This window comes from Candidatus Poriferisodalis sp., assembly GCF_965208925.1.
In the GTDB taxonomy this organism is placed as follows: domain Bacteria; phylum Actinomycetota; class Acidimicrobiia; order Acidimicrobiales; family Poriferisodalaceae; genus Poriferisodalis.
In genome coordinates this window covers 2,182,608-2,240,278 of the sequence record NZ_OZ242364.1, presented here as the reverse complement: position 1 = coordinate 2,240,278, position 57,671 = coordinate 2,182,608, and the positions used below count along the sequence as shown (strand labels likewise).

Below are 57,671 nucleotides of genomic sequence, written 5' to 3'. Positions count from 1 at the left end.
CGGTGATCGCCCAAGTACCGTCGATTCCCCGCACCCGTTCCGGGAAGCTGGTGGAGCTGGCGGTCAGGGACGTCGTCGAGGGCCGTCCGGTGACCAACGTCGAAGCCATTGACGACCCCGATGCGCTCTCCCACTTCGCGGACCATCCCGCGCTGGAGGCATGACGGCATCCAGTATGGCGGTGGACCCGCATGCCCCGCCGAGAGAGCCGACACATGATCTTCGCCAAGCCTGTAGCGGTATATCTGAAGCTGGTTGCCGCCGCCGTAGTGGTCAACTTCTTTGCCTTCCCCTTCTATGGCCCCGGCGACGGTCCGGACGATCCCGCGAACCTCGACGTCTGGACCGTCTTGGACTGGTTCATGGCGGCCGCTCTGGCGCTGGTGCTGGTCACGACGTGGCAACGAAGGTCGGCGGCAGGCCCCAACGATCGCAGCGCGAAGGCCATGTTCATCTTCGCCGTCGCTGTGACGATCGCCTTCGTCCCGAATTGGTTTCGCGCGATGGTGGACGGCGGTGACAACTTCACGATCTGGCACCTGATCGACACTGCGTTGCCGATCCTGCTGTGGACCGAAGGACACCGGCTCTGGAAAGCAGCCGCTGGCCGCTGACACCCTCGTCGTGCGCCCGACGCCGGGGCTAGAACAGCGATTCGTCGGTTCGGCGCAGCCCCTCGATGACGAGCACCGAGGCAGCCGTCGCAGCCATGAGCACGACGGCGAGCGCCATGGCTTGGCCCCGCAGCGTCTCCCCCGGGGTGCCGAGCAGCCGGAACAGCGCCAGCGGTGCGGTGAGCGTGTCGGGCCGCCGCGGCAGGAATGCCGTCGCGCCGAACTCGCCGAGCGACACGGCGAAGGCGAACGCCGCGCCGACCGCCACCGCTCGGGACGCAATGGGGACATCGACCTCGCGGCGGGTGCGCAGCGGTCCCGCACCGAGCACTGACGCCGCTTCCCTCAAACGGTCATCGATCGAGCGCAGCGTCGGCACCAGCGTGCGGACGACGAACGGCATCCCGACCAGGGCGTGAGCGACCGGAATGATCCACCACGCCGTGCGGAACTCCAAGGGAGGCGTGTCCAGCGCCAGCAGCATCCCGAGCCCCACGGTCACGGCGGACACGCCGAGCGGCAAGGTCAAGCCGACATCGAACAGCTGCCGCAGCCGGCCCGGGCCGGCCGGCCGTGCGGCGTGAGCCCGGCCTCCCACGACGACAAACGACGCCAATGCGCCGATACCGGTGGCAATCAAGGTCGCGAGCACGGCGAATCCCAGCGAGTGGCGCAGCGCCGCGAGTGCGGTCGTCGGCAGCATCTGCACGCGATCGGCCAGCGCTGCGAAATTGGCCACGCCGTATCCAGCGCCAGTCGCGAATGACCGCTCCACCAGCGTGATGATCGGCACGCCCAGCAGCACCGCGGCCACCGCGGCATTGACAGCGATCACGCTGCGCCGTCGCCGCGGCGCCGTGCGTCCGGGCGCCCGCCGAGCCACCGCCCGACGCCGCTCCGCCACCCCCGCCAGCGCGACCAGCGCTGCGACGGCGACTAGCTGGCACAGTGCCAGCGCCGATGCCGTCGCGAAGTCGAGCCGCGTGATGGCGTACCGGTAGATCTCGGTCTCGACGGTGGCGCGTGTCGGGCCGCCGAGAATCAGGATCACCCCGAACGACGTGAACGAGAACAGGAACGTGACAGCCGCGGCTGCAGCGACTGCAGGCCGCAGGAGGGGCCAGGTCACGTGCCGGAACGTGCGCACCGGGGTCGCGCCGAGCACGGCAGCCGCGTCCGCGTTGCGACCGTCGAGGCCGGCCCACCACGAGCCCACCGTCCGCACCACCACGGCGTAGTTGAAGAAGACGTGCGCCAGCAGTATCGCCCACACCGTGTGGTGCAGCGACAGGGTTCCGCCATCGAGACCGAATCGATCGAAGACTGCTTCGAAGGCGCCGGCAACCACCACCGTCGGCAGCACGAACGGAACGGTGATCACCGCACGAACGACCCGCCGCGTCCTCGGTCGCAGCCGTGCCAGCGCTGCCGCCGCAGGAATGCCGACCGCAAGGGTGAGGGCGGTCGATGCGACGGCCTGCCAGATCGTGAACCACATCACCCCACGAATCGCGGAGCGTCCCTCGAGGTCGCCGAGACTGCTGAGCCCGTCCGCCACCACGGTGAGCACCGGGTAGGCGAAGAACACCGCCAGGAAGGCGAGCGGCGCTATGGCGGCCAGCACCCAGCCGCCGATGGCCGCCACCTGGCGCCGCTGCAGCGGTCGGGCCACCTTCACATCGCCCATCAGCTCTGCCAGCGGGCGGGCAGCGGGTTCAGCGCAGCACGATCTCCACCCACCGCTCGGTCCACGCGTCACGGTTGGCCTCGATCTCGGCCGGGTCGAGCATCAACGGGTCCTCGGGAACTGCGGTGTGCTCGACAAACTCGGGCGGGAGTGTCGCACTCTCGATGACCGGGTACACGAACATGTTGAGCGGAACATCGTTCTGCCATGTCTCGCTCAGCATGAAATCTATGAGCGCACGCGCCCCGGCTTCGTTGTCGGTGCCCGTCAAGATGCCGGCGAACTCGATCTGGCGGTAGCACGACTCGGTGATGACGCCCGTGGGCGCTGTATCGGTCGGCGGATCGGCGTAGATCACCTCGGCGGGCGGGCTGGAGGCGTACGACACGACCATCGATCGGTCGCCCCCGCCGGAGATGAACTCGCCGTAGTAGGCGTCCTCCCAGCCGGCGGTGACGGTGACGCCGTTGTTTCGCAGATCCTCCCAGTACAGCTCCCAGCCGTCGCCGAAGGAAGCAATGGTGGCGAGCAGGAACGCCAGGCCCGGCGAGGATGTTTCAGGATGCTGCACCACCAATTGGTCGGCGAACTCACCGAATGTCAGCTCGTCGAGGGTCACGGGCTCCCAGGGCACCGCGTCCTTCCAGTAGTTCACGCACACATCGCCGTAGTCCACCGGGGTGACGCGATGGCGCGGATCGATCTGCAGATCCTCGGGCACGCCGGCAAGTGCCGGCGATTCGTACCGCTTGAAGATGCCGGCGTCGAGGCCTCGCTGGAGGAACGTGTTGTCGATGCCGAACAGCACATCGCCCAGCGGTGCGGCCTTGGTGAGGATGGCCTCGGCCACCAGCGTGCCGGCGTCGCCGACCTCGAGCAGCTCCACCGTCACGCCTGTCAGCGCCGTGAATTCCTCGAGTGTCCCGTCGGACAGGTTGAACGAGTCATGGGTGATCAGGGTCACGGTCGTGCCGTCGATCGACGGCTCGGTGGTGGTCGGCGCAGGGGCCGCCGCGTCGTCCGCCGGGGACTCGGTCTCGGGTGGGATCGGCGTGTTGGTCTCGGGCGCGTCGCCGTCGCCGCATGCCGCCACGAGCAGCATCGTCGCCGCGACGGCGACAGCGAGTCGGTACGGCCTGCGCACTCGGTGGGTGGTCATGTGCTTCCTCCGCTGGCATTACCCAGATCAGGTTCTCGGGTCGGCGACGGCACTGCCGTCTCCCTCTCAGCCCCATGGGCTCCCCGGTATGTGTTGTCGCCGTCACCCTACCGTGCGGCGCCGGCCGGCTGGCCCCAGAACGGGTCTCAGAACCAGCGACGCGAGGTATGCAGGGGTGTCAGCACCGGCGCTGTGGAGATGAGATCCAGCAGTTCCAGTTGGTCCTCACTGAGATAACGAGTGCGACCCGCAACCTCGGCGAGCGGCTGCAGGGCGATGCCTGTGGAGTGCACCCCCACCATGCATCCCGATGTGCCCTCCATGAGCACCTCGACCGCGCGGGCGCCAAGCCGGCTGCCGAGCAGCCGGTCGGCCGGCGTCGGCGGCCCGCCACGCTGGATGTACCCGAGCACGGTTGTGCGCGTGTCGTAGCCGGTGCGTTCCGCAAGCAGGTCGCCCACGAACTGCCCCATGCCGTCGAGGACCCGGTTGCCCCACTCGTCGGTGCCGGTGTCGGGCATCTCGACGCTGCTGTCGGGAATCGCGCCCTCGGCGACAACCACGATGGACGCGTTGCGGTCGCGGTGATGCCGCGCGATGAGGCGCTCGGCGATCTCGTCGATGTTGAACGGCGCTTCGGGAACCAGGATCGCAGCGGCGCCCCCGGCGATTCCCGCACCGGCAGCTATGTGGCCGGCCTGGCGGCCCATCACCTCGAGCACCATGATCCGGTTGTGCGACTCAGCGGTGGTGTGGAGCCGATCGACCGCCTCGGTGGCCACTCCCAGCGCCGTGTCGAATCCGATGCAGACATCGGTTCCCTGCACGTCGTTGTCGATCGTCTTGGGCACGGCGATCACCGGGAAGCCGGCGTCGGAGAGCCGTCCGGCGGTGATCAGCGTGCCGTCGCCGCCGATCGTCACCAGTGCGTCGACGCCGTCTCGCTCGAGCTGCGCGATCAGCGGCGCCGCACCCTCGGTCTCGAGGCGACGGCTGCTGCGGGAGGTGCCGAGCATCGTGCCGCCCCGTGGCAGTGCGCCTCGCATCGCCTCGGAATCGAGCTTGACGCTGTCGCCTTCGAGCACGCCGTTCCAGCCGCGCCGGTAGCCGATGACGCTGCGGTCCAGCTCGTGGCCGGCCGCTCGCACGACTCCCCGGATCGCCGCGTTCAGTCCCGCGCAGTCGCCGCCGCCGGTGAGCACCCCGATTCGCACGGGCTCAAGCTACGCGACTTCCGTCGGGGCCCCGTTTCACCAGGACCGGACACAGGGCGGCGGTCAGGAGCCCACGGTCTCCGATTTCTCGACCCAGCGGCTGTTGTAGCTGCCGCTGACGAGGCGCAGGCGAATCGTCAGCTGCGTGCCGGCGGTGCCGGTGATGCTGTAGGGAAGCTGGCCCTGGGTGACCGTGGCGGTGCGGCCGTCGGCGACATCGTCGGAATAGTCCTCGCCGGCGGCCTTCCACTGGATCTCGATCTCATCGACCCAATCGAGGTTGATGTTGCGCGAGTTGTTCCAGTTCGCGTCGATAAGGCCCGATCCGGCTTCGAGCACGATGCCGCCGGGGTTGTTGATCGGGCAGCCGTCGTTGGCCCACGGGTTGCGGCCCGCGGATGGCGTGCCCTTGGTCTTGGCCTCGTTGGTGGCGCCGGAGTTGCTGCAGTAGCCGCCGAAGAGCGTGCTGAAGTAGTTGACCGGCACCACCCGGTAGCTCAGCGTGCCGAGTTCGTGCACCTGGAATGCGCGTACGTGCCTCCACAGCTTGGCCGCATTGACGTCGTAGCTGCGGTCGTAGATGTCGGAGCCCGACGCGCTGTACTCGGAGGCGAACCAGTCGGGGATGTCGCCCGCCAGCACGTCGCGGATGAGAGCCTCGTCGGCTGCGCTCGGATCGCCGTCGAGGTTGTTCGTCAGATCGTCGCAGTGCCTCCAGTAAAACGTCTGTCCGATGCTGGTGAGATCGCTCGGTTGGAACAGGTTGAACGGGTCGGGCAGATCCCCGCTCAGGGCCTCGGCCTTGGCGTCCTTCGTCACCACGTACAGGATGAGGTCGGCCAGCAGCTCGTGGGCTTCGCAGTACTGGCGGTCGCTGATGCCGCCTCCATTGGGGTGCTCCACGTTCATGTACACGAGGGCCATGCCGACCGAGGCGACGTCGCTGCCGTCCTCGGTGATGAAGTCGGCCATGTCGGTTGTGAGGGTGTAGATGTGGGCGAGTTCGTGCAGGAACGTGGACAGGTGGTCGGGGTCCTCCCGCTCGATGCCCTTTTTCAGCTTCACCTCGCTGAATGTGGCGGCCGGCAGGTTGTTCCTGGACGCCGCCGGGTCCATGTAGATGTTGGTGACGACGACGCCGTTGGCGTCCAGTGACTGAACCTTGATGTTGTGACCGGGTCGGCTGTCGAGGAATCGCCACACCCGGCGCAGCCACAGCCAGTCGTCTTCGAGCACCTCGATGATGTTCTTCTCGGCCCAGTGGTTGTACTCTGCCTCGTTCTGCAGCATCGTGTGCTCGAGCACGTCGCTCGGGTCGCTGTCGCCGCCGTCGTTGTAGGCGATGACCCGCACCTCCCAGTCGGTGCCGTTGCCGTCGTTGTCCCTGGCGCCGCCGAGGTTGATCTCGTACGACTTGCCGGAGCCCCTCGTCACCTGCCGGTTGACGGCGTCCCAGCTCTCGCCTGCCTGGCGCCACTGGATCCTGTAGCCCTCGGCCCTGGCCGCCCCGCTCCACTCCAGCTTCAGCTTGCTCTCGATCAGTTCGGGCTTGATGTCGAGATTCCTGGGTATGGCGGGCACAGCCCGCGCCACGCTGGTGACCGTGCTCGCCCACGTTGTGCCACTGGGGGACCCGTGGGTGGTGCCCACGCGCACCACGTAGGTGGTGTTGGCAGTGAGCCCGGTGATGGCGGCGGTCGTGCCGTTGATGGACACCCCGCTCGTTGTCCATGCGTCGCTCGCGCCGTCTGCATCCCTGTATTCCACGACGTAGCTGTCGACGTCGCCGCTGGGCGCGGCCGGTGCCGACCACGACACCATCAGGTTGTCGTTGCCGCTGCCGCCCTTCACCACCACGTCGCGAGGCGTGAAGTCCACGGCCGGCGTCGCCGTCACGGTGACGTAGTAGCTGGTGTCGGTTCCGAACGTGTTGGAGGCGCCGACCCGCACGTCGTAGGCCGTGTCGTTGGTGAGGCCGGTGATGGTGGCGGTGGTGCCGGTGATGGTCACCCCGGTGTCCGACCACGCATCGCTGGTGCCGTTCTCGCGGTACTCGACGATGAAGGTCAGGTTTGACGAGCTGTGGCCGCCGGTGTTGGTCGGCATGCTCCAGGTGACCACCAGCTCTTCGTTGCCCGGCGTGGCCGCAACGTGTCTCGGAGCTCTCGGTGCACTTCCCACCGGCGTGCCGACCGATTCGCTGGCGGTGCTGCGGCCCTTCTCGTTGATCGCGGCGACCCGTACCTCGTAGTCGACATCGTTGACCAGGCCCGTGACGGTCGTCTCTTCGTTGGCGCTGTTGGTCGCGTTCTCGCCGAACTGCCGCCACTCGTCGTCGCCGTCCTCCTTCCACTCCACGACGTAGCTCAGCGAGCTGAACCCGCCAGTCTCGGTCGGCTCGTCCCAGGTGAGCTTGAGCCCCCTGTTCTTGGCCTCGACCACCAGGCTGCCCGGCTCGCTCGGCACCGTCCCGACCGGCGTACCCGAGACCTCCTCGAACGGACCGGTGCCGGCGGTGTTGCTGGCAGCGATCCGCACGTCGTATTCGGTGCCGTTTGCGAGGCCGCGGATGACGGCGGTCGTACCGGTGATGGTCACCCCGTCAGCGGACCAGTTGCCGCTGGTATCGGCTTCGCGATGCTCGACCACGTAGGTCAGATCGGTGTAGCCGCCGTCGTCGATCGGCGCGCTCCACGACAGTTCCAGCTTGCCCCCGCCCTCGAGCGTCACCGTGGGACTGCGTACAGCGCTGGGCTCGGTGCCGAGCGGCGTGCCCTTCGCCGATGGCGTCGAGAAGGCGCTCTGGCCGGCCGAGTTGACGGCCTGCACCTGCACTTCGTATTCCTGGCCGTTCACCAGGCCCGAGATCGTCGTCGAAGTGCCCGCGATTCCCGTCCCTCCATTGAGCCACTGAGCGGTGTCAGTGGGGTCGGTCTCGCGGTACTGCACGTTGTAAGTCAGCAGCGAGGCGTCGTAGCCGCCGGTGCTCGACGGGGCCGTCCACGACACGAGCAATGCCCGGCCGCCTGCCTGCGCCCCCACGCTGCGGGGCACCCCCGGCGCGGCGCCTACCGGCGTGCCCGTGCTCTCGACGAAGTCGCTCCTGTCGGCGGGGTTCACGGTTCTGACACGCACCTCGTAGGTGACGCCGTTGTCCAGGCCGGTGATCGTCGCGGTGGTCCCTGAGATGCTGACTCCGGTGGTCAGCCAGCCGCCGCCGAGCTCCTGCTCGCGGTACTCCACCACGTAGGACAGGTGGGAGTCGGCGTAGCCGCCGGTGTCGGCGGGTGCGGTCCACGGCACGGTCAAGCGCCCGTTGCCCGCGGTGATCGTGCCGATCGTGGGTGCGCCGGGCTCGTCGCCCTCGGGGGTGCCGGTGGCGGTGGCGAAGCTGCTGTCGCCCGCAGGATTGGAGGTCTTGACCTGCGCCTGGTACTCGTCGCCGTTGTCGAGGCCGGTGATCGTGGCGGTGAACCCCGAAGCGGGAGTCCCTGAGACGCTGACTCCGGTGGTCAGCCAGGCCCCGCTGGTGCCCTTGCGGTACTGCACCGGGTAGCTCAGGAACGAGCTGCCGTAGTCGCCGGTGTTCGACGGTTCATTCCACGACACTGCCAGCGACCCGTTGCCCGCGGTCACCCCGCTGATGGTCGGCGGATCGGCACTGGTGCCCCTCGGCGTTCCCGATGTGCCCGGCGGCGCCTGTTCGGTGAAACTGCTCGAACCAGCCGGGTTCACCGTCGCGACTTGGACTTGGTATTGCTTCCCGTTGTCGAGGCCGGTGATCTTCGTCGAGGTTCCCGACACTCCCGTCGGCCCGTCTGTCCATGACCCGACACCAGTCTCGCGGTACTGCACGTCATAGGACAGGTGTGCGGATGCGTACCCGCCGGTCTCGGTGCCCGTCGGCGCGGTCCACGTCACCGTCAGTTCGCGGTTGCCTGGCGTGACCGACACGGCAGTCGGCGCTTCGGGCGCCTCGCCCGCCGGTGTCCCCGATTCAAGGTCGCTGTAGTTGCCGGTCCGGTTGCCCGGATTCGTCGCAGCAATCTGCACCTGGTACAGGTCGCCGTTGTCAAGATTGGGAATCGTCGCCGACGTGGCGGACTGGGCCGAGGCATGGGTCGACCAGCCCCCGGTCGTGCCCTTGCGGTACTGCACCGAGTAGGTCAACTGGGCGGTCGTGTAGGCGCCGCCGGTCTCGGTCGGCGCGGCCCACGTCACCGTCAGTTCGCGGTTGCCTGGCGTGACCGACACGCCCGTGGGCACGCCTGGCGCATCGGCCACTGGCGTGCCCCTCACCGCTGTGGTGTAGCCGCTGATGAGATTGAGGACTGCCGTGTTCTGCGCCGCCACCTGCACCTCGTACTCGTCGCCGTTGTCGAGGCCGGTGATCGTGGCCGGCGAGCTGGAGACGTTCGGGCTGAGGGTGTCCCAGAACGTGGCGGAAACTTTGCGGTACTGCACCACGTAGGTCAGGAACGATTCGGCGTAGCCCCCAGTGTTGGAAGGCGTCAGCCAGTCGACCCGCAACGAGCCGTTGCCGGGCGTCAGCCTGACGCTGCGCGGCGTGCTGGGCGCGGTGCCTACCGGGGTGCCCGTAGTGGTGGCGTAGCTGGGGCTGATGCCGGCAGGGTTCTGGGCGGCGACCCGCACGTTGTAGGCGACGCCGTTGTCGAGGCCTCGGATGGTGGCGCTCAGACCCGCGATGTTGACTCCTGTGCTCAGCCAGTCGCCGGTGGTGCCCGCTGCGCGGTGCTCCACCACGTAGGTCAGGAGCGAGGCGTCGTAGCTGCCGGTGTCGGGCGGGACGAACCACGACACCTGCAACTGTCCGTTGCCTGCCGTCACGGTGTCGATCGTCGGGGCGTCAGGCGGATTGCCGACGGGCGTGCCCCGCTTGGTGATGGTGTTGCTGGAGCCGCCCGGCGTCTTGGCCGCGACCTGCACCTGGTATTCGACGCCGTTGTCGAGGTTGGGGATGGTCACCGACGTGCGGGTCTCGTCGGTGGCGAAGGTCATCGTGGTGCCGCCGCTGATCTTGCGATACAGCACCGAATAGCTCAGGTGCTCAGCCGCGTACCCGCCGAGACTCGAGGGCGCCTGCCACGACACGTCGAGGCTCCCGAAGCCAGCCGTCACCGTCACGTGCTGCGGCGCGCTCGGCCCGCTGCCGAGGGGCGTGGCCTTCTCGGTGGCGTAGCCACTGGACAGCACCGGGTTCTTGGCCCTCACCCGCACCTCGTATTGGGTGCCGTTGTCGAGGTTCCCGATGGTGACCGAGGTGCGGGTCTCGTCGGTGGCGAACGTGTTCCAGCTGCCGCTGCCGGCTTCCTGGTACCCGACCTCGTAGGTCACCGATGCGTACCCGCCCCGCTCGGACGGTGCCTGCCATCTCGCTGTGAGCTGGTTGCGGCCGGGTGTCAACGAGAGACTGCCCGGCTCGCCCGGGGCCCTGGTTCCCACCGGCTCACCTTGGACCACGACGAAGGTCCCGGTTCCGGCGCTGTTTCGGGCCGCCACCTGGACCTGGTAGGTCACGCCGTTGACCAGATGCTCGATCTTGGCGCTGCTGTCGTCGTTGGTCACGCCTGACGACAACCAGCCGCCTGTCGAGCCAGCCCGGTGCTGCACCACGTAGGACAAGTTCGGGTCGCCGCCGTCGCTGTTGGGCGGATTCCAGGTGAGGTCGAGCGTGGTGTCGCCTTCGACGGTGATCCTCACGTCCTGGGGCACCCCCGGCCGCAAAACCGGCGCCCCTTGGGTCTGCCGGGCGGAGGTGCTGCCGCCGCTTCCGGTGCTGACGCCGCCGCCGCCTCCGCCGCCGCCTCCGCCGCCACCGCCACCACCGCCTCCGCCGCCGCCTCCTGCGGAGCCAGCTTGGGAGGAGTCCTGGATGTAGCTGTCGAGGGCGGTCTGGGAGATGGCGGCATTGCCGCCGAAGACGTTCAGGGTGACGCCGTCGAGGTGGGCTGCGCGCATGCGGTTGATGTGGCTGGCGGTGATCCGGGGCACCTCGCCGGTCCAGGCCAGCACCAGCGCGGCGCAACGCCCCGCCAGTAGCGGTGCCGCGGCGAACGCGTCGAATGGCACGTCGGCACGGGCCAAGCCCAGGTATGCCTGCCGCGGGCAGCCGTCGACCATCTCGCCGGCGGCCAGCGCCGCCAGGCGCCACGCCGTGCTGATCCGCGTCGCTCCCGCTACACGCTGCACGCCGATCCCCAATGCCTCAATCGCATTGGACACCTCAGCAGTCAGCGCCTTGATGCCGCCCATCACCAGCACATGGTTGACCGGGGTTTGCTGCAAGTACTGGCTCACCGACGGATGCAGCTCGTCGGGCGGCGTGAGCAGCACCGGATGACCCCCATACGCCGACAGCGGTCCGGCCACCAGAGCGTCCGCGAACACCTCGCCGCTGGCAACGAAGACGGTCCGGCCCGAGGCGCCCAGCGCCCCGGGGGTGCCGCTGCGACGCGCCGCCAGCACCGAGGTCTCGTACTGATCGGCGCCGCCCAGCCGCTCCACCTTGACACCTGCAGCTTCGAGTTGGTCATCCACCTCGCTCGGCACAGCGTCAGCGGTGGAGATCACGAGCGCCTTCGACACGCCCGCCTCGGCCAGGAACGCCATGGCGTCGGCGCGCAATCCCTCCCGAGGCGTCAACAGGATCGCAGCGCTCAGCTTCCCAGCCACCGACGACGCCACCACTGCGTCGTGCCAGCTCCGGCCGGACACCACCACCACCCACTCCAGCGACCCGCCCGCGTCTGCCGCCACCGCCTCGGCTGCCTGCAACGACGTGGCATACCGGTCCGCCCCGTAGACACGCTCGAATTCGACATCGCCCAAGTGCTCATGGGCACCCACAGGGCCCACGGGCACCACGCCGACCAGGCACACCACCAACAGCGCGATGCCCGAACGCCGCAACAACACGGGCAACCAGCCCGCGCGAGACGCGGCAGCGGTACCGGAACGTGTAGGGGGATGCATCAGACTCTTCGTGTGCCCGCAGGCAGCACGAGAAAATGATAGTTACAACTACGACAAACGCCGTCGGCCTCTCGTCCGCAGACGCGCAGCGTCTGTCCCACTGATGTGCAGCGGCAAGCCGCGGGCCATGTGTGCTGCGATCAGGCGGTGACGAGGACTCCTGCCGCCTCGAGCCGGTCGAGCTGCTGGTCATCGAGCCCGAGCAGACCTCCGATCGTCGCCCGGTTGTCCGCCCCCCGGGCAGCGACGTGGCCGTCGGTGCCGATGCCTGAGCCGAGCGCCGGACGCGCTGGCACCGCGAAGCCCGAGGCGGTCTCTGCCAGCAGCCCGCGGTGCGCGGCCCAGTCGGTCTCGGCCAGCTCGGTGATGGAGCGCATCTCGGCCACGCTGAACGGTGTGCCGGCCTCGATCGCCCGCCGGAAGTCCTCCACGTCGGCGAAGCCGGCCGCCCACTGGGTCATCTCGTCGTACAGCTCGTAGCGGTTGGCCATTCGTGCCGCAGGCGTGGCAAAGCGGGGGTCGTCTGCCAGTTCGGGACGTCCCATGGCCGTGAGCAGGTCGTCGAACCATGCGGCGGGGTTTCCGGCGATGGCCCACACGCGCCCGTCGGGCAGCACAAGGATCGGGCATTCGTGGGCAAGGCCTGCGTTGGGCTCGTCCCAGCCGCCCGCCAGCTCGAGCGCTGACCACTCCTGGATGTACACCATGGCCTCGACCATGCACACATCGATGTGGCCGCCCCGGCCGGTCCTGGCCGCCTTGACGAGCATGGCGTTGACCGTGGCGGCTGCCGACATGGCCGTCACGATGTCGCCCACCACCAGCGGCGGGTTCTCGGGCCGGGCACCGGTTTCGCGCATGGCGTAGTCGATGTAGCCCGATTCCATGTGGCCCACGGGCGCGTACGCGCGCTTGGCTGCCCACGGCCCGGTCTGGCCGAATCCGGTCACCGAGCAGTACACGAGCTTGGGGTGCAGTGCGCACATCTCGTCGGCACCGAGGCCGAACTTGGCCATCACACCCGGCCGGTAGTTCTCCACCACGACATCGCAGCGGCTGATGATCTCTCGCACGAGCTCCGGGGCCGTTGGCGCACGCAGGTCGATCGAGCAGAAGCGCTTGCCGGCGTTCTGCTGGGAGAAATAGGGGTTGACGTCGCCCGGCACGTGGGGCGGGAAGGTCCGGCTGAGGTCGCCGTCGACCGGCTCGATCTTGATGACCTCGGCCCCGAGGTCGGCCATCATCCGCGTGGCCAGCGGCCCCGCCACCACCCGCGTGAAATCCAGCACCCGGATGCCCTCGAGCGGCCGCTGATCAGCGCTGTCGTCCGCCGGTTCGCTCATGCCGCCGAGCAGTCTGACACGACCCCTGTGCGCGTTTCAGAGCCGCAGTTGTCTGCGTCGCGGCCGACAGCCGCGACGTTCTCTCGGGCGCGCTCGGACATGCGTGACGTCGCAGAGGGCCTGCCGCCGGGTGCGTCGATTGCCGCAGATTTGAAGATAGTCGTCGTTACTATTTCGAACCGCGTCCGCGGATCGGACTCCTGCGGCTGCTGTGGCCCCACCCGGGTCCTCAACCTTGCGACGAGTGGGAGCCGCAATGCAGGCAGCGGGAACGAGGGGCGCGGGCGCGCCAGGCACGTCGCGGCTCAGCAGAGCTGCAGCGGCGCTGCTGATCGCTTGCGGTGGCCTCATCGCTCCCCATCATCATGCGCCGACGTCGGCCCAGACACTGGACTGCAGCAGCGGCATCGCGGTGCCGAACCCCACCAGCAACCCGGGCTTGGTGGCCGACTGCGAGACGCTGCTCGACGCGCAGGACACCATGTCCAGCTCCGCAAGCCTCGGCTGGTCTGCGTCGGTCTCGATGATCAACTGGTTCGGGGTCGTCATGTCCGGCGGGAGAGTGACCGAGCTTCGCATCGCTGGAAAGCGGCTGGACGGCACCATCCCCGCCGACATCGACGATCTCAGCGCCCTGACCTATCTCGACATCGAAACCAACCAGCTCACCGGGTCGATACCGAGCTCGCTGGGCAACCTCAGCGGCCTCACTCACATCAATCTGGCGAACAACCAGCTGTCCGGATCCATTCCGGGTGCGCTCAGCAATCTCGCCGATCTCTCCGTTCTCGACTTGGAGAACAACGGCTTGACCGGGTCACTGCCGAGCTCGCTGGGCGACCTGTCCAATCTCACAGCGCTCGAGTTGTCCGGCAACGGCCTGAGTGGTGTGATTCCCACCACGCTGGGCGACCTGTCCAGCCTCACCGTGTTCACGGCGGCCTTCAACGAGTTCGGGGGAGCGTTCCCCTCCCAGTTCCGCCGGCTGTCCAATCTCGAAGTGCTGGACCTCATCGGGATCCGCTACCGCACGTCGTTCCCAACCTGGCTGACAGACCTCGCCAACCTGACGCATCTGAGGCTGAGCGGCAACGAGCTCTACGGCGAACTGCCGCCCGAGATCGGCAACTTGACCGATCTCGTCGAGCTCGATCTCAGCGGTCTCGGCCTGCAGCACCAGATTCCCGCCGAACTCGGCAATCTCTCGCAGCTCACGACCCTCTATCTCGACTCGAACGACCTGAGCGGCGACATCCCCATCGAGCTCGAAGAGCTGGTGAACCTGACCGCGATCTCGCTGGCGAACAACAGCTTGACGGGCTGCGTGCCGGGCTCGTTCGCATACATCGCCAGCCACGACCTCGGCAGTCTCGGGCTGCCCTACTGCCGCGCCAAGCCGATCTTTCCTGCCACAGGCTCCCGGGTGCGCAGCGTGTCCGAGCACGCTGCAGCGGGAACTGCGGTGGGCCCTCCGGTAGCCGCCAGGGACCGGGACGGCGAGGTGCTCACCTACTCGCTCGGCGGCGCCGACGCCGGGAGCTTCGAGATCGACGCCTCGACGGGACAGCTGAGGGTTGCCGCCGAGCTCGACTACGAGACCCAGCAGACGCACTCGGTCACGGTGTCGGTGCGTGACGGCACCGACCGCGACGGCAACGCCGACACCTCCATCGACACCACCGTCGGCATCACCGTCGAGGTGCTCGACGTCGACGAAGCACCCACCGTGTCGGGACCCAGCGCGGTGTCGATCGCCGAGAACTCGGAGGCGAGCCTGGGCTTCTATTCCGCCGACGATCCCGAAGGCACGCAGGTCTCGTGGTCGGTCGGTGGAACCGACAACGGACCATTCAGCATCGATGAGAACGGCCAGCTCACCTTTGACGTGCCGCCCGATTACGAATCGCCCGCGGACGCGAACCGGGACAACGAGTACAAGCTCGCCGTGCGGGCATCCGATGACACGCACACGGTCTCGCTGGACGTCACGGTCACGGTGACCCCGGTCGATGAGCCGCCGGTGCTCGTCGGACCACGGGTGGCAAGCATCAACGAGAACAGCACGGGCACGCTGGGCAGCTACAGCGCCACAGATCCAGAACGCGAGAGCGTCACGCTCACGCTGCGAGGCCCCGATGCGTCCTCATTGACGCTCGCGAGCGACGGAACGCTGAGCCTCGACTCGGCGCCGGACTTCGAGCAGCCTGACGACGCCGACTCTGACACGGTGTACCGGGTCACCATCGACGCCTCGGACGGCGCCCTCATCACTTCCAGGCAGGTGCGGGTCGCGGTGCGCGACCTCAACGAAGCACCCGAGGTGACCGGCGACACGACGATCGAGCGCAACGAGCTCTCCACCAGCGCGTTCTCGGTGCTCGGCTACTACGACGCAGACGATCCCGAATTCGGCAATGTGCAATGGCGGCTGTCCGGAGACGATCGCCGGGCCTTCACGATCGACGGGAACGGCTACCTGAGGTTCGCGCAGGCCCCGGACTTCGAATTCGCCGAGGATGCGAATCAGGACAATGCCTACGCCGTCACGGTGGAGGCATTCGACGGCCGGAACACCGGGTCGCTCGATGTACGGGTCACGGTGCTCAACGACGACGAAGTCGCCGAAGTCCGCCCGACGCTGCTGTACCCGCAAGTCGGCACTTCTGTGGGCTTGATCGTGGATGACCCTGACGGTCGCACCAGCGGACACACATGGACGTGGGAACGTCGAACCACTCAATCCGGCTGGACCCAGATTCCCGATGCCACATCGAGTTCGTACACGCCGACCCAAGCCGATCTGGGCCTGCGCTTGCGAGCCAGTCTCGTCTACAGCGACCCACACGGATCTGGCAAGAGCGTAAGCCACACATGGCAGCGCGCGACGCGCTCGCGGCCGGGGAGCAATCGTGCGCCGTCGTTCCAGTCGACGTCGACCCTTGAGCTGTCAGTGCCCGAGAACAGCGGCGTCGGCACCGCCATCGGCAGCCTCGTCACGGCCACGGATCTCGATGGCGACCAACTCACTTACTCACTGAGCGGAGTCGACGATGACTTCGTCGAGATTGACGCCTCCACAGGGCAGCTTCGCACGCGTGCACCGCTCGATCACGAGTCCGTGGCAACCCTGAACGTGCTGGTGAGGGCTACCGACCCGTCAGGACTGCGGGCGCAGCGACCCGTCAGGATCGAAGTCACCGACGAAGCGGAAGCCCCGGTCCTGAGCGGACCCCATGTCGTTTACACCAGCGAACACTCGACCTTCAGCGTCGAGTTCCGCTCCTGGGATCCCGACCAGAGCCCATTGGAGTGGCGTCTCGGGGGGCCAGACCAGGGCGATCTGCAGATCGATTCCTCCGGCGTCGTGCGGTTCTCGTCGCTGCCCGACGCCGACGCCCCCGCTGACTCGAATCTCGACAACATCTATGCGGTCGATGTCATCGTCTCCGACGGCACCTTCTCCGATTCACAGCGTGTCCAGATAGTCGTGGCCAACGTCGACGAGACCGGCTCTGTATCGCTGTCCGAGACCGAGGCGCTCCCGGGCACGAAGGTTGGTGCCCAGCTGACCGATCCGGACGGAGGCGTCTCCGACGTGAGCTGGGAATGGCAGCGGTCCCGCAACGGCGTCACCTGGACGCCCATCGCGCACGCGACCGCTTCCAGTTACACCGTCGCCCGAAGCGATTCCGGTTATCGCCTGCGCGCCGAGGCCGTGTACGACGACGGCCATGGGCGGGCAAAAACGGCAGTGAGCGGCAGTGTCGTGACGAGCTTGACGCTTGAACCTGCCAGGAAGCGGCAAACCGTTCCGGCGCAGCAGGGCTCCAGGGGCGGCGGCTCGGGTGGGCAATCAGGTACCAGCGGTGGCGGCGGCGGAGGGGGCGGCGGCAGCGGCGGAGCGAGCGGCGGCGTGGATGGTGTGGAGGGGACGACGCTGTTCGTAGCGAACGGTTGGAGTCCTGCAGACATTGGTGTTGCCGCCGCATTCGCAGCGCGTCTGGCGGGTGCGGCTGTCGTCTACACCGAGAGCGAGCAGCTTCCCCCTGCGGTCCGAGCACTGCTCGACATCCGAACCGTTCACGTCATTCCCGTCATCGGCGGCGAGGCAGCAGTGTCCAATTCAGCGCGCGCATCGCTCGCGGAAGCTGAGCCATTCGCAGACATCAAGCGAATCACCGGCAACGACCGCGTCGAGACGTCGATCAACGCTGCTCGTCTCGCGCTCGACGGCACGCCAGATGGCCGAGCGGTGCTCGTGGTGGCCAACGGGTGGAGCCCGCCCGACATCGGTGTCGCCGCAATGCTCTCAGCTCGCCTGGATGACTCCGCTGTCGTGTACACCCGCGCCGACGCTGTCTCCGAGAAGCTGCGCACCTTCATCGCGGAGACGTCGCCGTTCCGCATCTTGATCGTCGGCGGCCCCGCGGCAGTGTCGGAAGCCGTCGAGAACGACATCCGCGCCGCCGGAAGCGCAAGCATCGAACGAGTCAGCGGCACATCGCGCGCCCACACAGCCCAGCTCGCGGCCCAGCTGCTCACCGGCGGCTCGGCACGGCTTCCAGCAGGCGAGCAAGTCGTGATCATCGCCAGCGGGTGGAGCCCGCCCGACATCGGCATCGCTGCGGTGCTCTCTGCACGCACGTCGGCCTCAGTGGTGGCCTACATGGCACCCGACGGCGTGCCAACCGAGACCGCTGAATTGCTCAAGCATCTGCGGCCCGGGCTGGTCCGGGTCGTCGGCGGCACCGCTGCAGTGCCCGCGCATGTGCTCAGCGAGATCGCCGACTTGTTGCCGGCTGGAGCCCGGATACGACGCACCAGCGGCAGCGACCGCGTCCACACCTCAGTCAGCGTCGCTCGCAGCGTCCTGCCCCGCGACTGACCGGCACAGCAACGACTGGCTCGCTGCCCGCTGTGACACGCGCCTTAGGACGGCTCTGGGCGAACGATGCTCACGTTGACAACTTGGTCGGCCGTCCAGGACAGGTCGACGTTCCTGAAGACAAAGTTCGAGTTTCCGCTCGGAAAATCAAGCTCCGCATCGTCTATACGCAGTTTCCAGTCTCCTGTGCCTGAAGCCGGCGCCCGAAATGCCAGACAGAGCTTCCGCTCCGACTCCAAGTACCAGAGCCACTTGACTTGAAGCTGGATGCTGCTCGTTACGTTCGAGAACAGGGTGTCGTCGTTGTAGGCGCCCAGGCTGCTGCTGCCATAGTCGGCCACCGTCATCTCCCCCGACCACAGCGTCTCGACCGCATGCGCCACCGCAGCCGTCGCGTCGCTGGTCAATGTCTCGGAGAACCCGTGGTCATCGGTGAAGCTGACCTGCACCTTGATGGCCTTGCCCACGTCGTCGTGGGTCAGGGTATGCGTCTGGCCGGTGGCGCCGACAATGTCCGTGTCTGAGCTGCCGTCGCTGCGTATCCACTGGTAGCTGAACTGCACGTTGGTGAGCCCATTGGCGTCGCTGATCCCTGAGGTGTCAGCACTGAGCGTCTCACCCTCCTGCGCTGTGCCCGTGATGGTCGGCAGGCCGGTGGCGGTCTGATTGGACGGGCTGAACACCCAGGGACGGGCTTGCTTGATGGCGAGGATGTCGTCGCTGGTGATCTTGAATTCGATCTCCATGGCGAAGGGCTCGCCGGGTGCGGGGTCGTACAGCGTCTTGAAGTGGTCGTGGATCACTTCGAGGTGCTCGCCGAGCTGGCGGAGCTGGGCGTCGTCGAGGAGGAGTTCTCCGGGTTCCACCTGGTTGGAGGTCGCCAGGATCGCGATGTCGTTGCCGCTGGGGTGCAGCAGGATCTCCTCGGGCTCGGAGTAGGCATCGGGGTTCGTGACGAGGTCCTCGCCGAGCTGGGTGTTGACGTAGTAGTAGCCGTCGAATCCGCTGACGGGGTCGAAGCTGACCGCGACGCCGTTGGCGAGCTCGTCGGTGTAGTTGGGGTGCACCAGCACCCCCATCGCGGTTGCGAGGTGGTCGATGCGGTGGAACTCGCGCTCGGTGAAGGCCCGGAAGTTCCACAGGCTGGCATAGACCCCTTTGATGGATTTGTCGATGCCGTCTTCGACGGTCTCGTCGGGATCCTGGGTCTTGGAGTCGTACAGCCCCGCCCCGCTGAACCCGGGAAGGTCTTCGTTGTTGGTGCTCGACCGGTAGCGAAGCGACTGCCCCACGGGGTAGGTGGCGTGCATCGCGGTGAGCGCGTCCAGGATCCAGGTAGGCGTCTGGCCCTTCTTGATGGCCTTGCGCAGATCCTTGAGCATGTCCTCTTGGACATCGAAGTCGGTCTGGAAGCTCTCGTCGGCGAGCATCTCTTCGATGTCGTCATAGAACCCGTTGTGCTTCATGAACTCGTCGTAGAAGTAGAACGGCACCGCGAATCCCTCGGGCACGGTCCCGGGCGGGAAGCCCAGCGTCCCCAGCACGGCCACATTGGCGGCCTTGACCCCGAAGGCGTCCCAGTCCTCGAAGCCGACGGCGCTCAGGGGGGTGATCGCGGTGACCGACAGATCGCGTTGGGGTACTTGTGCCGTAGCGGGCCGCAACGCGGCGTAGTGGGCGTCGACCTCGGCGGGGGTGGCTGCCCTCAGGCTCCATCCGCTCTCGGTCACCTCGTAGCGGACGTAGCTGTCGAGGAGGCCGTCGATGGTGGCGTCGTTGAGGGCGTCGCTGATGAAGGCGTTGGGGACGCCGTCCTGCACGGCCCTCAGGTTCACGTGCGACAGCGGCGTCTGGGGCACGGTGGTGATGATCCCTGCGACGCGGGGCAGCTCGTTGGGCAGTGCCTCGTATATCGCGATGTCGCGGGGATGGGGCCGGTCCCCCTGCTCCATGACCCGCAGCCGGCCGTATCCCACTGCGGGGTTCATGGGCAGGAAGCTGGATCCGGGGTGGATGTCCTCGTCGAACATGAGCGGGATGCGCGACTGTCTCAACAGCGGCAGCTCGGACTGGTAGCTCGCGAGGCGGTAGTTCGGTATGTGCAGGGCCAGGTTGTCGTCGAGGAGCGGCATCCCGGCCGCGAGCAGGGTGTGGATGCGCTCGAGCAGGTCGGTGCTGTAGCGGTTGTCGTAGCGGTTCAGCCACCAGTAGTAGACGCCGGTGCTGCCGTCGGGGGCCTCGAGTGCGGGGTCGTAGACGATCTCGCCCGGCACGGCCCAGGGCAGGTCGGCCTCGAGGTGGCCTATCGCATCGAGGAACAACGCGATGGGATGGCGGAGGTGCGTCTTGGAGTTGATGAAGAACAGGGTCGGCGAGTCGGTGTCCATGCCCAGCAGAACGAACTTGACGTACTGCCCGCCATAGGCCAGCGTCTCGAAGGTGGGCTGATCGGGCACGGCTGCGGCGCCGTCGGTGAGCCCGATGGCCGGGGCGGGGTTCACCGGGCTCATGGTCCCGAGACTGTCGAGTTCGGTGAGGTCGTCGACGCAGTCGCCGTCGACGTCGGCGGGGTCGGTGATGAGGTACTTCTCCACCCGGTAGCGCTCCGGCGGCAGCGCGGCCACGTTCTCCGCCAGCATCGTCGTGGACGCCTCGCCCCTGATCACCGCGACCGGTGTCTCGGACACCACGCCGTCCTCTTGGTGGTTGACATACAGCACGAAGTACTCGCCGATGTTGGATGCCACCTCGATGGGGACCGCCGTCACCGCCACCGCCGTGGGCGTCGGGTCGAAGACCGGCGAGCACGAGCCGCTAGTGCCCTCGTCGTTGTCGGCGATGGTGATGGTCTGCGGGACGCCGATCACCGCGCCGTCGAGCATCGCCGTGATCTCGATGCTCTCGTCGGCGTCTCTGACAGTGTCGTCCACCGCGGTCACGGTGGCGTGTGCCGAGGTCTCGCCGGCGGCGAGCGTCAGCGTCTTGGCGGTGACTGTGTAGTCGGCGACCTCGGTCGCGGTGCCCGCCAGGACCAGCGTGACCGTCTTCGCCTCGGTGAACGTCACGCCTCCGGTGCTCACGGTCACCGCCGTCGACGTCTCGCCCTCCTCGGCGATGGATTCCGAGCCGACCGATACCGCCCAGATCGCGGCGTCGTCGGCGACACGGTGGACCGTCAGCGTGTAGACGCGGGTGGTGACGAGGTCCGAGGCGGTGACTTGGACCTTGATCGTGTTGTCGCCCAACGCGAGGTCCACCTGCTGGCCGTCGGCGTGGTCGTCGGCGTCGGGGAGTTCCACGTCGTTGCCGTCGAGGAACACGACCGTGGCGTTGCCCGCGTCGGCTGCTTGGGCGGTCACCGTCACCTGCGACACCGAGTCGCCCACCGAAACCGTGTAGGACGTCGTGGCGGTGCCGAAGGCGGGGGTCAACGTCCCGGCGCTGAGGCTCAGAGCGCTCAGGTCGGCGTTGCCCGGCATGTTGTAGGCGAACAGCTTGTCGCTGTAGGTGGTCCCCACCCACATGGTCGCGCCGTCGGACCAGATCGCCCGGGGAAGGTCCTGGACGTGCCAGAACAGGGTGTCGAAGTCCCGGTCGGGGTCCCGCTGCCCGTCGGCCAGCGTGTAGGCGAAGATCTTCTCGTCATACCAGCTGTTGGCCACCCACATGGTCGTGCCGTCGGACCACAGGCCGGCGGGACGGGCGTTGGCCGGGTCGAGGGTGTCGAAGTCCTTGCCGGGGTCCCGCTGCCCGTCGGCCAGCGTGTAGGCGAAGATCTTCTGTTTGTGAACGTCGGACACCCACATGGTCGTGCCGTCGGACCACAGGCCATAGGGGTACTGGTCGCCGATGTCGATATCCTTGCCGGGGTCCCGCTGCCCGTCGGCCAGCGTGAAGGCGTAGAGCTTGTTGTCGAAACTCTCGCCCATCCACATGGTGGTGCCGTCTGACCAGATGGACCGGACATGGGTGTCTCTGGAGGGCTTGCGGAGGTCGATGTCCTTGCCGGGGTCCCGCTGCTTGGTGGCCAGCGTGTAGGCGTAGGCCCTCTCACTGCCGTCGGCGTCGTCGGCCACCCACATGGTGGTGCCGTCGGACCACAGGCCGGTGACTGACCTGTTGTCCGCCGCGGCCAAGGTGTCGAAGTCGTCCTCGGCGCTCCATCCGTAGGGGGCCTCCGACCCCCGGTTGATGCTGACGGTGTAGCCCTTTCTCGTTCTGCCGTCGGCGGCGGTGACGGTCATCCTCACGTTGTTGCGGCCCTCGCTCAGGTCCACTTGGTGGCCGTCGGTGACGCTGTCGGCGTCGGTTCCGCTGTAGACCACCGCCGCGTCCCCGTCCGCGACGCCCAACACCGTCACCCGCGCCACCGAGGCGCCCACACCGAACTGGTACGCGGTGTCGCTGGCGCTGAATCCGGCAACACTGACGCCGTCCACCGTGAGCGCACTCAGGTCGGCATTGCCCGGGTCGGCGTTGCCGGGCATGTTGTAGGCGAAGATCTTGTCGTTGAGGAAGCCCGACACCCACATCGTCGCGCCGTCGGACCAGATCGCCCAAGGAAGGGTGTGGCCGTGCCCCGACAGGGTGTCGAAATCCCGGTCGGGGTCGCGCTGCCCGTCGGCCAGCGTGAAGGCGTAGAGCTTGGCGTCGAAACTGTCGGCTACCCACATGGTTGTGCCGTCGGACCACAGGCCGACGGGTCCCGTGTTGGCCGTGCCGTCGGTGTCGATGTCCTTGCCGGGGTCCCGCTGCCCGGTGGCCAGCGTGTAGGCGAAGATCTTCTTGCTGGAAAGGTCGGACACCCACATGGTCGTGCCGTCGGACCACAAGCCCATAGGGGATTCGTTCCCGGCCGCGCCGTCGGTGTTCAAGTCCCTGGCGGGGTCCCGCTGCCCACCGGCCAGCGTGTAGGCGAAGAGCTTGGCCTCGAAGTGGTTGGCCACCCACATGGTGGTGCCGTCGGACCATATGTCTCGGACATGGGCGTCTCCGAACGCCCCGGTCTGCCGGACGCGGATGTCCTTGCTGGGATCTCGCTGTTTGGTGGCCAGCGTGTAGGCGAAGATCTTCTCATTGCCGTAGGAGTCGTCGGACACCCACATGGTGGTGCCGTCGGACCACAGGCCATCGGCTGACTTGTTCCCGGCCGCCGCCAGGGTGTCGAAGTCGTCCCCGGCGCTCCATCCAAAGGGGTCCTCCGACCCCCGGTTGATGCTGACGGTGTATTCCTTGGTCGTGTTGCCGTCGGCGGCAGTGACGGTGACCGTCGCGACGTTGCGGCCCTCGCTCAGGCCCAGTTGGTGGCCGTCGGTGAGTCTGTCGGCGTCGGTTCCGCTGTAGGCCACCGTCGCCGCCCCGTCCGCGACGCCCGACACCGTCACCTGCGCCACCGAGGCGTCGACACCGAATTGGTACTCCGTGGTGCTGGCGCTGAATCCGGCGACACTGACGCCGTCCACCGTGAGCGCACTCAGGTCGGCACTGCTGGCGGGCGGATCGTCGTCGTCGGCAGTTCCCCGCACGACGGCTTGGGCGGTGTTGCGCAGCATTCGCCCGTCGGCGGTGCACACCGCGTGTGCTGTGACGCAGTCTGTTGGGGCGTTGAGCGACACGGTGACGTCGCCCGCTGCGTCGGGGGTCACGGTGAGTTCCCAGGTCTTGCCGGCGGGCGACACTTCGGTCACGACCCCCAGCGAGCCGCCGGTCACGGTCAGCGCGTCGGCCATCGATCCTGCGGTGACCTCGACGTCTGCTTCGTCGAAGTTGAGCTCCAGCGCGAAAGAGGTCGATCCGTCGTGCGTGTCGGGCACATCCGAGAACCACGCTCCCGGCGGTGCCGCGCCACGCTCAGGAAGCGTGTCGGAGCCGACGCTGAGCGACACGTCGGCGGTGCCGCCCAGAGAGGCGGACAGCACGCCGTTTGTGGGCCACCAGTACGTGCCGCGCAGCGCCAGCCCAGCGGGAACCAAGCTGTCGGAGCCGATGAACTGCTGGCCGTCGATCTCGAGGGTGAACTCGGTATCCAGCGAACGCCGCAGGCCCAGGTACAGGCCGCCGGCGACCTCGGCGAGCAAGATGACGTCATACGACGACCCGTCGACTTCGAATTGAACCGGCGTCAGCGAACCAAACTGCGCCCAGCGCGAGTAGCCCGCCCCGTCGTCACTCGCCCCCACATCCAACACTGATGTCCACGCCTCGACGAGGTCTGCGGGGACGCCCGGATCTGACTCAGTGCCCGGGTCTGTCTTAAGGCCCGGATTCGTGCGGGTGCCGACGGGCTCCCCCACCGGCTCGGTCACCTTCAGCTTGAGCCGGTACCCCACCGGGCCCACGGACTCCAGCCGCACCACATAGCTGCCCGCCGCCAACGTCAGGCTGAACCGCTCATCCGAACGCCCCAGCTCGGTGCCCGAGCCCAGCACCTCACCCCAGGCGTCCTCCAAGAACACATCCAGGTTCGCGCTCAGCAGCCGCAGCACCACCTCCACCGACTGCGGCGACGACAGCTCGAACCCATACCGCACCACACCGCCGGCCGCGTCGTCAATGGAGCTGTTGACCACCGTCTTGGCCTCGTCCGCGAGGTCGCCCAGCTCCACCGCCTCAGGAACGTCGCGAAGCTGCAGCTCCGGCGACGCACCCATCGCCGACGCCAACGGCCCCAGCACCGCCGCCGCCCCCACCAACACCGCCACGGTCGCCCTCAAGCACCGCGACCCACCACGCCGGCGTCTCACGCGTGCTCGCACTCAATAGATAGTAATGAGCACTATCTACAAAAACGAACTCTCGCGGCGCGAGAGTTAGTCCAGTCCTGGCAGGCGATCCTGACGGTGTGGGTGTCGCCGTCGTCGGCCTTAACGGTGATGGTCCAGCCGAGAACGGTGCCGAATTCACGGGCTTACAGATGGTGGGCGATACAGGAGTCGAACCTGTGACCTCTTGCGTGTCATGCAAGCGCGCTAACCAACTGCGCCAATCGCCCGGAGGGTGACTCAAGCTAGCAGCCTGCTTGCATGGCTCGGCCTACGCCGAAACCCTGCTCGGGGCCTAGCCGGCCAGTGAGGCGGAGACCGGATTCGAACCGGCGTACACGGCTTTGCAGGCCGCTGCCTAACCACTCGGCCACTCCGCCCGGCCGTCCGCAGGGTAGTGGCCGACCCCCGCGTTGACGGCGGCATTTGCAGCGACGTCGACCGCGGCGCTCCACGAGTCGAGAGGCGGCGTCGCTCGCCTTGCTCCGCCGTGAGGCATCGCCGTTCCCATACACTCGGCAGCCAAGGCAGTTCGCCGTGTGGCCCCACTGCCCAGCGTTGCCGCAGCCGAGCTCGCGGCGCCGCAACCTTCTGGGCCACATCCTTCGAAGAGACCCCCGTGACAACATTCATTGACTTAGGCGTACCTGCGCCCCTGTGCGACACCCTGGCTGACCAAGGCATCACCGAGCCATTCGCCATCCAGGAACTGACCATCGGCGAAGCACTCGCCGGGCGGGACGTCTGCGGCAAAGCCAAGACCGGCTCCGGCAAGACGCTGGCGTTCAGCCTGCCGATGCTGGCGCTGACGCCCCGCGCCGCCGACGGCCACCCCACCACGCTCATGCTCACGCCGACCCGCGAGCTGGCGAACCAGATCGCCGCCGTGGTCGAGCCGCTGACCAAGGCCGCCGACCTGCGGTCGATCGCCACCTACGGCGGCACCAACCTCGATCGGCAGATCGAGCTGCTGTCGGGCGGCATGGACGTGGTCATCGCCACGCCCGGCCGGCTGATCGACCTCATCGACCGCGGCGCCGTCAACGTTTCGGGCATCCAGCGCGTGGTGGTGGACGAGGCCGATCGCATGGCCGACATGGGGTTCCTGCCCCAGGTCGAGTGGGTGCTGCGCCACATCGACGGCCAGCATCAGACGCTGCTGTTCTCAGCGACGCTCGACGGCGTCGTGGACACGCTGGTCAAGCGGCACCTGCGAGACCCGGTCTTCCACGAAGTGACCGAGCGCGAGGTGACCGTCTCGGAGATGGGCCACCTGTTTCTCTCGGTGCACAAGATGGACCGGGTGCGGGTCGCCGCCCGCATGATCGCGGCGAACGGGCGCACGTTGCTGTTCACCCGCACGAAGCGCGGCGCCGACCAGCTCACCCGCGAGCTGCGAGAAGCGGGGGTGCGAGCAGGCGCCATCCACGGCGACCTGCCCCAGGTCAAGCGGGAGCGTGCGCTCGCCGACTTCGCCAAGGGCAAGCTGGCCGCACTGGTCGCCACCGACGTCGCCGCCAGAGGGCTGCACATCGACGAGGTCGACGTGGTGGTGCACTACAACGTTCCGCCTGAGCACAAGACCTACCTGCACCGCTCCGGAAGGACGGCTCGAGCGGGCCGCAGCGGCACCGCCGTCACGATGTTCCTGTGGGACGAAGAGCTGGAAGTGCGCCAGCTGCAGCGTCGGCTCGGCCTGCGGTTGCGTCTGCACGACGTGTTCTCGAACGACGAGCGTCTTGACGATCTCGCAGCGTTCGCGGCCAGCAGCGACAACGCCAGCCGCTGAAAACTGCTTTAGACAGGCCAGAGGGGGCCGGTACCCTTGCCTACCCAGCGGCACTCTGGCCGCTGGAACCCGGCCCCGGAATCGAAGGCCCAGGACGAAGGCTCAGCTGTGGACAGTGCGAGGCGCGCGAGCGCCCCGAACGACGATGCGGCGGCCTGGCCGCTGCCCGCCTCGGGTGCATGGCACCCGGGCCTCGGCGCGGCCGAGCGGCAGTTCTTCGATCTGTCGCCGGATCGGCCGTTCACGCTGGAAGGCGGTGGCGTGCTCCAGCAGCCAGTGCTCGCGTACGAGACCTGGGGCGCGCTCGACGCTGACGCGTCCAACGCGGTACTGGTCTGCCATGCGCTGACCGGAGATGCGCACGCTCATGGCGCAGCGCACCCGCCCGCTCAGCCCACTGATGGCTGGTGGAACGACTTCATCGGCCCCGGCCGCCCGCTCGACACCAACCGCTACTTCATCGTGTGCGCCAACGTGCTCGGCGGCTGCCAGGGCAGCACCGGCCCGTCGTCGCTGAACCCGTCCACCGGTGAGCGCTACGGACCCGATTTTCCCGTCGTCACCAATCGCGACGTGGTGCGCTCGCAGTGGGCGCTCGGCCGGCACCTCGGCATCAATCGCTGGCTCAGCGTCGTCGGCGGCTCGATGGGGGGCATGGCAGTGCTGGAGTGGGGCGTTACCTACCCCCAACGGGTCGGCTCTCTGGTCGTGATCGCAGCGTCAGCAGAGGCGTCCGCGCAGCAGATTGCCTGGAGCAAGGTGGGCCGGCAGGCAATCTATGACGATCCCAACTTCAGGGACGGTCGCTACTACGACGCAGCCGACGGGGACGGGCCCCATCGAGGCTTGGCCAATGCACGGCGGATCGCGATGATCCACTACCGCTCCGGTGACGAATTCGATCGCCGGTTCGACCGCCACAGCGAGGAACAGGTGCTTCCGCTGCGGCTCGAGCAACGCTTCGACGTCGAGAGCTATCTCGACTACCAGGGAGCGAAGTTCGTGCCCCGCTTCGACGCCAACACCTACCTGGTGCTCAACAAGATGATGGACCTCCACGATGTCGGGCGGGGCCGCGGCGGCATCGATGCTGCACTGGCCCGCATCGTCGCACCGACCATGGTGATGAGCGTCCGCACCGACTTTCTCTACCCGCGGCCTCAGCAGCTCAGGATTGTCGAGGCACTCCGCAGCCGGGGCACAATGCGAGTCGAGCACGTCGACATCGACAGCGACAACGGCCACGACGGCTTCCTCACCGAGCCCGACCAGACAGGGCCACCGATGGGCGAGTTCATCGACGACATCTACAAGAGCGGTGCGGGATCCCCGGGAGCCACCCGTTGACCGGCAGCGGAACGGCGCTGCTGGCCGACGCGCATGCCGGCGTGCCATCGGAGGCCGTCGGCTCGGGCCTGGGCGTGTGGTGGCTGCTGGTGGCAGTGCTGGGCCTGCTCACCGTGGCCTGTGGAACCGGATTCGCCCTGTACCTGCGGCGCACGGCCCCACGACAGTGGCAAGGTGACGTGAGCACCGCGGCCGAGCCATCATGAGAGCCGGAACGACATGAGCGAAACCTTCGACCCCCAGGAAATGATCACCCGCTTTGCCGAGCGTGCGCTGGCGGTGCGCAAGCGAAACCTGCCTGCCATCGGGGGCGAGGAGCGGCGCCACTTCATCCGCCAGGCCGAGCTGGACTTCATGGACTACGCCATGATCGGCGACGCCACCGCCACGCTCGACGACGGGATCCTGACGCTGCGCATCGACCTGCGGCCCTCCGAGGAATAACCGCCGGCGACGGCAGGGGCTCGCAGAACTCACGCATCGCGGCGGCTGACGCCTGCCGACGGGCGCTTGCTACAGTGATCCGCCGCGCGGATGTAGCTCAGTTGGTTAGAGCGCAACCTTGCCAAGGTTGAGGTCGCCGGTTCGACCCCGGTCATCCGCTCCAGCACGCCTCGAGACGGGAGAACAACATGGGTGCACTTGACGGACGTGTCGTCCTGATCACCGGCGCCGGCCGGGGCATCGGCCGCGAGCACGCGCTGCTGATGGCGTCGGAGGGGGCGAAGATCGTCGTCAACGACCTCGGCGGATCCGCCGACGGCACCGGCGCAGATCAAGGACCGGCGCAAGACGTGGTGTCTGAGATCGAAGCCATGGGAGGCGAGGCCGTCGCCAACGGCGACAGCGTCACCGACTGGGAGGGCGCCCAGCGCATGGTGAATGAGGCCGTCGAGGCCTTCGGCGACCTGCATGTGCTGGTCAACAACGCCGGCATCCTGCGCGACCGCGTCGTGGTCAACATGACCGAGCCGGAGTGGGACGCCGTCGTCGAGGTGCACATGAAGGGGCATTTCTGCCCCACCCGCTGGGCCGCTGCGTACTGGCGAGAGCAGTCCAAGGCCGGCAAGGAAGTCAGCGGCTCGATCATCAACACCGCGTCGGGGGCCATGCTCGGCAACCTTGGCCAGTTCAACTACTCAGGCGCCAAGGCTGGCATCGCCGCCATGACACTGGTGGCTGCCGGCGAGCTAGCTCGATACGGGGTTCGGGTCAACTGCCTGGCGCCGGTTGCGCGCACCCGCCTGACGTTGCAGACGCCGGGGCTCGGCGACGTGGTGAAGGCACCGGATGACCCCGCGCAGTTCGACGTGTACGACCCGGCCAACGTCAGCCCGCTGGTGGCGTACCTGTCCACGGCTGAGTGCCCGTTCACCGGTGGCGTCTTCCACGTGGGGGCCAACGAGGTGGGCCTGTACCAGGGCTGGTCGCTGTCGGACGACGACATCATCGTCACTGAGGGCCGCTGGACGGTCGAGGGCCTGACGGCTATGGCGCCCCGGCTGAACGAGGGACGCTCGAAGCTGGCGTCGGTTGCGACGGCCATCGGCGACACGTTCAAGAACTACGGCCAGCGCGAACCCACGAGGTAGCGCTTTGGGTGCTTGCTGTATGCCGCCGTCGCCCGGTGTGAGCGGGGTGCACCAGTAATCTCGGGGCATGGGCGTTCCCGACCTCGCGGCTGCCCGGCGCGCCGCGGGCGAACTCGTCGAAGCGGGCGCCGGGAGGGTCCTGCTCTTCGGGTCGTTGGCACGTGGTGAAGCCACAGAGCGCAGCGACATCGACTTGGTGGCCATCTACGACGACTTGGACTATGCCGAACGGGGCAAGCGCCGCTGCGCCTTGGAAGCCCGAGGCAGGGCCGCTGCGGGTCACCGGGTCGATGTCATGGTTACCGACGCTCCCGAATGGGCAGTGCGCACTGCCCGCGTACCGTGCTCGGTCGAGGCGCGCATCGCCGGCTACGCGCTCGAACTGGCCGACGCAGGCGACCACGACGGGATCGACTGGGACAAGGAGATCGGATTGCCATCAGACTCGACTGCCGAGCTGCAGAGCCGATTCACGGACATGTCCGACGCGATCGCTGCGCTCACCAACCAGATGCAGCCCGCGCCGCAAGAGGTGGCTGCCGCCGATGACATCGAGGAGCGCGCCGCTCTGGAGGATGTTCGTTGGGCTCGGGCCATGGGTGAGGTTCACATGATTGTGGAGTCGGCCGCCAAGGCCGCCCACATCGTGACCACCGACAGCGCACCTCCGCACGACCACAGGATCGATGCGCTGCTCGCCGACCAACCTGAAGCATTGCGCGACTCGTTCAGTCAGCTTGCGGGCGACGACGTCGAGCTTTCGGAGCTGCACATCTGGCGACCCGGTGCCACGTACTCAGCCGACCGTCCCCACAGCCGTTTCGACGACGCATCGCTTCGGGCGCACGTCGCGGCTGCCCTCAAGATCGCCGATTTCGCCGCCGAGCAATGCAGGCACGAGGGCGTCGCCGACTCGGCCCTCGTCCGCTACGAGCGCCGACGCAGCCACTGCCAACAGGTCCTCGAAGGACCTCTCCGCCACACCGGCACCCCGGGGAGCGCCCTCGAAGACCAAGCGTGACCCGCCGAGATTGCAAAACACGCACTGGCAGATTGCGAAACATGCATTGACAGCGTTGCAAGACACGCATTCGTGCGTTGTGAGTCGGATTCGGCTGGAGACGCCGGCTCGGTTGCTTCGTCGGGTGCGGCAAATCGCTCGTGGATTTCGGGGTCCAGGTGTGACAATGGAGCCGTGGAAACGCTCCATGTTGCGAAGCACCAGGCTCTCGGCAATGACTTCTTGATCGCCCTCTTGCAGCCGGACGAGCAGGCGGCAGTTGCCGCGAGTGGACTCGCATGGCCGGCCTTGGCGTCTCAGATCTGCGATCGAAGCTCTGGTATCGGTGCAGACGGATTGATCCTGGCTGCCGATACGAGTGCTATGCACCCGAATTTGGCTCAAGACGCATGCGAGGCGAATTCTGCGGCACAGACCAAGCATGTCCAAATGAGGCTGTTCAACTCAGACGGATCGTCGGCCGAGGTGAGCGGAAATGGTCTCGCCTGTCTCGTCCATGAGGTGGCGCGGGGACTCCTTCCGAGCATGAAATTCGACGATGGCGTCGAGTCTTCCGACCATGTTCTCGAACTCGTCGTCGACACTGACGGCGGAGAGAGACGGATGACGTTGGATGCCGAGCTCGACAGCGACGCAAGCGGTTCGCTCGTTCTCGTCGAGCCGGTCGCCCACGTCCGCATGCCAAGTGTGGTGCCTGGACCGTCCATTACAGCCGAGCTCGACGAGCAGATCAGCGAGTCGTTCGGCAACAGACAGCGAGAGACTGGCAACGTCGGCAATCCGCATCTGGTCATCAACGCGGGTCGGCCAGTGGACGAACTCGAGACCGCCCGCTTGGGGCCCAGATTTGAAGCGCCTTTTCCTCACGGCATCAATGTCGAATTCATCTGGAGCACCGAGTCAGACGCCTCGACTTCAACAGCCCCAGCGTCCATCGGCATGTCAGTGTGGGAGCGCGGCGCGGGTTTGACGCAGGCGTGCGGCACAGGTGCCGTGACTGCGGCTGTGCTGGCGACACGCTGGGGTCTCGTCCGGCCGAGTCCAGAGACAACCGTCGAGATGCCCGGAGGCGAGGCGATCATCTCGACTGATGGTGATGACGACCGTCCCGTTCTCAGCGTTCCGGTCGAGCACCTCAGCGACCATGAGTGGCCGCTGCACGCGACGTCACTGGATGCGTGATGGCTGGGACTGACGACATCGTCGAAGGGTCTGACGACACGCATCGGGGGGCGTTTGGGGAGTTCGGGGGGGCTGAGTCGGGGCTGATCGACCGGGCGTTCCGGGAGCAGATCGTGCTGGTGGGGGTGCAGCTTGCCGAACGGACGGCTGATGAGGTGGACGCCAATCTCGACGAGCTGGAGCGGTTGGTGGACACGGCGGGCGCGGACTCGGTGGAGCGGATCGTTCAGCGGCGGGATGCGCCTGACCCTGCGACGTTCGTCGGGCGGGGGAAGGCTGACGAGATTCTGGATGCCTCGCTGGAGCACGATGCCGACACGGTGGTGTTCGACGACGAGCTGTCGCCGGCGCAGCAGTTCAACCTGGAGCGGATTCTGAAGCGCACCGCGCTGGACCGGACGGCGGTGATCCTCGACATCTTCGCCCAGAACGCTACGACGCTCGAGGGCAAGGCGCAGGTGGAGCTGGCACAGCTCCGCTACCGGCTCCCCCGCCTGCGGGGCCGCGGCCGGCAGCTGTCCCAGCAGGCGGGCGGCATCGGCACTCGGGGACCGGGCGAGACCCAGCTCGAAGTGGATCGCCGGCGGATCCAGCGGCGGCTGGCGCGACTCGAGAAAGACCTGCGCGGGCTGCGGCGCACCCGGCTGAACCAGCGCAAGTCGCGCCGACGTTCCCGCTATCACACGGTGGCGATCGTGGGCTACACCAACGCCGGCAAGTCGACCCTGCTGCGGCGACTCACCGGAGCGAACGTTCTCGTGGAGGACCGGCTGTTCGCCACGCTGGATGCCACTACACGCCGTCTGCAGCTTCCCGGCGGCGAGACGGTGCTGGTCACCGACACGGTCGGCTTCATCAAGAAGCTGCCCACCTCGCTGGTCGAGGCGTTCATGTCGACACTGGAGGAGGTGGCCGAAGCCGACCTGCTGGTCCACTTGGTTGACGCCTCAGCGGCGGAGCCGGAGATGCACATCGACGTCGTGCGTGCGGTGCTGCGTGAGATCGGCGCCGGCGAGGTCGACGAACTCATCGCGTTCAACAAGTGCGACACGGCCGACGACGGCACCGTGAGGCAGCTGCTCGAACGGCACGAGGGCTCCCAGGCGATCTCGGCCAGCAGTGGCGACGGCATCGAGAGTCTTCTGCTCGCGGTCGGCGACCGCCTCCGGCACCTCACCGAGGTAACCGAGCTGCGCATCCCCTACTCCCGCGGCGACGCCCTTGCGGCAGTGCACCGGGAAGGCGAGGTGCTCTCGGAGACCCACGGCGACGACGCGACCGTGGTGCATGCACGACTTGACGATGCCTCTCGCAGCCTGTTCGCAGAATTCGCAACTAGCTCCGCCGACGACGACACCCCTGCAGATGTCGTCCGAGGCAGCGGCGAGCGATGATGCGGCGTGAGCTCGCACGCTTCGGAGGGGTACGTCCCGCCGCCCTACCCGTATGACCGGCTGGACGAGCTGAAGTCGCTCGCCGGATTCTGCAGCCGACGGCCGAGCTGGGCGATGAACATGGCTGCCATCACCGCCGATGCGGCAGCGACGACGTTGGCGCTGATGGACCACCCGAGGGCCGACTCGACCCTCGCGACGCGATAGCTCCCCGCCGTGACGGCCGACAGCTCGATGACTGCTGTGCTGACACCGCCGGCCACGGAGGCATACGCGAACGCGATCCACCAGGCAACCAGAAGGGGCGGCGTGCGGACGTCTCCCCAACTGCTGTCGACCGTGCCGTCGGTTCGCTCGGCGTTCGCGATCCGGTAGATCTCGGCCAACACCTTCGGCGGGATCACGAACCACAGGACCGGCAGGAAGTAGCCGCCGACCGCCCACGCCGGTCGCCAGCGCCGGTCGTAGGCCCACAGCTGGCGTGACACTCGATGCGCCTGGAGCGTCCAGACCACGAAGAGCACGAAGATCGGCAGGTACACGGATTCGAACAGCGCGACCACATCGGCTTCGCGCGCGATGGTCGCCAGGTCGTCCTCGGTGGTCGATTCGTTGAACCGGAAGTAGGCCATCGCGACCGTGACGGACTTCACCACGACTACGACGGCGTAGAACGCCAGCAGCCCGACCAGCCAACGCGTCAGATCGCGCGACAGGCCCCTGTCCTCTCCCGAGGTGACAGGCCTAAGGGCAACTCGCGGGCTCGTCATGAACGCCTCTCACCATAGGCATGACAGGGCTTCTTGGACTTGCTCTCTAGCGAACCGAAACGACTCAGATTACGATTCATGGTGACTCACTCATGACTCATCAAGGAGCAACTATATGGACCAACTCACTGTTCGGGGCTTCGGCGACGACCTCAGTGAGGCGATGGAGCGATTTGCGGAGACCGAAGGCGTCTCGCTGAACAAGGCGGCACTGCGACTCCTGCGCAAGGGTGCCGGGCTCTCTGAAGTCGCCGATGCCGACGACTCCATCGGCTCGTCTCTCGATCACCTAATCGGCAGCTGGTCGCAAGAGGAATATCTGGAGGTGGTGGCCGTCTTGAAGGAGCTCGATGTGATCGACGAGGAGGCCTGGCTGTGAGGCTCTTGCTCGACACCAGCGCATACACACTGCTGATGCGCGGCCAGAACGAGGTTGGTCAGCTCGTAAGGCGCGCACGAGAGCTGTTGATTTCGGCAGTCGTGATCGGCGAGCTCATGGCCGGATTCCGCGGTGGCACACGTCTAGGGCAGAATCTGGACTCCCTGCGATCCTTCTTGGACAGCCCACGCGTATCGATCGTCGAAGTCGGCCACGTCACCGCGGACCGGTACTCGCGCATCTCTGCCGCTCTTCGCGCGAAGGGCCGACCGATTCCCTCCAACGACGTCTGGATCGCTGCCCACGCCATGGAGACGGGTGCAGACCTCGTCTCAGCCGATCAACATTTCAGGCACATCGACGGGATTGTCTGGACTCCGATCAGTGCCTACTGATCCGGCACGCAACAGCACCGGGTACGTCCCGCCGCCGTATCCCTATGACCGGCTGGACGAGCTGAAGCCGCTCGCCGACCAGCACGACGGCGGGTTGGTGGACCTCTCGATCGGCACACCGGTGGACCCGCCCACGCCCGCCGTGCTGGCTGCTCTGGGTGGGTCAGGATCCGAACGCGGCTACCCGCCTTCGATCGGCACGCCCGAGCTGCGGGAGGCAGCTGCGCATTGGTGCGAACAGCGGCTCAGCGTGCAGGTCGACGCCGCGACGGAGGTGGCGGCCACGATCGGCTCGAAGGAGTTCGTGGCGGGACTGCCCCACTGGCTGCGCCTGCGCAGCCCCGGACGCGACACGGTGCTGTTTCCCGAGATCAGCTACCCGAGCTATGCCATGGGAGCTGAGCTGGCCGGCTGCCGGGCGGTGCCGGTGCCCGCAGACGAACACTGGTCGATCCAGCTCGACGCAATCTCCGAGTCCGATGCCGAGCGGGCCCTGGCGCTGTGGGTCAACACGCCGGGCAACCCCGCCGGCGGCCTCGATGACCTTGCTGCGGCCGCGAGGTGGGGCCGGGAGCGAGGCGTGCCGGTGTTCAGCGATGAGTGCTACGCCGAGTTCACCTGGGACGGTTCGCCCCGGACGATCCTGTCGCCGACCGACGCTGGCACCGCTGCCGGCCGCTCTCCGCGCGCAGAAACGGCCGGCGTGGTGGCCGTTCACTCGCTGTCCAAGCGATCCAACCTGGCCGGCGTGAGAGTGGGCTTCTACGCAGGCGATCCCGAGCTCGTGCACTACCTGCGGGAGGTTCGCAAGCACGCCGGCTTCATGGTCCCAGGCCCGGCCCAGGCAGCGGCCGTCGCAGCACTCGCCGACCAGACCCATGTCGCTGAGCAACGAGAGCGATACCGCAGCCGCCTGGAGCGCCTGGCGCGCATCGTCGGCCGCTTCGGCCCCGAGCCCCCGCTTCCGCGAGGGGGGTTCTACCTGTGGGCCGCTGCTCCCGGCGGCGACGCCTGGACGTTCACTCGCACGCTGCTCGCCGAGGCGGGCATTCTGGTCTCGCCCGGTGAGTTCTACGGAGCCGCTGCTGCGGGCTACGTCAGGATTGCGGCGGTGCTGACCGAAGACGCGCTCGAACTGGTCGAATCCCGCCTCAACTGAAGCTTCAATCTCGACTTGAGGCTTTGGCGTGGCTGCGGCGGTCAAGTCTCAAGCTGGGCCACCTCATCAGCCATCGCCAGGACGCTCCCGTGCGGAATCCACGTGATCCGGGGGTCTCGGGCAAACCAACGCACCTGCCGGCGGGCGAATCGCCGGGTGCGTGCAATGGCGGTCTCGAGCGCCTCGTCGAGCGAGCACTCCCCCGATACGTAGGCACGCAGCTCCTTGTAACCGAGAGCCTGCGCAGCGGTGCGTGACAGCGGCCCGTCCATCAACCGCCGCACCTCTTCGAGAAAACCGTGCGCCATCTGATGCCGGTATCGATCGGCGATGCGCTGGTCGAGCGTGGCGCGGTCGGTCTCGATGCCCACGAGTCGAAAGGGCACCTCGGGGTAGGTCTGCAAGCCGGGTCCGTATGACGAGAACGGCCGGCCGGTTCCGAGGCACACCGACAACGCCCGCACGATCCGGCGCAGGTTGGTCGGCTCCATGCGGGACGCGGCCACAGGGTCCAGCTCGGCCAGCCGACGGTGCAGTTCGGCTGCGCCAGGTGCGTGGCCATTCCCAGCCCGCTGAGGTGAAGCCGCGCCTGCCGTGCTCTCGCCGACACTGCGCCCCTCCCCTGCTGGCGCTGCATCGGAGATCACAGCGGCTTCGGCTTCGAGCTCGGCGGCGATGTCGGCGAACTCGGGCGGCGGCCGGAGGCCGTCGATGACAGCGCGCAGGTACAGGCCGGTGCCGCCGACCAGCAGCGGGACCGCGCCGCGGCGGGCGATGTCGGCTATGGCCGCCTCGAAGGCCGTCGCATAGTCGACGACGGTGAAGCGCTCCGCTGGATCGACGAGGTCGATGAGGTGGTGCCGAACCTCCGCCTGCTCGGCGGCGGAGGGCTTGGCGGTGCCGATGTCCATGCCGCGGTACACCTGCATCGAGTCGACCGATACGAGTTCGATCGGGTTCGCCGAGCCTGACGCCACGGCGCGTCGTGCCAGATCGAGGGCCAGCGCCGACTTGCCCGTCGCTGTCGGGCCGACGATCACCAGCGGCGGCTCGATGGGGTCGCCGCCCATGGCATGCCTCGCAGCGAACGGCTCAGCGAGCGGCGACCGGAATGCGGGTGCGGTGCCGTGCCGGCGCCGTCACCTCCACCAGCTCGCCGTTCAGGTGAAAGGTGGCTGCCTCCTGGACGCGCACCCGGGCATAGGTGCCGGTACGCAGCGGTTCGGAGGCTGAGAAGTGGACGAGACGGTTCTGCCGGGTTCGGCCCGTGAGCACGGCTGGATCCCGCTTGGACGGTCCCTCCACGAGGACATCCTCGATGCGTCCGATGCGGGATTCGTTGCCGAGGCGTGCGGAGCGCTCGATCACGTTTCGCAGCCGCTCCATGCGCTCAGCCGACACCGCAGGGGCGACGAACCGGTCGGCCAGCTCTGCGGCCTCGGTGCCGGGCCGCGGCGAGAAGACGAACGTGAATGCGCTGTCGAAGCGGGCCTCCGCGGCCAGCTCGAGCGTCTCGGCAAAGTCCGCCTCGGTCTCGCCGGGGAAGCCCACAATGATGTCAGTGCTGACCGCGAGATCGTCGATGCCGGCGCGGGCGGCAGCCAGCCGTTCCAGGTAGCGCTGGGCGGTGTAACCCCGGTGCATAGCGGCGAGCACCTCGTCGCTGCCGGACTGCAGCGGCAGGTGCAGGTGCTCGCACACCGCAAGCGTCTCGGCCATGGCCGATATCACCTCGGCCCGCAGATCCTTGGGATGCGGGCTGGTGAAGCGCACTCGCTCGATGCCGTCGACGTCGCCGACGGCGCGCAGCAAGTCTCCGAAGAGCGGCCGCGCCGAACGACGGCCGGCCGACCACACCCCGCCGGCCCGCCAGGCGGCAACGTCGTGCGGCGCGCCCATCGGCCAGTCGGGCGGCGCGGCGGCCTCGCGGGTGCCCATTGCGGCGGCGGCCGCAGGCTGCGCCGGGTTCGCGCCGGTCGTGCTGCGCAGGGCCAGCGTGACATCGCGGCCGTAGCTGTTGACGTTCTGGCCCAGAAGGGTGACCTCGCTGACGCCGTCGGCTGCCAGGCAGCGCACCTCGTCGATGAGCTCGCCGAACGGCCGGGAGATCTCGCGCCCCCGCACCGACGGCACGATGCAGAACGCGCAGGTGTTGTCGCATCCGATCTGGATCGTGACCCATGCGGCGTGCTGAGCATCCCGCCGTACAGGCAGCGCCGATGGGAACTCGTCGGACTCGGCCAGGATCTCCGTCACCGGGCCCGACACGCGGGCCTCGCTCAGCAGGTCAGCCGCACGGGCCACGTTGTGCGTGCCGAAGACCACATCGACGTGAGGGGCCCGCTGCCGCACGAGATCCCGGTCTTTCTGCGCCAGGCAGCCTGCGACTGCGATCTGCACCTCGGGCCGTTCCTCCTTGAGGCGCTTGAGGTGCCCGAGCTGCCCGTAGAGCTTGTTGTCGGCGTTCTCACGGATGCAGCAGGTGTTGAGCACGATGACGTCGGCATCGGCCATCGTGTCCGCGGCAACGAGATCGTCGGCTTCGAGCAGGCCAGCGATCCGCTCGGAGTCGTGCTCGTTCATCTGGCACCCGTAGGTGCGCACGAAATAGCTGCGCCGGCCCCCGTTCCCGTCGACTCGCTCGCCTGCAGCCACGACGTCAAGGCTAGGGCCGCGCCCAGAAGCCGAAGGCAGATCGAACCCAGTCAGATCAGGCTGCAGTCAGCGCTGCGTGAAGGCGAAGTTCTCCGACATGTTGTCGCGGGCGTGGGACATGAAGCCGAGGTACTGCTTGATGTTGCCGTTGAAGTTGCCGTCCTGTCGGCGGTTCTCCGCGCCCTCGAAGTTGTAGTAGCCGGGGGTGCAGTCACGGTTGCGGGTGGTCTTGCCGCGGTTGGCGATGACCTGCTGCACCCACCACTCCTCGGCTTCGGGCAAGCAGTCCATGGACTGCAACCCGCCCCGGCGCACGAAGTCGATGCACTCCGCGATGTGCTCGCCTTGGCTGTTCAGCACGTCAGTGAGGTTGAATGCGAAGAACGCTTGGTAGCCGCCCATGATGAACAGGTTCGGGTAGCCGGCAGTGTGGATGCCCAGCAGCGTGCGGATGCCGTCTGCGTACTTGTCGTTCAGCTCCAGGCCATGCTCGCCGACGATGCGGTTGTAGATGCCGGTGCGCTGCACCTCGAACCCGGTGGCGTAGATCAGCAGGTCGAGCTCATACTGCACGCCGTCGAAGAGCGGGCCGTGCTCGGCGATCTGGGTGATGCCCTTGCCCTGGGTGTCGACCAGGTGCACATTCGGCCGGTTGAACGTCGGCAGGTAGTCGTTGTGAAAGCACGGCCGCTTGCACATGAGCATGTACCAGGGCTTGAGCGCCTCGGCCGTCGCCGGGTCATCCACGACCTCGTCGATGCGCCGGTGGATGCGCATCATGGCGTCGATGTTGGCGTTCTCCTGGCGGCGGATCTTCTCCTCGCGTGACATCGCCGCGCGGCGCGCCTTCTGCTCCTCGCTGATACGAGGCCCTGCCATTGCCCGCTCGCGTCGGCGCGCCTGCCAGCCCGGTTGCAGCTTCGCCGCCCACTCGGCGTCGGTCTCCCAGTCGTCGCGGATGTCGATCGAGGACGGCGTCCGCTGGAAGACGTAGAGCTCCTTCGCCATCTCGCCGAGCTGTGGGATGGCCTGCACCGCGGTCGCGCCGGTGCCGATGATGCCGACCCGCTTGTCGCTGAGCTTCTCGAGGTCGGCGCCGGTGTAGTCGTAGTCCCACCGCGATGTGTGGAAGGAGTGCCCGGCGAACTGCTCCATGCCTTCGATGACGGCCAGTTTCGGTTTGGCCAGCGTCCCATTGGCGCAGATGACGAATTGGGCCGTGATCTCATCGCCGCGGTCGGTGCCGATCCGCCACACCTCGGCGTCGCCGTCCCAGACGGTCGACGTCACGGTGGTCTGGAACATCGCCAGGTCGTACAGCTCGTACTTGCGGGCGATCAGCCGGCAGTACTCGTAGATCTCGTCGCCGGTGGCGTAGTGCCGCGTCGGCACATAGCCGGTCTCGTCCAGCAGGGGCAAGTAGTCGTACGAGACGACATCGCAGGCCACCCCCGGATACCGGTTCCAATACCAGGTGCCGCCGACATCGGCGCCGCGCTCGACGATGCGGATGCTCTCGACGCCTTTCTGGCGCAGCCGGGCAGAGGTCAGCAGTGCCGAGAACCCGCCCCCGATGAACAGCACCTCGACCTCGTCGTGCACGGGCGGACGCTCGATGCGCTCAGCCGCGTACGGATCCTCCTCGTAGCGGGCGAATTCGCCGACGAGTTCGGATGTGTAGATCTGCGTGCCCGGCGGCCGGTAGCTCAGCCGCAGGTCGCGTTCTTCTGCGAACCGCCGCTTGATGTCGTCGTAATACGACTGCGGTGGGCGCCCGTCTACCTCGCGGGAATAGTCGAAGTTGAAGACGTTCTGCGGCTTGTCGGCCTTTTGCTTCCCGGTCTGCTGCGCCACCTGACTCTCCCCGATCCGAGGCTCCTGATCCGAAACCGGATCGCCCCGCTCGCCTTCGACCGGATCAGGCTAGAGCAACACCGTCGTGCGGGTCAGTCGACGCTGGCGCCCTCGGCTCGTGCCGACTGCGCATCGTCAAGGCGGTCGAGCACGTCGGCATTGTCGTCTGCCTCGCCATCGGCGCCGATGCCGAGCGCCGAACGGATCCGCCCGTCGATCTCGACGGTGACCTCGGGATTGGCGATCAGGAATTTCTTGGCGTTCTCGCGGCCCTGACCCAGCTGCTCGCCCTCGTAGGTGTACCAAGCACCCGACTTCTTGACGATGCCATGCTCGACGCCCACGTCGAGCAGCGAGCCCTCACGGCTGATGCCCTGCCCGTACATGATGTCGAACTCGGCCTGGCGGAACGGCGGCGCCACCTTGTTCTTGACGACCTTGACGCGGGTGCGCCCGCCCACCACCTCGCCCTCGACCTTGATGGCCTCGATGCGGCGGATGTCGATGCGGACTGACGAATAGAACTTCAGCGCCCGGCCGCCCGAGGTGGTCTCGGGGCTGCCGAACATCACGCCGATCTTCTCGCGCAGCTGGTTGATGAACACGCAGATCGTCTTGGTCTTGTTCAGGTTGGCAGTGAGCTTGCGCAGCGCCTGGGACATGAGACGCGCCTGCAGGCCGACATGGGTGTCGCCCATCTCGCCCTCGATCTCGGCCCGTGGCGTGAGCGCGGCCACCGAGTCGACGACCACGACATCGATGGCACCCGAGCGGATGAGCATGTCGGTGATCTCGAGCGCCTGCTCGCCGGTGTCGGGCTGGGAGATCAGCAGCTCGTCGACATCGACGCCGATGTTCTTCGCATACACCGGATCCATCGCGTGCTCGGCGTCGACATAGGCGCACACGCCCCCGGTTCGCTGCGCCTCGGCCACCAAGTGCATGGCGAGCGTGGACTTGCCCGATGCCTCCGGGCCGTACACCTCCACCACCCGGCCGCGGGGAAAGCCCCCGATGCCGAGCGCCAAGTCGATCGCGAGGCTGCCCGAGGAGATCGCCTCGACCGCCATGTGATGCTTCTCGCCCATCTTCATCACGGAGCCGTCGCCAAACTGGCGGCGGATCTGCGTGAGCGTCATATCCAGCGCTCGGTCCCGTTCTGTGTCCTGCTGGCTCATGTCGTCCTCCTCGGACTCCCGTTCGGCCGCACCCGGTGTGCGATGCCGTCTTGGGGCACCGTAGGAGCGGGGTGTGACAACTCACGGGTGAATTTCTGCCGACCCGTAATGACAGCAATGTAGTTCCGAACATCAGTTCGTGTCAAGGCAAGGCAGGCACAGTGACCCAGCCATGTGGCACGCTGCGCTCCATGAGCCCCCCTGCTGAGAATTCCACTGCGATGACCGACAGCGACTTCGAGCTGCTGCACATCGAGCGCGACGCGGGTGTCGTGTTCGCCACCATCGACGCTCCGCCGATCAACGTGATGACACCTGCGCTGTTCCGCGAACTCGCCAAGTTCAGCGTTCACGTCGCCGATGACGACTCGGTGCGGGTGGTGGTGCTGCGCAGCGACAATCCGGACTTCTTCATCGCCCACTTCGACGTGACAGCGATTTTGGGCTACCCCACCGACGGTCCCGCCGAGCGGCCCACCGAACACGTCGGGTTCCACGCCATGTGCGAGACGTACCGCACGATGCCCAAAGCCACCATCGTCGAGATCGGCGGCCGTGTCGGCGGAGGCGGCAGCGAGCTGTCCATGTCGTGCGACATGCGCTTCGGCGCGCTGGGCCGCACCGTCATCAACCAGATGGAGGTGCCGATCGGCATCCTGCCCGGCGGCACCGGCACCCAGCGCCTCCCCCGTCTGGTGGGCCGCGGCCGTGCCATGGAGGTGATCCTCGGCGGCGTCGACATCGATGCTCGCACGGCCGAGCAGTGGGGTTACCTGAACCGGGCGCTGCCCGCGGACGAGCTGCGGCCGTTCGTGACCGATCTGGCATACCGCATCGCGAAGTTCCCGCCCCAAGCGGTGGCTCTGGCCAAGCAGGCCGTCAATGCGGCCGATGAGCTCCCCCTGCGCGAGGGCATGTTCGAGGAGCGGTACCTCTTCCAGCGGCTCCTGCGCACGCCCCAAGCCCAGCCCGCCATGGAGCAGTTCCTGGAGCTGGGCGGGCAGACGCGCGACGGCGAGATGCGGGTCGGCCATCTCGTCGCCGGCATCAGCACCGACGGCGGCGGGCTCGCCGGCGACGGCGACAACACCGGCACCGGCGGCCTCGACGGCGACGACACAGGCGACTGAATCCCGCTCCTGTGGCCGATGCCGCTCCCCCGCTCGCGAGCCAGCCTGAGCTGATCGACTCATGGCGCGCCTGGCTGGTGGCGGTCGGCGCCGGCCTGTCGTGCGGCGTGGCCTTCGGCACCATCTACACGTTCGGTGCGTTCATCGAGTCGATGTCCGCCGAGTTCGGCGCCGGCCAGGGCGGCACCTCGGTCATGATCGGGATCGCCACGCTTCTGTTCTTCAGCACCGGAATCATCTCGGGTCCGCTGTTGCATCGGCTGGGACCGCGACCGCTGCTCGCAGTGGGCGGGGCGATGTTCGTGGCCGGCCTGGTCCTGACGTCGTCGGTCTCGCAGATCTGGCACGGCTACGTCGTCTACGGCATCGGCTGCGGATTCGGTGCCGGCCTGTTCGTCTCGCCGCTGTTCGCGACCGCTGCGTCGTGGTTTCTGCGGAACCGGGCAGTGTCGCAGGGACTGGTAGCGACCGGACCGGGCTTGGGCACCATGTTCTTGGTGCCGCTCGCCGAGCGCATGATCGAGAATCTGGGCTGGCGCGAGGCGTTCCGTTGGCTCGCCGTCATCGGAGCGATCACGTTCGTCGTGTGCTTCGTGCTGGTGCGGCGCACGCCGATTGTCGCGACTGCTCATCCACGCGAGCACGTTCGCCGCGTCTGCCGAACGAAGGCCTTCTGGCTCTTGACGATCGGCTCCGCGCTGTTCGCGGTGCCGGTGATCGGATCGCTCGCTGCCATCATCCCCTTCGCCCGCTCGGTCGGCATCAGCGCCAGCGCAGCGGCGTGGCTGCTGTCGGTCGTCGGCGGCGCGAGCATCGTCGGCCGCCTGCTGCTGACCAGCTTTGCCCGGGCGCTCGGATCGGTGCGCTTGCTGACGATCAGCTTCGGGATGCTGCCGGTCGCGTACGTCATCTGGTTCCTCGCATCCGACCGCTACTGGCAGATCGTGGTGTTCGCCGTGTTGCTGGGCGTCGGCTACGGCGGTTTCGTCGCGCTGCAGGGCGATGTCACGCCGCACCTGTTCGGCGTGGCGGGCATCGGGTCGGTGCTGGGCCGCCTGTTCTTCTGCTACGGCATCGGCAGCATGGTGGGCCCGATCCTCATGCTCACGATGCACGAGCAAACCGGCGGGACGCTCGTGCCCATCGCCGTCGTGGCAGTGTTCGCCCTGGCAGGAACGCTGGTCATCTCCAGACTGACCCGCGACCCGGTGCCGCTCGGTCCTCCCGATGGCGGCCCGCCACCGAGACGCACGCCCGTGCAACTGTCTCCCCCCAGCGTCTGGATGCCTGTGCGAGAAAGCAGCGGCATCGGCGCTTGACCGTGGGCGGCGGGCTCGTCCTCGTTGGTGGTGCGGGCGGGCCGCGACATCAGCACCCGACAGCGGGCAGCGGGCGCTGCGCGGCTCTATCGTCAAGCGCCGTGGAACGACCGCTCGAAGACGTGCTGGTGCTGGACCTGACCCGCGCCGTGGCGGGGCCGATCACCGGTCGCCTCCTCGCCGACTTGGGCGCCCGGGTGGTGAAGATCGAGCCTCCTGATGCCGACCTCACCAGGTTCATCGTTCCCAACGTCGACGGGTTCTCGCCCTACTTCGCGCAATTCAACGTCGGCAAGGAGTGCGTCTCGCTTGACCTGACCCGGCCCGCAGGCCGCGACGTGCTGCTGTCGATGGTCCCCAAGGCCGACATCGTGCTGGAGAACTACCGACCGGGCGTGCTCGACAAGCTGGGGCTGGGCTACGACGTGCTCAGCGAGATCAACCCCGGCATCATCGTGGCGTCGGTGTCGGGCTGGGGGCACGGCAACAGTCGCAGCGGCCGGGGAGCGTTCGCGTCGGTGCTGCACGCCGAGGCCGGCGTGACCGAGATGGTTTTCCGGCGGCGGGGCGGCGACGCCTATCGCAACGACCCGATGTCGCACGCCGACACCTACACCGGGCTGCATGCACTGGGGGCCGTCCTGGCGGCGCTGCACATGCGCGTGCGAACTGGACGCGGCCAGACCGTCGAGGTGTCGATGGCCGAAAGCACGCTCATGTGCAACGACCAGGCCGCGACCGACCTGACTGGCCAGGATCCGCTGATCGGCTTCAAGGGCGGGCAGAACTGGGCGGCGGTGTACCCACTGTCGAACGGCCGCCATATCACGGTGACGCTCGATCTGACCGCCAACTTCGGCTTCAAGGTGATCGCGGCTGCGATGAACCGGCCAGATCTGCGCGACGACCCGCGTTTCGCACGCATCGAGGATCGCGTGCTGCATCGCGATGAGATCGAAGCCATCTTCGGCGAGTGGGTGAGCCAATTCGACAGCGCCGAAGCAGTCGAGGCGGCGATCGGCGTGAAGTCGGTGATGGCAGCAGAAGTGCGCACCGTGGCCGAGCTTGCCGCGACCGACTGGGCAGCTGAGCGTGGTGCATTCGTCGACATCGTTGGGGGCGAGGCCGCCGCGCCGATGACCGTCCCGCAATCGCCGTGGCGCTTCAGGGAGGCCGATGCCGGTCTGGCGCCCGGAGCTGTCGCCGGTGACCGGGGTCAGCACAATCGCGAGGTGCTACGCGACCTCGCTGGCCTCGACGACAGGGCGATCGATGCGCTCGAAGACGAGGGCATCGTCTCAGCCGGCGAGGCAATCCGCCGGCCGAGTGCCCCTCGACGCAACTGATCAGCCAAACCGGATCAGCTCCTGAGCATCGGCTTGGTCATGGGTCTTTACGGGCCGGATGCGATCATGCGGTCGTAGTCATCGTGAGCGCCGATCCACACCCAGATGAAGTCGTCGCCGTCTGCGACGGCGAGCGCTCGATGGTCTCGGCTGACCCGCGCAGACCAGAACTTGCCGACCTTCTTGAAGCGCAGTGACGGGTGCGCCGGATCATGTTCGAGTCGCTCGAAGCTCCGTTCAGCGGCGCGCTGGACCGGCGGCGGCAGACGACTGAAGCGATCCCAGAACTGGGGTGTTGTCCGATGCATCGGGACGCAGCTGAGTGCGCCTACAGCGCCGAGAGCGATCCCTGCTGCTTCGAGGAGTCTGCCTCATCGATCAGGAAGTCCAAGCTGCCCGATGTGGCGTCTGCGTCGATTTGGTCGTCCCAGCGATTCCAATCCAGCTCGCTCATCCAGGCGCGCAACTCCGCGTAGTCGTCGGCCGGCAGGCTGCGAATCGAAGCTTGGATGTCCGAGATGCTCGTCATGATGCGGTCCTCAGCGCAACGGGGGCCTTGCTCGCCGACGTTCGACACTCCCCCGAGTGCGTACCCGAGTGTATGGCCCGGCCCGCCGGTCGGAGGTCGCATTCAGGCTGCTGGATTCGAACTCGCATCGGCGGGCGGTCTACGAGAGCAGGGTTCCACCGATGTGGTCGACGAAGGCGGCCACTTCGTCGACGGTCTGGCCGTTGGGCAGCAGCACCAAGCGATCCACGCCCATCTCGGCGAAGCGCTCGACCATCTCGGGCGTCGGGCGCACCCGTGGCGTGACGCTGATCTCGAGCCGGCCGAGCTCGACGGGCCGGTCGTAGCGAGCGCCGGCCTCGATCCCTGCCAGCTAGCGGAACTGAGGCGCCACCTCGTGGATGAACAGATCCATGGAGTGCTTCTTGGCCTCCATGGGGCCGAAGGTGAAGTCGGGGATGATCAGCTCGTCCACACCCACTTGCCGGTACTGCTCGACCACCTCGCTGACCTCATCGGGCGTGCCGACGATGGTGGCACGGCCGAGATCCATCGAGCGGAATCGATCCAGCTTCGCCGAGTCCTCGTTGATGAACAGCAGCGCGCACGCCGAGCGGCCGATCTCGCCGGGATCGCGACCGATCGCCTCGCAGTGCCCGTCGAGCACACCGCACAGCTCCGCGATGTCGTCGGGCATGCCCCAGTAGTTCCATTCGGTTGCCCAGCGGGCCGTGGTGCGCAGCGTGCGTTTCCGACCGCCGCCGCCGATCAACAGCGGGACCGGCGACTGCACCGGCTTGGGATCCAGCGGCGCCTCGGCCACGGTGTAGTGGTCGCCGGCCAGGTTGGTGCGGTGATTGCCCAGCAGCGAGCTGATGATCTCGACGGCTTCGTCGAAGCGATCCATGCGGCTGCGCAGCGTCCCGAAGTCGAAGCCGTAGGCCTCGTGCTCGTTCTCCTGCCAGCCGGCGCCGATGCCCAGCACCACCCGACCCCCGGAGATGTGATCGATGGTCGTCGCGATCTTGGCCGTCAGCGCCGGGTTGCGGTAGGTGTTGCCGGCCACCAGCGGGCCCAGGCGCACCCGGGGCACCGCCACCGCCAGCGCCGCGAGCACCGACCACGCCTCGTGGACCGGCTGGTCCACGTTCTCCTCGTTGGGCATGAAGTGGTCAGCAAACCACAGGCCGTCCCAGCCGGTGGCTTCCGCGTGCTGGCAGCACTCGATGATCGCCGAGATCTCTTGATCGTTCTTCGTCCAGAATCCGAAACGCATCGGGACAGCCTGCCACCTCGAGGCTGGGTCCGCAGTTGATGGCAGGCCCGTCGGCGTCGGGGGCGCCGTCGGGCGCGGGCGGGGAGTCCGCAGGCGCCACGGGACGCGTGTCAGGGGACGCGGGCTGCGCCGAAGCCGGCGACGATCAGCACCTGGGAGGGCCAGTCGGCGTCGGGGTCGCCGTCGGGCGCCAGCGGGGTCCACAGGCGCAGCTCGCCGGTGATCTCTGCGGCGCCGGGGCCGTGTGCTCGGGCGCGCCAGTCACCGACGAAGGTGTCGGGCGGGGGTGCCTCGCCGGGCAGCGGCTCAGCGTCGGGCGGGGGTGCCTCGCCGGGCAGCGGCTCGGCGACCGTCACGATGCCCGACCATCCCGGCCATGCGCTGGCTTCGCCGGCGCCGTCCGGGGCGCCGCGGGGCTCCGCGAGGCCGAGGGTGAGCGGGCTCCATGGCAGCGGCGGTCCGGCGCCGGGCTCGAGGGTGGCGTGATCGAGGGGGATGATCACCACGCTGTCGATGCTGCCGCTGAGCTCTGCCGTGTCGCCGGCGGGCGCGAGGACAAGGGTGACGTCGGCGGCGAGGCCGTAGCGCTGCTGGTTCCAGAACAGGTGGCCGCTGACGCGCCCGCGCCACGAGGCGGGCGGCTGGGGCTGGCTGTCCGCGGCTTCGCCGTAGGCGAGACCGCCCTTGGTGGCCACGACGCGCTCGGGGAACATGCCCACCGGCGCCACCGTCCACCAGCCGTAGCCGGAGTGCTCGAGGCGGCGATCGCCGGCGTCGTGCGACACCGCCAGCGCCACATCGTGGGTGGCGTCGGGACGGCCGGGGGGCGGGCAGTCGGTGCGGTTCCACAGCCCGGCACCGGCGACGGGATGGCCGGGATCACCCCAGCCGGGCACGGCGTGGGCGGGCTCATAGCGGTAGTAGGCGCCGAAGGGATAGCTGGTGTGCAGCTTCATGTCCCAGCCGCCGTCAGCGGCACGCAGCAGCGCCTTGGTGCCCGCTGACGCCCGCTGCAACGGCACCGCGGCGCGGTCGTCGGCCAGCAACGCCGCCGCATCGCCCACGGCGTCGCCGTCGCCGCTGTCCGCGCCGCCTGCGCCCGAACCGATGCCGGCAGAACCGGTGTCTGCGCCGGCGCCGTCGAGCGCCCGGCCGATGATGTCGCCGTCGAGATCGGCCTGGTCGAACAGCGCTGACAACGGCGTCGGCTCGGGCCACTCTACGGCCGCCTGGGAATCGCCCCCGGGCGCCCAGGCCCGACCCGGGTAGTGCGTGAGATGCTCGGCCGACACGATGTCGCCTCGCTTCCAGGGCCGTCCGGAGGGAGTCTCGCCGGGCCCGTCGTCGGGACCGCAGCCGGTCACGACCGGACCCGCGCCGGTCACGGCCTCATCCGGTCCGGGCGGCCCCGCCAGATCCCGCGTCACCTCGAGTTGCACCTGCAGCGCCCGCAGCGACCACTCGATCATCGGCTGCCCGCTGACCTGCGCAGTCACCTCGAACAGGTAGTCGCCGTACTCGGGCAGGCCCGCCACCACACGACCCCGGTCCGCCGGGTCGCTGAGCCCCTCGCCGCATGCGACCGCGCCGGCCACCCCCAGCTCGAGATGGCCCGGCGTGCGGTACACGCAGGTGAAACCGGTGATGCGCGCTGCGCGGCTCTCGTCCACCTTCCACGAGAGCACGACGCCCGAGCGGCCGACCTCGGCGCTCAACTCGGTGAGCAGGTAGCCGCCGCTGGCCGGCGCCGTCGAGGTCACCACCGGGGCGCGCCCGGTGCACCCCGCCAGGGCCGCAGCAGCCACGACGGCTGCGAGCAGCCACGTGCGCATGCCGCGCGACGGCCGGGCACCACGCAGAGGCACGGGAGCGCCGCCCGAACTGCCAGCCGCCCTCTACGAGCCGTCGGGCTCGTAGAGGGCGGCTCGGACGGCAGTGTCGAGGCGGTCGATGCCGGCGATGCGTGCCAGGGACGCACCGGTCGCGGCCGCCGTGATGCGCCGGGTGACGCTGGGCGGCACGGCCGTGGTGCCGCCGATCACGATGACGCGAGCGGGCTGGTAGTCCGCGATCACCGCCTCGGTGGCCTCAGGCAGCGCACCGGCCTGCGAGTACAGCACCGCAGCGCCCTCGAAACGCGCCGCCAATGCCGTCGCGGCGCCGATGTCGGCGGGGCTCCAGCCATTGACGACGATCACGGTGCGCCGCGCCTGGCGCTCAGGGTCGCCGAGCGCTTGCCGCGCCGCAGCCGCGGCCGTGTCGGCGCGGGTAGCGCCGGCGAATCGCTCCACGTCGGCGCCGGGCGCCGCGGCCCCCGCAGCCACGACGACCTGCTGCGCGACCGCCGCGGTGCCGCCGATCACGATGACGCGAGCGGGCCGGTAGTCCGTGAGCACCGCCTCGGTGGCCTCGGGCAGCTCGTCCGATTCCACGTACAGCACAGCGGAATGCTCGATCTGCGCCGCCAGTGCCGCCGCCGCGCCGGTGTCGGCGGGGCTCCAGCCGTTGGCGATGATCAGGGTGCGCTGCGCCTGGCGCTCGGGATCGCCGAGCATCCGGCGCGCCACCGCTGCCGCGGTCGCGATGCGGGTCGAGCCCGAGAGCCGGTCCACCCTGGCGTCTCCGGAGGCATCGTCGACGCCGCTGCGCACGTCCCGGCTGAGCGCCGCGGTGCCGCCGACGAGTGTCACCTTGCCGGGGTCGAGGTCGCCCAGCAGCGTCCCGATGCCGCCGGGAAGGCGGCCGGGGCGTGCGTAGATCACCCGCGCCTTTGGGTTGCGGGCGGCAAGGACTGCGGCGATCGAGATGTCGGCCGGGCTCCAGGCATTCACCACGAGCACCTCGTCGACCCCTGCTGCGGCTGCGCGGGCGCGCCGGCGCAGCGACTCGGTGGCGTAGTCGGGATCGGGATCGGGTTCGGGCTCTTCTTCTTCGTCATCTTCGTCTTCGTCGGGCTCGGCGGGGCCGCCGCCACCGCCGCCACCGCCGCCGCCACCGCCGCCGCCGCCACCGCTCGAGGTCGAGATGGCGGCGCCGACCGTGAACCTGGTGCCCGCCACCGGCACGGCCAGCTCGCCCGTCGTGGCACCCTCGATGCTGATCTGCTTGCCCGCGCTGGCGCGAGTCGGCTGGGTGACGATGAAGGTGCTGGCGGAGGTCTCGCCGGGCTTGATCATGATCGGCATCGGCGGATCGACCACGGCGCTGGTACCGGCACCGCTCAGGCTCAGCGTGACCGTCACCTCCTTAGCGGGCGCGGCACCGTCAAGCTCCGCGGTCACGCTCACCAGGGTCGGCCCGACGCGGCGCAGTCGCAGCCTGACGTTCTGCGATACGTCGTCGTCGTCGACGACCGTGACGCTCGTCGGCGCCACGGTGAAGCCCTTGACGGCGCTGACGAGGCCGTGAATCTCGCTGTCGTCGAGACCGACACCGATGGCGATGTTCTCGTCGTCCTCGCGCATGCGGTCGTCGGCGGCGCCTGTGCCCGTGATCGACACCGTGGCCGAACCGCTGGCGCGGCCGGCGGGGATGGTGATCGTCGGCAGCCGCGGTGCGGCATAGTCCTGACCGAGCGCAGCGGTGCCGCCCGAGATGCGCAGCGGCACGCGCACCCGCGGGTTGAGCGCGTTGGCGCTCGCGGCCCCGGCGAGCTGGCGAGTGGCGGTGATCCTGATCGAGGCCGAACGGCCCTCGGTGACAATTCCCGACGCTTCCAGGGTGATGGTGGGCGCGTCGTCGTCGGTGAGCAGGATCGCGGCAGGGCTCACCTCGTACCCGTAGCCGTTGCTGCCGCCCAGCCAGATGGTCTCGTCGCCCTCGACGAGGCCGTCATCGACCGGCGCGATCGAGAATGCCGACACGCTGGCTGACAGGCTGCCCGCGGGGATGGTCAACGAGGTGGGCGCCGACCCTCCCCGCCGGTAATCCGTGCCGCCGCCTGTGGCGCTGCCGCCGAGCAGCGTGTTGAGCGTCAGCACGATGTCGTTGTCGGATGCCACCGTGCCGGACAGCGTGGCGGTCACCTCCACGGCGGTCGTGCCGTCGCTCTCGGCGATGCTGGTGGGGCTCATCGACAGCGTGACCGACTTCGAGGATCGCCCGGCGTCATCGTCGGTGACGGTGATTTCGACGGCGGGCTCGACCGCCACCGCCAGCCCGCCCGACGATGTGCCGCCGCTGACGGTGATCGTCTCGTCGCCCTCGTCGATGCTGTCGTCGATCAGGTTGAGCCCGAACGTGCGGCTGCCCGAGATCTGGCCGGCCGGGATCACCACAGCGACGGTTCCGGGATTGACGTAGTCGTCACCCTTGTCCGCCTCGACGCAGCTGAGAACGGTGCCGGGATCGGCGGTTTCCGGGCAGGAGACTCCGAAGGCGAGCGTCACGGTGACGTCTTTCGTCGGAGCGCCTTCGTTGACCTCGGCGGTGGCGCGCACCGCGACCGGACCGCGGTTCTCGGCCACGGTGGTGCGATCAAGTTCGAGGGTGATCGAAGTAGATGCTTTCTCGTTGTCGTTGAGGGTGATCTCTGCCTCGTTGGAGTTGAACCGTCCCGCAGCGCCGATCAGGATCGTCTCGTTGCCCTCGATCAGCCGGTCGTCGTACCGGCCCGTGGCTGTGAACGTCACAGTGACCTCCCCGAACGGCGCGCCGGCGGCGATGCTCACGCTGGGCAACCGCCGCGCCGCGTAGTCCACGCCTGCGGTGGCGGTGCCGCCCCGGATGGCCAGCGGCACGCTCATCGCCGCCGTGCTGGTCTCGAGATCTCGGGTGGCCCTAATGGTGACCGGGGCGGAGGTTCCCTCAGCCGCCACGTTGTCCGGCACGTCAGGAACGCTCAGGGTGATCTGCGGGGCGTCGCCGTCCACCAGGGTGAGCGACGCGGCGTTCACGGTGTTGATCCCGGTGGCGTCGCCGCCGAGGGTGATCGTCTCGTTGGGCTCCGACACGTCGTCGTTGACCGGGGTGATGGTGATGGTGGTGGTGCCGCTGGAGCTGCCCGTCGGGATCGTGACGGTCTTCGACGCTGTCAGGCCCGACACTATGTAGTCGGTGGTAACCGTCGCGGTGCCGTTCAGCTCGTCGTCGAGGTTCACCACCGTGTCCACAGTGCGCGTCGAGTCGCCCACCAGGGTGGCGGTGATGGTCACCGTCTCATCGTCGGGTTCGGTGCCCGTGTCGTCGCCGTCGTTGTCCTCGTTGATGCTCGAAGGAGTGAAGCTCAAGTTGATGGCGGTGGGCGCGGTGTCATTGTCGACGATGGTGAGTTCGGCTGAGTTGACCATGAGCCCGCCGGCGGCGGTGCCGCTCACCGTGATCACCTCGTCGTCCTCGTCGAGGCTGTCGTCAGTCACAGCGAGAATGAACTGGGTCGTGCCCGACACCTGACCGGCCTCGACGGTCACGGTGATCGATCCCGGATCGGTGTAGTCGACGCCCTTGGTGGCCGCGCCGACCCCCGTTCCTCCCAGCGACACGGTCACCGGAAGATCGGCGGCGGGCGCGCCGCCGTCCACGGCGGCAATCACCGTCACCGCCGCGGTGCCCACGCCCTCCGACACGGCCGAGCGGTCGAGGCTCAGCGTGACGGCGGTGGACGCCGCGTCGTCGTCGACGATGGTGATGGGGGCGGCGACCACCTTGAAGCCCGGCGCCGAGCCGCCGATTCTGAGCACCTTGGCGCCATCCACCAGGCGGTTCTGGAGAGTGGCGACGGTCACCTGCGCCGTAGCGCTGGCCTGGTTGGCCCCGATGCGCAGCGTCGCCAGCCTCGGCAAGCGGTAGTCCACACCGACCGCGGCGTCGCCTTCCCTGGGCACGATCCTCAGCGGCACGCTCACCGCTTCGGCGTTCTCGGACACATCGCGGGTGGCAGTGAGACGGAACGTCACCGTCTCGCCCTCGGTCACGCTGGCGTGCACGCTGTCGTCGGCGTCGTCGGCGGGCCGGGGCCGCACCCGCTCGGTGGTCAGCCTGATCTTGGACCCGTCGTTGTCGATGATGGTGACCACAGCGGGGTCCACCGTGAATCCCGCCACCGAGCCGCCCACCTCGACCGTCTCGTGGGACTCGAGCTCGTCGTCGAGGGTCGGGGTGAGCATCCACCCCGTGACGCTGGCGGTGAGCTGGCGGGCGGGGATCGTGATCGTGGCGGGCAACCCGGTGTGGGTGAAGTCGCCGCCGGTCGCGTCGCCGCCCAGCGTCTGGATGATCGTCACCTCGGTGTCGGTCTCGCGGGTGGCGTCGCCGGTCAGCGTGGCCGTGAGCATCACGGGCGTCGCCTCCGCCTGGGTCTGCTCGACCGTGTCGGGGTCCTCGACGTCCTCCTCCACCGACTCGGGCTTGGCGGTCAGGGCGATCACGGTCGACGCGGTGTCGTCGTCGACGATCGTGATCGTGAAGCTCTGGGCGGGCTTCACTGTCAGCCCGCCCGTCGAGGTGTTGGCGGTGACGATGACCGTCTCGTCGGACTCGTCGACGTTGTCGTCTTCGGGGGTGACCGAGAATCTCGAGCTGGCGAACCCCTCGTTGGCGGCGATGACGATGGTGATCGTGCCGAGGTCGGCGTAGTCGCTCGGGTCGCTCCCGCCGCTCGGCGTGGCCGAGCCCGCAATGTTCAGCGTCACCGTGACCGGCGCCGTGGGGAAGCCCTTGTTCACCGACACTCCGGCCGTGAATCCCACGCCGTCGCCGCCCTCGGGCACCTGCCGGTTGCCGGCGCTGCCCGTCGTGCGGCGCAGCGACAGGTTGAGCTCGTCGGACATCTTGTCGTCGTCGACGATGGTGATTGTGGCGTCGTTGATCTGGAAGCCGGTCGAGATGTCCGTGGGGGTGAGCACGATCGTCTCGTTGCCCTCGATGAGCCGGTCCTCATGGGTGGTGATGGTCACCGTTCCGGTGGCTGACGACGAGCCGATCGGGATCGTGATGGACGGCAGATCGCTCGTGGTCAGCTCCACGTAGTCGTCGCCCGTCCGACTGCCGGGTGTCGCCGTCGAGTCGGCGTCGACCGCGAGCTTCATGGTGACGGCTTCGGTGGTGTTCTGGGTGTTGCGGGTGGCCGTGACAGTGAAGGCGGCCTCTTCGCCCTCGTTCAGCCGGTCATCGGCGCCGACGGCGCGCGATGTGCTCAGCGTGATCGCCGCCGCATCGTCGTCCACCAGGTCGAGCGACGCGTCGGTGACCGTGAACCGCTGGTCGGTCGGGCTGGTGGGGCAGGTTGCATCAGCGGTCTTGCAGGCCGTGCCGCCCAGGGTGATGTCCTCGTTGCCCTCCGACAGCGAGTCGTTGACCGGGGTGATGGTGATGGTGGTGGTGCCGCTGGACATCCGGGCAGGGATCGTGACGGTCTTCGACGCCGTCAGGCCCGACACCGTGTAGTCGGTGGTGCCCGTGGCGGTGCCTCCCAGCGCGTCGTCCAGGTTCACCACCGTGGCCACCGTGCGGGTCACGGTGCTGCCCAGCGTGGCGGTGATGGTCACCGTCTCCGCGTCGGGGTCGCTGCCCGTGTCGTCGCCGTCGTTGTCCTCGTCGATGCTGGTCGGCGAGAAGCTCAGCGTGATGTTGTCCGCCACGGTGTCGTCGTCGACGATCGTGATCGTGAAGCTCCCGGTGGGCGTCAGCGTCAGCCCGCCCGTGGAGGCACCGCCGGTGATGACGATGTCCTCATCGTTCTCGTCGACGCTGTCGGGATTCGGGGTGATGGAGAAGGTCTTCGATGCCGACCCCGTGTTGGCGGCGATGACGATGCTCTGCGTGCCCGGGTCGGTGTAGTCATTGGTGCCCCCCGCAGCCTTGACCGCGGTGCCGCCGAAGGCCAGCGGCACCGTGGTCGCCGCGGTGGGGAAGCCCTTGTCGACCGCCGCGGTGACCTTGAACTGCACGCCGCCGCCGCCTTCGGGCAGGTTGACGTCATGGCCGCTGGGATCAGCGGTGACCCGCTCGAGGGTCAGCGTGATGAAGTCGGAGTCTTCGTCGTCGTCGTCGATGGTGATCGTGGCCGGGATCACCTTGGTGCCGTTGGCATAGGGGCTGCCCACCGTGGCGCCCAGCACGATCGTCTCGTCGGGTTGCTCGATGAAGCGGTCCTCGGTCGTGGTGACGGTGACCTCTGCGGAGGCGCTGGCCGCATCGGCGGGGATCGTGATGTCCACCGTGCCGTCGCCCAGCGCGGCGGGCGCGCTCCAGTCGGTGTCTCGCGTCGCCGTCGACTGATCTTCGTCCACATTCAGCGTCACCGTCATCTGCTGGGAGTTCACCGCCAGCACGCGTGACGCGGTGACCACAAAGGTGGCCGCTTCGCCCTCGTCCACCTTGCTGCCCGAGCCGTTCTTGACCGCCGCGCTCAGCGTGACGTCGGCCGGCTCGTCGTCCACCAGGGTGAGCGATGCACCGGTCGTCATGGAGAGCCCGCTGGCGGTGCCGCCGAGGGTGATCGTCTCACCGGGCTCCGACACGCTGTCGTCGATCGGGGTGATGGTGATGGTGGTGGTGCCGCTGGAGCTGCCTATCGGGATCGTGACGGTCTTCGTCGCTGTCAGGCCCGACACCGTGTAGTCGTTGCCGGTGCCGGGCGTGGCGGTGCCTCCCAGAGTGTTGTCGAGGTTCACCACCGTGGCGGTGGTGCGCGTCGAGTCGCCCACCAGCGTGGCGGTGATCGTCACCGTGACCGCCGAGCCGTGGTCCTCGTCGATGCTGGTCGGGTCGAAGCTCAAGGTGAAGGCGGTGGGCGTGGCGTCGTTGTCGGTGATGGTGAACGTGGCCTCGGTCACCGTCGCCGCCAGCCCGCCCGCGGAGGTGCCGTCGGTGTCGACGATGCTGAACGTCTCCCCGGTGCCCTCATCGAGGCTGTCATCGGTCGGGTCGATCGTGATGTCCGCGAAGCCCGAGGTCTGCCCCGCTGCGATGGTGATCGTCGGCAGCGTCGCCGGGGTCGCCGTGTAGTCGGTGTCCCGCACCGCCGTGCCCGACACGCCCAGCATCACCGTCACCGCCGAGTCCGGCGCGCCGTCATTGACCGTGGCGGTCACCCGCACCGACGTGTTACCGGCCGACTCCGCCAGGCTGTTCGGGCTCGCCGACAGCGTGATGACCGTCGACTTATTGTCGTCGTCGGTGATGGTGATGTCGGCGGGCACCACCTGGAAGCCCGACACCGTGCTGGCGAGCCGGATCGTCTCGTTGCCCTCCACGAGGCGGTCCTCGATCGTGTCGACTTTCACCGTCGCCGTGCCGGTATTCGCGCCGGCCGCGATCGTGATCGTCGGCAGGCTCGACAGCGCCGTGTAGTCGACGCCCGAGGTCGCGCCGCCCGACGCCACCGTCCCCACCGCCAGCGGCACGCTCAACGCAGCAGTGCCCCCGCCAGCGCCGCGCGTCGCAGTGACAGTGAACGTCGCCGACTCGCCCTCCATCACGCTGTCGTCGGGGTCCGTGCCCGGACGCGAAGTGCTCAACGTGATCAACGGCAAATCGTCCTCGACCAGGGTGAGCGATGCGCCGGTCGTCATGGAGAGCCCGCTGGCGGTGCCGCCGAGGGTGATCGTCTTATTGGACTCCGTCGCGCTGTTGTCGATCGGGGTGATGGTGATGGTGGTGGTGCCGCTGGAGCTGCCTATCGGGATCGTGACGGTCTTCGTCGCTGTCAGGCCCGACACCGTGTAGTCGTTGCCGGTGCCGGGCGTGGCGGTGCCGTCCAGCGCGTCGTCGAGGTTCACCACCGTGGCGGTGGTGCGCGTCGAGTCGCCCACCAGCGTGGCGGTGATCGTCACCGTGACCGCCGAGCCGTGGTCCTCGTCGATGCTGGTCGGGTCGAAGCTCAAGGTGAAGGCGGTGGGCGTGGCGTCGTTGTCGGTGATGGTGAACGTGGCCCCGGTCACCGTCGCCGCCAGCCCGCCCGCGGAGGTGCCGTCGGTGTCGACGATGCTGAACGTCTCCCCGGTGCCCTCATCGAGGCTGTCATCGGTCGGGTCGATCGTGATGTCCGCGAAGCCCGAGGTCTGCCCCGCCGCGATGGTGATCGTCGGCAGCGTCGACGGGGTCGCCGTGTAGTCGGTGTCCCGCGCCGCCGTGCCCGACACGCCCAGCACCACCGTCACCGCCGAGTCCGGCGCGCCGTCATTGACCGTGGCGGTCACCCGCACCGACGTGTCACCGGCCGACTCCGCCAGGCTGTTCGGGCTCGCCGACAGCGTGATGCCCGTCGACTTATTGTCGTCGTCGGTGATGGTGATGTCGGCGGGCACCACCTGGAAGCCCGACACCGTGCTGGCGAGCCGGATCGTCTCGGCGCCCTCCACGAGGCGGTCCTCGATCGTGGCGACCGTCACCGTCGCCGTGCCGGTATCCGCGCCGGCCGCGATCGTGATCGTCGGCAGGCTCGACAGCGCCGTGTAGTCGGTGCCCGAGGTCGCACCGCCCGACGCGACCGTCCCCACCGCCAGCGGCACGCTCAACGCAGCAGTCCCCCCGCCATCGCCGCGCGTCGCAGTGACAGTGAACGTCGCCGACAAGCCCTCCATCACGCTGTCGTCGGGGTCCGTGCCCGGACGCGAAGTGCTCAACGTGATCAACGGCAAATCGTCGTCCACCAGGTCCAGCGACGCGGCGCTCACCGTGAACCCCTGGCCGGTCGGGCACACGCTGTTCACCGGGTCGACCTTGCAGGCCGAGCCGGCCAGGGTGATCGTCTCGGTGCCCTCGCTCTCGTCGTCGTTGAC

The 57,671-nt window shown here is 68.1% G+C and carries 34 protein-coding genes, 3 tRNA genes and 1 riboswitch (2 of these 38 cut by a window edge); of the genes, 18 read left to right on the top strand and 19 right to left on the bottom strand.

Features of this window, described 5'->3' with window-relative positions:
- On the top strand, window positions 1-164 hold the 3' portion of the coding sequence (locus ACOGI5_RS09845; protein ID WP_419864242.1) for an acetoacetate--CoA ligase. 1,924 nt of this gene lie to the left of the window's left edge; the window shows 164 of its 2,088 coding nt (coding positions 1,925-2,088); its start codon lies off the left edge, out of view; it ends in the stop codon at window positions 162-164.
- A 51-nt stretch (window positions 165-215) separates the two neighbouring features.
- Window positions 216-614 (top strand): hypothetical protein, encoded by a 399-nt coding sequence (locus ACOGI5_RS09840; RefSeq protein ID WP_419864241.1) that lies wholly within the window; start codon window positions 216-218, stop codon window positions 612-614.
- A gap of 28 nt (window positions 615-642) precedes the next feature.
- On the opposite strand, the gene ACOGI5_RS09835 is transcribed toward ACOGI5_RS09840, so the two are convergent.
- From ACOGI5_RS09835 to ACOGI5_RS09815, 5 genes are all read right to left on the bottom strand, one after another.
- The gene (locus tag ACOGI5_RS09835) at window positions 643-2,301 is read right to left on the bottom strand and encodes an ABC transporter permease (RefSeq protein ID WP_419864240.1); all 1,659 of its coding nucleotides are present in this window, start codon (window positions 2,299-2,301) and stop codon (window positions 643-645) included.
- 28 nt (window positions 2,302-2,329) lie between these two features.
- Window positions 2,330-3,460, bottom strand: coding sequence for a thiamine ABC transporter substrate-binding protein (locus ACOGI5_RS09830; protein ID WP_419864239.1), 1,131 nt, complete (start codon window positions 3,458-3,460; stop codon window positions 2,330-2,332).
- Window positions 3,448-3,556: riboswitch (TPP riboswitch) on the bottom strand. Its footprint overlaps the gene before it by 13 nt.
- A 50-nt stretch (window positions 3,557-3,606) precedes the next feature.
- Window positions 3,607-4,674, bottom strand: a complete 1,068-nt coding sequence (locus ACOGI5_RS09825) for a 6-phosphofructokinase (protein ID WP_419864238.1) — start codon at window positions 4,672-4,674, stop codon at window positions 3,607-3,609.
- Between the two features lie 63 nt (window positions 4,675-4,737).
- On the bottom strand, window positions 4,738-11,610 hold the full coding sequence (locus ACOGI5_RS09820; protein WP_419864237.1) for a fibronectin type III domain-containing protein: 6,873 nt from the start codon (window positions 11,608-11,610) through the stop codon (window positions 4,738-4,740).
- Between the two features lie 197 nt (window positions 11,611-11,807).
- Window positions 11,808-13,010, bottom strand: coding sequence for a CaiB/BaiF CoA transferase family protein (locus ACOGI5_RS09815; RefSeq protein ID WP_419864236.1), 1,203 nt, complete (start codon window positions 13,008-13,010; stop codon window positions 11,808-11,810).
- Between the two features lie 256 nt (window positions 13,011-13,266).
- On the opposite strand from ACOGI5_RS09815, the gene ACOGI5_RS09810 reads away from it, so the two are divergent.
- Window positions 13,267-17,895: a cadherin domain-containing protein gene (locus ACOGI5_RS09810; protein ID WP_419864235.1), complete on the top strand. Its 4,629-nt coding sequence runs from the start codon at window positions 13,267-13,269 to the stop codon at window positions 17,893-17,895.
- 44 nt (window positions 17,896-17,939) lie between these two features.
- Here ACOGI5_RS09810 and ACOGI5_RS09805 read toward each other — a convergent pair whose 3' ends face one another.
- The 3 genes from ACOGI5_RS09805 to ACOGI5_RS09795 form a co-directional block, all read right to left on the bottom strand.
- Window positions 17,940-24,608, bottom strand: coding sequence for a cadherin-like beta sandwich domain-containing protein (locus ACOGI5_RS09805; protein WP_419864234.1), 6,669 nt, complete (start codon window positions 24,606-24,608; stop codon window positions 17,940-17,942).
- Between the two features lie 201 nt (window positions 24,609-24,809).
- Window positions 24,810-24,886, bottom strand: a tRNA-Val gene (locus ACOGI5_RS09800).
- 79 nt (window positions 24,887-24,965) lie between these two features.
- Window positions 24,966-25,036: transfer RNA gene (locus ACOGI5_RS09795), tRNA-Cys, on the bottom strand.
- 239 nt (window positions 25,037-25,275) lie between these two features.
- On the opposite strand from ACOGI5_RS09795, the gene ACOGI5_RS09790 reads away from it, so the two are divergent.
- The 9 genes from ACOGI5_RS09790 (at window position 25,276) to hflX (ending at window position 32,981) form a co-directional block, all read left to right on the top strand.
- Window positions 25,276-26,445, top strand: a complete 1,170-nt coding sequence (locus ACOGI5_RS09790; RefSeq protein ID WP_419864233.1) for a DEAD/DEAH box helicase — start codon at window positions 25,276-25,278, stop codon at window positions 26,443-26,445.
- Between the two features lie 108 nt (window positions 26,446-26,553).
- Window positions 26,554-27,792, top strand: coding sequence for a homoserine O-acetyltransferase MetX (metX, locus tag ACOGI5_RS09785; protein ID WP_419864232.1), 1,239 nt, complete (start codon window positions 26,554-26,556; stop codon window positions 27,790-27,792).
- Window positions 27,789-27,998 carry a hypothetical protein gene (locus tag ACOGI5_RS09780; protein WP_419864231.1) on the top strand — a complete coding sequence of 70 codons (210 nt, stop codon included), beginning with the start codon at window positions 27,789-27,791 and terminating at the stop codon, window positions 27,996-27,998. The genes metX and ACOGI5_RS09780 overlap by 4 nt, the downstream gene beginning before the upstream one ends.
- A 13-nt stretch (window positions 27,999-28,011) precedes the next feature.
- Window positions 28,012-28,236 carry a hypothetical protein gene (locus ACOGI5_RS09775; protein WP_419864230.1) on the top strand — a complete coding sequence of 75 codons (225 nt, stop codon included), beginning with the start codon at window positions 28,012-28,014 and terminating at the stop codon, window positions 28,234-28,236.
- Window positions 28,237-28,322: 86 nt separating this feature from the next.
- A tRNA-Gly gene (locus tag ACOGI5_RS09770) sits at window positions 28,323-28,399 on the top strand.
- Window positions 28,400-28,424: 25 nt separating this feature from the next.
- On the top strand, window positions 28,425-29,384 hold the full coding sequence (locus ACOGI5_RS09765) for an SDR family oxidoreductase (RefSeq protein WP_419864229.1): 960 nt from the start codon (window positions 28,425-28,427) through the stop codon (window positions 29,382-29,384).
- A gap of 67 nt (window positions 29,385-29,451) precedes the next feature.
- Window positions 29,452-30,405 (top strand): nucleotidyltransferase domain-containing protein, encoded by a 954-nt coding sequence (locus ACOGI5_RS09760; RefSeq protein WP_419864228.1) that lies wholly within the window; start codon window positions 29,452-29,454, stop codon window positions 30,403-30,405.
- A gap of 72 nt (window positions 30,406-30,477) precedes the next feature.
- Entirely contained in the window at window positions 30,478-31,587 is a 1,110-nt protein-coding gene (gene dapF / locus ACOGI5_RS09755) for a diaminopimelate epimerase (RefSeq protein WP_419864227.1), read from the top strand.
- The gene (gene hflX / locus ACOGI5_RS09750) at window positions 31,587-32,981 is read left to right on the top strand and encodes a GTPase HflX (RefSeq protein ID WP_419864226.1); all 1,395 of its coding nucleotides are present in this window, start codon (window positions 31,587-31,589) and stop codon (window positions 32,979-32,981) included. Before dapF ends, hflX begins: the two co-directional genes overlap by 1 nt.
- Window positions 32,982-33,025: 44 nt before the next feature.
- Here hflX and ACOGI5_RS09745 read toward each other — a convergent pair whose 3' ends face one another.
- Entirely contained in the window at window positions 33,026-33,751 is a 726-nt protein-coding gene (locus ACOGI5_RS09745; RefSeq protein WP_419864225.1) for a DUF4328 domain-containing protein, read from the bottom strand.
- A 115-nt stretch (window positions 33,752-33,866) separates the two neighbouring features.
- Here ACOGI5_RS09745 and ACOGI5_RS09740 point away from each other — a divergent pair, with 115 nt between their 5' ends.
- Genes ACOGI5_RS09740 through ACOGI5_RS09730 form a run of 3 tightly spaced genes read left to right on the top strand, consistent with a single transcriptional unit; the run spans window position 33,867 to window position 35,684 of the window.
- Complete coding sequence (locus tag ACOGI5_RS09740; RefSeq protein ID WP_419864224.1) at window positions 33,867-34,130, top strand: hypothetical protein; 264 nt, start codon at window positions 33,867-33,869, stop codon at window positions 34,128-34,130.
- The gene (locus tag ACOGI5_RS09735) at window positions 34,127-34,525 is read left to right on the top strand and encodes a type II toxin-antitoxin system VapC family toxin (protein WP_419864223.1); all 399 of its coding nucleotides are present in this window, start codon (window positions 34,127-34,129) and stop codon (window positions 34,523-34,525) included. The genes ACOGI5_RS09740 and ACOGI5_RS09735 overlap by 4 nt, the downstream gene beginning before the upstream one ends.
- Complete coding sequence (locus ACOGI5_RS09730; RefSeq protein ID WP_419864222.1) at window positions 34,515-35,684, top strand: aminotransferase class I/II-fold pyridoxal phosphate-dependent enzyme; 1,170 nt, start codon at window positions 34,515-34,517, stop codon at window positions 35,682-35,684. Before ACOGI5_RS09735 ends, ACOGI5_RS09730 begins: the two co-directional genes overlap by 11 nt.
- 41 nt (window positions 35,685-35,725) lie before the next feature.
- On the opposite strand, the gene ACOGI5_RS09725 is transcribed toward ACOGI5_RS09730, so the two are convergent.
- The 4 genes from ACOGI5_RS09725 to recA all read right to left on the bottom strand — a co-directional run bounded on the left by ACOGI5_RS09725 (window position 35,726) and on the right by recA (window position 41,371).
- A complete protein-coding gene (locus ACOGI5_RS09725) occupies window positions 35,726-36,754 on the bottom strand; it encodes a tRNA (adenosine(37)-N6)-dimethylallyltransferase (protein ID WP_419864221.1) in 1,029 nt (342 codons plus the stop codon).
- 22 nt (window positions 36,755-36,776) lie between these two features.
- Window positions 36,777-38,339 carry a MiaB/RimO family radical SAM methylthiotransferase gene (locus tag ACOGI5_RS09720; protein ID WP_419864220.1) on the bottom strand — a complete coding sequence of 521 codons (1,563 nt, stop codon included), beginning with the start codon at window positions 38,337-38,339 and terminating at the stop codon, window positions 36,777-36,779.
- 66 nt (window positions 38,340-38,405) lie between these two features.
- Window positions 38,406-40,193, bottom strand: a complete 1,788-nt coding sequence (locus ACOGI5_RS09715; RefSeq protein ID WP_419864219.1) for a flavin-containing monooxygenase — start codon at window positions 40,191-40,193, stop codon at window positions 38,406-38,408.
- Window positions 40,194-40,285: 92 nt separating this feature from the next.
- The gene (gene recA / locus ACOGI5_RS09710) at window positions 40,286-41,371 is read right to left on the bottom strand and encodes a recombinase RecA (protein WP_419864218.1); all 1,086 of its coding nucleotides are present in this window, start codon (window positions 41,369-41,371) and stop codon (window positions 40,286-40,288) included.
- Window positions 41,372-41,562: 191 nt separating this feature from the next.
- Here recA and ACOGI5_RS09705 point away from each other — a divergent pair, with 191 nt between their 5' ends.
- The 3 genes from ACOGI5_RS09705 to ACOGI5_RS09695 all read left to right on the top strand — a co-directional run bounded on the left by ACOGI5_RS09705 (window position 41,563) and on the right by ACOGI5_RS09695 (window position 45,166).
- The gene (locus ACOGI5_RS09705) at window positions 41,563-42,501 is read left to right on the top strand and encodes an enoyl-CoA hydratase/isomerase family protein (protein ID WP_419864217.1); all 939 of its coding nucleotides are present in this window, start codon (window positions 41,563-41,565) and stop codon (window positions 42,499-42,501) included.
- A gap of 11 nt (window positions 42,502-42,512) precedes the next feature.
- Window positions 42,513-43,820: an MFS transporter gene (locus tag ACOGI5_RS09700; protein ID WP_419864216.1), complete on the top strand. Its 1,308-nt coding sequence runs from the start codon at window positions 42,513-42,515 to the stop codon at window positions 43,818-43,820.
- Between the two features lie 101 nt (window positions 43,821-43,921).
- The gene (locus tag ACOGI5_RS09695) at window positions 43,922-45,166 is read left to right on the top strand and encodes a CaiB/BaiF CoA transferase family protein (RefSeq protein WP_419864215.1); all 1,245 of its coding nucleotides are present in this window, start codon (window positions 43,922-43,924) and stop codon (window positions 45,164-45,166) included.
- A 47-nt stretch (window positions 45,167-45,213) separates the two neighbouring features.
- On the opposite strand, the gene ACOGI5_RS09690 is transcribed toward ACOGI5_RS09695, so the two are convergent.
- The 6 genes from ACOGI5_RS09690 to ACOGI5_RS09665 form a co-directional block, all read right to left on the bottom strand.
- Window positions 45,214-45,474, bottom strand: coding sequence for a hypothetical protein (locus tag ACOGI5_RS09690; RefSeq protein ID WP_419864214.1), 261 nt, complete (start codon window positions 45,472-45,474; stop codon window positions 45,214-45,216).
- A gap of 20 nt (window positions 45,475-45,494) precedes the next feature.
- A complete protein-coding gene (locus ACOGI5_RS09685; protein ID WP_419864213.1) occupies window positions 45,495-45,695 on the bottom strand; it encodes a hypothetical protein in 201 nt (66 codons plus the stop codon).
- A 139-nt stretch (window positions 45,696-45,834) separates the two neighbouring features.
- On the bottom strand, window positions 45,835-45,969 hold the full coding sequence (locus tag ACOGI5_RS09680) for a hypothetical protein (RefSeq protein ID WP_419864212.1): 135 nt from the start codon (window positions 45,967-45,969) through the stop codon (window positions 45,835-45,837).
- Between the two features lie 78 nt (window positions 45,970-46,047).
- Window positions 46,048-46,950 carry a TIGR03560 family F420-dependent LLM class oxidoreductase gene (locus tag ACOGI5_RS09675; protein ID WP_419864211.1) on the bottom strand — a complete coding sequence of 301 codons (903 nt, stop codon included), beginning with the start codon at window positions 46,948-46,950 and terminating at the stop codon, window positions 46,048-46,050.
- A 110-nt stretch (window positions 46,951-47,060) separates the two neighbouring features.
- Complete coding sequence (locus ACOGI5_RS09670; RefSeq protein WP_419864210.1) at window positions 47,061-48,782, bottom strand: hypothetical protein; 1,722 nt, start codon at window positions 48,780-48,782, stop codon at window positions 47,061-47,063.
- 63 nt (window positions 48,783-48,845) lie between these two features.
- Window positions 48,846-57,671 carry the 3' portion of a choice-of-anchor R domain-containing protein gene (locus tag ACOGI5_RS09665; protein ID WP_419864209.1) on the bottom strand. It continues 10,881 nt past the right edge of the window, so the window shows 8,826 of its 19,707 coding nt (coding positions 10,882-19,707); its start codon lies off the right edge, out of view — the gene reads right to left on this strand; it ends in the stop codon at window positions 48,846-48,848.

Coding starts and splice junctions, on each gene's coding strand:
- ACOGI5_RS09840 (WP_419864241.1), top strand. CDS start 216: ATGATCTTCGCCAAGCCTGTAGCGGTATATCTGAAGCTGGTTGCCGCC.
- ACOGI5_RS09725 (WP_419864221.1), bottom strand. CDS start 36,754: ATGGGCGGCGACCCCATCGAGCCGCCGCTGGTGATCGTCGGCCCGACA.
- ACOGI5_RS09815 (WP_419864236.1), bottom strand. CDS start 13,010: ATGAGCGAACCGGCGGACGACAGCGCTGATCAGCGGCCGCTCGAGGGC.
- ACOGI5_RS09670 (WP_419864210.1), bottom strand. CDS start 48,782: ATGCGCACGTGGCTGCTCGCAGCCGTCGTGGCTGCTGCGGCCCTGGCG.
- ACOGI5_RS09835 (WP_419864240.1), bottom strand. CDS start 2,301: ATGGGCGATGTGAAGGTGGCCCGACCGCTGCAGCGGCGCCAGGTGGCG.
- hflX (WP_419864226.1), top strand. CDS start 31,587: ATGGCTGGGACTGACGACATCGTCGAAGGGTCTGACGACACGCATCGG.
- ACOGI5_RS09740 (WP_419864224.1), top strand. CDS start 33,867: ATGGACCAACTCACTGTTCGGGGCTTCGGCGACGACCTCAGTGAGGCG.
- recA (WP_419864218.1), bottom strand. CDS start 41,371: ATGAGCCAGCAGGACACAGAACGGGACCGAGCGCTGGATATGACGCTC.
- ACOGI5_RS09685 (WP_419864213.1), bottom strand. CDS start 45,695: ATGACGAGCATCTCGGACATCCAAGCTTCGATTCGCAGCCTGCCGGCC.
- ACOGI5_RS09705 (WP_419864217.1), top strand. CDS start 41,563: ATGAGCCCCCCTGCTGAGAATTCCACTGCGATGACCGACAGCGACTTC.
- ACOGI5_RS09690 (WP_419864214.1), bottom strand. CDS start 45,474: ATGCATCGGACAACACCCCAGTTCTGGGATCGCTTCAGTCGTCTGCCG.
- ACOGI5_RS09745 (WP_419864225.1), bottom strand. CDS start 33,751: ATGACGAGCCCGCGAGTTGCCCTTAGGCCTGTCACCTCGGGAGAGGAC.
- ACOGI5_RS09830 (WP_419864239.1), bottom strand. CDS start 3,460: ATGACCACCCACCGAGTGCGCAGGCCGTACCGACTCGCTGTCGCCGTC.
- ACOGI5_RS09675 (WP_419864211.1), bottom strand. CDS start 46,950: ATGCGTTTCGGATTCTGGACGAAGAACGATCAAGAGATCTCGGCGATC.
- ACOGI5_RS09760 (WP_419864228.1), top strand. CDS start 29,452: ATGGGCGTTCCCGACCTCGCGGCTGCCCGGCGCGCCGCGGGCGAACTC.
- ACOGI5_RS09775 (WP_419864230.1), top strand. CDS start 28,012: ATGAGCGAAACCTTCGACCCCCAGGAAATGATCACCCGCTTTGCCGAG.
- ACOGI5_RS09765 (WP_419864229.1), top strand. CDS start 28,425: ATGGGTGCACTTGACGGACGTGTCGTCCTGATCACCGGCGCCGGCCGG.
- ACOGI5_RS09810 (WP_419864235.1), top strand. CDS start 13,267: ATGCAGGCAGCGGGAACGAGGGGCGCGGGCGCGCCAGGCACGTCGCGG.